General features: G+C 70.3%; 49 protein-coding genes, 2 tRNA genes and 2 pseudogenes (1 of these 53 cut by a window edge). 21 read left to right on the forward strand and 32 right to left on the reverse strand.

The annotated features are described in order from the left end of the window. Positions 1–56: 56 nt before the first annotated feature. Both ACFV0Q_RS00005 and ACFV0Q_RS00010 read right to left on the reverse strand, forming a co-directional pair. Positions 57–635 carry a LysM peptidoglycan-binding domain-containing protein gene (locus tag ACFV0Q_RS00005; RefSeq protein WP_384997895.1) on the reverse strand — a complete coding sequence of 193 codons (579 nt, stop codon included), beginning with the start codon at positions 633–635 and terminating at the stop codon, positions 57–59. A 113-nt stretch (positions 636–748) separates the two neighbouring features. Continuing rightward, positions 749–1,228, reverse strand: coding sequence for a MarR family winged helix-turn-helix transcriptional regulator (locus tag ACFV0Q_RS00010; RefSeq protein WP_384997898.1), 480 nt, complete (start codon positions 1,226–1,228; stop codon positions 749–751). Positions 1,229–1,343: 115 nt separating this feature from the next. Between ACFV0Q_RS00010 and ACFV0Q_RS00015 the strand changes: the two genes are divergently transcribed. Then, the gene (locus tag ACFV0Q_RS00015) at positions 1,344–2,816 is read left to right on the forward strand and encodes an MFS transporter (RefSeq protein ID WP_384997901.1); all 1,473 of its coding nucleotides are present in this window, start codon (positions 1,344–1,346) and stop codon (positions 2,814–2,816) included. Positions 2,817–2,876: 60 nt separating this feature from the next. Here the strand turns inward: ACFV0Q_RS00015 and ACFV0Q_RS00020 are convergent. Then, positions 2,877–2,949 (reverse strand) — tRNA-Ala (locus tag ACFV0Q_RS00020). Positions 2,950–3,110: 161 nt separating this feature from the next. Here ACFV0Q_RS00020 and ACFV0Q_RS00025 point away from each other — a divergent pair. Together ACFV0Q_RS00025 and ACFV0Q_RS00030 are read left to right on the forward strand one after the other, a co-directional pair. Next, positions 3,111–3,659 carry a DNA-binding protein gene (locus tag ACFV0Q_RS00025; protein WP_266575684.1) on the forward strand — a complete coding sequence of 183 codons (549 nt, stop codon included), beginning with the start codon at positions 3,111–3,113 and terminating at the stop codon, positions 3,657–3,659. Positions 3,660–3,690: 31 nt separating this feature from the next. Continuing rightward, the gene (locus ACFV0Q_RS00030; RefSeq protein ID WP_384997905.1) at positions 3,691–4,908 is read left to right on the forward strand and encodes a serine/threonine-protein kinase; all 1,218 of its coding nucleotides are present in this window, start codon (positions 3,691–3,693) and stop codon (positions 4,906–4,908) included. On the opposite strand, the gene ACFV0Q_RS00035 is transcribed toward ACFV0Q_RS00030, so the two are convergent. The 12 genes and pseudogenes from ACFV0Q_RS00035 to dnaA (ACFV0Q_RS00090) form a co-directional block, all read right to left on the reverse strand. Further along, entirely contained in the window at positions 4,905–6,242 is a 1,338-nt protein-coding gene (locus ACFV0Q_RS00035) for a hypothetical protein (RefSeq protein ID WP_384997908.1), read from the reverse strand. The genes ACFV0Q_RS00030 and ACFV0Q_RS00035 overlap by 4 nt on opposite strands. A gap of 135 nt (positions 6,243–6,377) precedes the next feature. Beyond that, on the reverse strand, positions 6,378–6,512 hold the full coding sequence (locus ACFV0Q_RS00040; RefSeq protein WP_208809277.1) for a DLW-39 family protein: 135 nt from the start codon (positions 6,510–6,512) through the stop codon (positions 6,378–6,380). Between the two features lie 145 nt (positions 6,513–6,657). Further along, a tRNA-Ile gene (locus ACFV0Q_RS00045) sits at positions 6,658–6,731 on the reverse strand. A gap of 83 nt (positions 6,732–6,814) precedes the next feature. Continuing rightward, positions 6,815–7,462 (reverse strand): DUF3566 domain-containing protein, encoded by a 648-nt coding sequence (locus ACFV0Q_RS00050; RefSeq protein ID WP_384997910.1) that lies wholly within the window; start codon positions 7,460–7,462, stop codon positions 6,815–6,817. Positions 7,463–7,464: 2 nt separating this feature from the next. Then, the gene (gene gyrA / locus ACFV0Q_RS00055) at positions 7,465–10,077 is read right to left on the reverse strand and encodes a DNA gyrase subunit A (RefSeq protein ID WP_384997913.1); all 2,613 of its coding nucleotides are present in this window, start codon (positions 10,075–10,077) and stop codon (positions 7,465–7,467) included. Between the two features lie 41 nt (positions 10,078–10,118). After that, complete coding sequence (gene gyrB / locus ACFV0Q_RS00060; protein ID WP_384997916.1) at positions 10,119–12,179, reverse strand: DNA topoisomerase (ATP-hydrolyzing) subunit B; 2,061 nt, start codon at positions 12,177–12,179, stop codon at positions 10,119–10,121. 349 nt (positions 12,180–12,528) lie between these two features. Then, complete coding sequence (locus ACFV0Q_RS00065; RefSeq protein WP_384997919.1) at positions 12,529–13,062, reverse strand: DUF721 domain-containing protein; 534 nt, start codon at positions 13,060–13,062, stop codon at positions 12,529–12,531. Beyond that, the gene (recF, locus tag ACFV0Q_RS00070) at positions 13,059–14,195 is read right to left on the reverse strand and encodes a DNA replication/repair protein RecF (protein WP_384997922.1); all 1,137 of its coding nucleotides are present in this window, start codon (positions 14,193–14,195) and stop codon (positions 13,059–13,061) included. The genes ACFV0Q_RS00065 and recF overlap by 4 nt, the downstream gene beginning before the upstream one ends. A gap of 125 nt (positions 14,196–14,320) precedes the next feature. Then, entirely contained in the window at positions 14,321–15,196 is an 876-nt protein-coding gene (gene gnd / locus ACFV0Q_RS00075; RefSeq protein WP_384997924.1) for a phosphogluconate dehydrogenase (NAD(+)-dependent, decarboxylating), read from the reverse strand. Positions 15,197–15,374: 178 nt separating this feature from the next. After that, positions 15,375–16,505: a DNA polymerase III subunit beta gene (dnaN, locus tag ACFV0Q_RS00080; protein ID WP_266575665.1), complete on the reverse strand. Its 1,131-nt coding sequence runs from the start codon at positions 16,503–16,505 to the stop codon at positions 15,375–15,377. A gap of 875 nt (positions 16,506–17,380) precedes the next feature. Then, a pseudogene (gene dnaA / locus ACFV0Q_RS00085) lies at positions 17,381–18,544 on the reverse strand (chromosomal replication initiator protein DnaA); the annotation flags it as partial. 104 nt (positions 18,545–18,648) lie between these two features. After that, positions 18,649–19,168, reverse strand: a pseudogene (gene dnaA / locus ACFV0Q_RS00090) (chromosomal replication initiator protein DnaA); the annotation flags it as partial. Positions 19,169–19,527: 359 nt separating this feature from the next. Here dnaA (ACFV0Q_RS00090) and rpmH point away from each other — a divergent pair. The 9 genes from rpmH to ACFV0Q_RS00135 all read left to right on the forward strand — a co-directional run bounded on the left by rpmH (position 19,528) and on the right by ACFV0Q_RS00135 (position 25,963). After that, on the forward strand, positions 19,528–19,665 hold the full coding sequence (gene rpmH / locus ACFV0Q_RS00095; RefSeq protein WP_008741645.1) for a 50S ribosomal protein L34: 138 nt from the start codon (positions 19,528–19,530) through the stop codon (positions 19,663–19,665). 21 nt (positions 19,666–19,686) lie between these two features. Then, on the forward strand, positions 19,687–20,061 hold the full coding sequence (gene rnpA, locus ACFV0Q_RS00100; protein ID WP_384997927.1) for a ribonuclease P protein component: 375 nt from the start codon (positions 19,687–19,689) through the stop codon (positions 20,059–20,061). After that, on the forward strand, positions 20,058–20,339 hold the full coding sequence (gene yidD / locus ACFV0Q_RS00105; RefSeq protein WP_384997930.1) for a membrane protein insertion efficiency factor YidD: 282 nt from the start codon (positions 20,058–20,060) through the stop codon (positions 20,337–20,339). Before rnpA ends, yidD begins: the two co-directional genes overlap by 4 nt. Before the next feature lie 3 nt (positions 20,340–20,342). Continuing rightward, positions 20,343–21,449, forward strand: a complete 1,107-nt coding sequence (gene yidC / locus ACFV0Q_RS00110; RefSeq protein ID WP_384997933.1) for a membrane protein insertase YidC — start codon at positions 20,343–20,345, stop codon at positions 21,447–21,449. Between the two features lie 15 nt (positions 21,450–21,464). Further along, positions 21,465–21,977: a R3H domain-containing nucleic acid-binding protein gene (locus ACFV0Q_RS00115; RefSeq protein WP_266575656.1), complete on the forward strand. Its 513-nt coding sequence runs from the start codon at positions 21,465–21,467 to the stop codon at positions 21,975–21,977. Positions 21,978–22,092: 115 nt separating this feature from the next. Continuing rightward, on the forward strand, positions 22,093–22,809 hold the full coding sequence (gene rsmG / locus ACFV0Q_RS00120; RefSeq protein ID WP_384997936.1) for a 16S rRNA (guanine(527)-N(7))-methyltransferase RsmG: 717 nt from the start codon (positions 22,093–22,095) through the stop codon (positions 22,807–22,809). Positions 22,810–23,053: 244 nt separating this feature from the next. Beyond that, a complete protein-coding gene (locus ACFV0Q_RS00125) occupies positions 23,054–24,151 on the forward strand; it encodes a ParA family protein (protein WP_384997939.1) in 1,098 nt (365 codons plus the stop codon). Further along, on the forward strand, positions 24,148–25,260 hold the full coding sequence (locus ACFV0Q_RS00130) for a ParB/RepB/Spo0J family partition protein (protein WP_384997942.1): 1,113 nt from the start codon (positions 24,148–24,150) through the stop codon (positions 25,258–25,260). The genes ACFV0Q_RS00125 and ACFV0Q_RS00130 overlap by 4 nt, the downstream gene beginning before the upstream one ends. Positions 25,261–25,339: 79 nt before the next feature. Continuing rightward, entirely contained in the window at positions 25,340–25,963 is a 624-nt protein-coding gene (locus ACFV0Q_RS00135; RefSeq protein WP_384997945.1) for a GNAT family N-acetyltransferase, read from the forward strand. Between the two features lie 80 nt (positions 25,964–26,043). On the opposite strand, the gene trxA is transcribed toward ACFV0Q_RS00135, so the two are convergent. The 7 genes from trxA to ACFV0Q_RS00170 form a co-directional block, all read right to left on the reverse strand. Next, complete coding sequence (gene trxA / locus ACFV0Q_RS00140) at positions 26,044–26,382, reverse strand: thioredoxin (protein ID WP_384997948.1); 339 nt, start codon at positions 26,380–26,382, stop codon at positions 26,044–26,046. A gap of 49 nt (positions 26,383–26,431) precedes the next feature. Beyond that, the gene (trxB, locus tag ACFV0Q_RS00145; protein WP_384997950.1) at positions 26,432–27,391 is read right to left on the reverse strand and encodes a thioredoxin-disulfide reductase; all 960 of its coding nucleotides are present in this window, start codon (positions 27,389–27,391) and stop codon (positions 26,432–26,434) included. A gap of 156 nt (positions 27,392–27,547) precedes the next feature. Then, positions 27,548–28,525, reverse strand: a complete 978-nt coding sequence (locus tag ACFV0Q_RS00150) for a hypothetical protein (protein WP_384997953.1) — start codon at positions 28,523–28,525, stop codon at positions 27,548–27,550. Next, a complete protein-coding gene (sigM, locus tag ACFV0Q_RS00155; RefSeq protein WP_384997956.1) occupies positions 28,522–29,232 on the reverse strand; it encodes an RNA polymerase sigma factor SigM in 711 nt (236 codons plus the stop codon). Before sigM ends, ACFV0Q_RS00150 begins: the two co-directional genes overlap by 4 nt. Before the next feature lie 26 nt (positions 29,233–29,258). Further along, positions 29,259–30,980 carry a protein kinase family protein gene (locus ACFV0Q_RS00160; RefSeq protein ID WP_384997959.1) on the reverse strand — a complete coding sequence of 574 codons (1,722 nt, stop codon included), beginning with the start codon at positions 30,978–30,980 and terminating at the stop codon, positions 29,259–29,261. A gap of 126 nt (positions 30,981–31,106) precedes the next feature. Next, positions 31,107–33,284, reverse strand: coding sequence for a murein biosynthesis integral membrane protein MurJ (gene murJ / locus ACFV0Q_RS00165; RefSeq protein WP_384997962.1), 2,178 nt, complete (start codon positions 33,282–33,284; stop codon positions 31,107–31,109). 46 nt (positions 33,285–33,330) lie between these two features. Further along, positions 33,331–35,598, reverse strand: a complete 2,268-nt coding sequence (locus ACFV0Q_RS00170) for a DUF6049 family protein (RefSeq protein ID WP_384997965.1) — start codon at positions 35,596–35,598, stop codon at positions 33,331–33,333. 182 nt (positions 35,599–35,780) lie between these two features. On the opposite strand from ACFV0Q_RS00170, the gene ACFV0Q_RS00175 reads away from it, so the two are divergent. Further along, positions 35,781–37,283: a CCA tRNA nucleotidyltransferase gene (locus tag ACFV0Q_RS00175; protein WP_384997968.1), complete on the forward strand. Its 1,503-nt coding sequence runs from the start codon at positions 35,781–35,783 to the stop codon at positions 37,281–37,283. Between the two features lie 63 nt (positions 37,284–37,346). Here the strand turns inward: ACFV0Q_RS00175 and ACFV0Q_RS00180 are convergent, their stop codons facing one another. The 3 genes from ACFV0Q_RS00180 to ACFV0Q_RS00190 all read right to left on the reverse strand — a co-directional run bounded on the left by ACFV0Q_RS00180 (position 37,347) and on the right by ACFV0Q_RS00190 (position 40,457). After that, complete coding sequence (locus tag ACFV0Q_RS00180; RefSeq protein WP_384997971.1) at positions 37,347–38,615, reverse strand: MFS transporter; 1,269 nt, start codon at positions 38,613–38,615, stop codon at positions 37,347–37,349. A 106-nt stretch (positions 38,616–38,721) separates the two neighbouring features. Then, entirely contained in the window at positions 38,722–39,804 is a 1,083-nt protein-coding gene (locus ACFV0Q_RS00185; protein ID WP_384997974.1) for an inositol-3-phosphate synthase, read from the reverse strand. 50 nt (positions 39,805–39,854) lie between these two features. Then, positions 39,855–40,457, reverse strand: coding sequence for a helix-turn-helix transcriptional regulator (locus tag ACFV0Q_RS00190; protein WP_384997977.1), 603 nt, complete (start codon positions 40,455–40,457; stop codon positions 39,855–39,857). Between the two features lie 271 nt (positions 40,458–40,728). Between ACFV0Q_RS00190 and ACFV0Q_RS00195 the strand changes: the two genes are divergently transcribed. After that, positions 40,729–43,332 (forward strand): transglycosylase domain-containing protein, encoded by a 2,604-nt coding sequence (locus ACFV0Q_RS00195; protein ID WP_384997980.1) that lies wholly within the window; start codon positions 40,729–40,731, stop codon positions 43,330–43,332. Positions 43,333–43,419: 87 nt separating this feature from the next. Beyond that, positions 43,420–44,898 carry a glycosyltransferase family 87 protein gene (locus tag ACFV0Q_RS00200; RefSeq protein WP_384997983.1) on the forward strand — a complete coding sequence of 493 codons (1,479 nt, stop codon included), beginning with the start codon at positions 43,420–43,422 and terminating at the stop codon, positions 44,896–44,898. Between the two features lie 10 nt (positions 44,899–44,908). Here ACFV0Q_RS00200 and ACFV0Q_RS00205 read toward each other — a convergent pair whose 3' ends face one another. The 3 genes from ACFV0Q_RS00205 to ACFV0Q_RS00215 form a co-directional block, all read right to left on the reverse strand. Beyond that, positions 44,909–45,940 carry an alanine racemase gene (locus ACFV0Q_RS00205; protein ID WP_384997986.1) on the reverse strand — a complete coding sequence of 344 codons (1,032 nt, stop codon included), beginning with the start codon at positions 45,938–45,940 and terminating at the stop codon, positions 44,909–44,911. A 64-nt stretch (positions 45,941–46,004) separates the two neighbouring features. Continuing rightward, a complete protein-coding gene (locus ACFV0Q_RS00210; RefSeq protein ID WP_266575621.1) occupies positions 46,005–47,123 on the reverse strand; it encodes a peptidoglycan bridge formation glycyltransferase FemA/FemB family protein in 1,119 nt (372 codons plus the stop codon). A 132-nt stretch (positions 47,124–47,255) separates the two neighbouring features. Further along, on the reverse strand, positions 47,256–47,576 hold the full coding sequence (locus ACFV0Q_RS00215; RefSeq protein ID WP_384997989.1) for a hypothetical protein: 321 nt from the start codon (positions 47,574–47,576) through the stop codon (positions 47,256–47,258). Between the two features lie 253 nt (positions 47,577–47,829). Here ACFV0Q_RS00215 and rpsF point away from each other — a divergent pair, with 253 nt between their 5' ends. The 4 genes from rpsF to rplI all read left to right on the forward strand — a co-directional run bounded on the left by rpsF (position 47,830) and on the right by rplI (position 49,537). Continuing rightward, complete coding sequence (rpsF, locus tag ACFV0Q_RS00220) at positions 47,830–48,120, forward strand: 30S ribosomal protein S6 (RefSeq protein WP_004950685.1); 291 nt, start codon at positions 47,830–47,832, stop codon at positions 48,118–48,120. A 72-nt stretch (positions 48,121–48,192) separates the two neighbouring features. After that, a complete protein-coding gene (locus ACFV0Q_RS00225) occupies positions 48,193–48,792 on the forward strand; it encodes a single-stranded DNA-binding protein (RefSeq protein ID WP_384997992.1) in 600 nt (199 codons plus the stop codon). Between the two features lie 43 nt (positions 48,793–48,835). Continuing rightward, on the forward strand, positions 48,836–49,072 hold the full coding sequence (gene rpsR, locus ACFV0Q_RS00230; protein ID WP_005315025.1) for a 30S ribosomal protein S18: 237 nt from the start codon (positions 48,836–48,838) through the stop codon (positions 49,070–49,072). An 18-nt stretch (positions 49,073–49,090) separates the two neighbouring features. Continuing rightward, on the forward strand, positions 49,091–49,537 hold the full coding sequence (gene rplI, locus ACFV0Q_RS00235) for a 50S ribosomal protein L9 (protein WP_384997995.1): 447 nt from the start codon (positions 49,091–49,093) through the stop codon (positions 49,535–49,537). A gap of 133 nt (positions 49,538–49,670) precedes the next feature. On the opposite strand, the gene ACFV0Q_RS00240 is transcribed toward rplI, so the two are convergent. Next, the gene (locus ACFV0Q_RS00240) at positions 49,671–51,008 is read right to left on the reverse strand and encodes an MATE family efflux transporter (RefSeq protein WP_384997998.1); all 1,338 of its coding nucleotides are present in this window, start codon (positions 51,006–51,008) and stop codon (positions 49,671–49,673) included. A gap of 451 nt (positions 51,009–51,459) precedes the next feature. Between ACFV0Q_RS00240 and dnaB the strand changes: the two genes are divergently transcribed. Continuing rightward, positions 51,460–52,923, forward strand: a complete 1,464-nt coding sequence (gene dnaB, locus ACFV0Q_RS00245; protein WP_384998263.1) for a replicative DNA helicase — start codon at positions 51,460–51,462, stop codon at positions 52,921–52,923. A gap of 9 nt (positions 52,924–52,932) precedes the next feature. Beyond that, positions 52,933–54,321, forward strand: coding sequence for a serine hydrolase domain-containing protein (locus tag ACFV0Q_RS00250; RefSeq protein ID WP_384998001.1), 1,389 nt, complete (start codon positions 52,933–52,935; stop codon positions 54,319–54,321). Positions 54,322–54,330: 9 nt separating this feature from the next. Here ACFV0Q_RS00250 and ACFV0Q_RS00255 read toward each other — a convergent pair whose 3' ends face one another. The 3 genes in view from ACFV0Q_RS00255 to ACFV0Q_RS00265 are tightly spaced (at most 54 nt apart) and all read right to left on the reverse strand, a layout consistent with a single transcriptional unit that may run on beyond the window. Beyond that, positions 54,331–55,506: a winged helix DNA-binding domain-containing protein gene (locus ACFV0Q_RS00255; RefSeq protein WP_384998003.1), complete on the reverse strand. Its 1,176-nt coding sequence runs from the start codon at positions 55,504–55,506 to the stop codon at positions 54,331–54,333. A gap of 54 nt (positions 55,507–55,560) precedes the next feature. Next, positions 55,561–56,022, reverse strand: a complete 462-nt coding sequence (locus ACFV0Q_RS00260; protein WP_384998006.1) for a GNAT family N-acetyltransferase — start codon at positions 56,020–56,022, stop codon at positions 55,561–55,563. Between the two features lie 19 nt (positions 56,023–56,041). After that, a protein-coding gene (locus ACFV0Q_RS00265; protein ID WP_384998009.1) for a GNAT family N-acetyltransferase crosses the window boundary here: on the reverse strand, positions 56,042–56,872 show its 3' portion. Its footprint extends 69 nt past the window's final position; only the last 831 of its 900 coding nucleotides appear in the window; the start codon falls outside the window, past its right edge; its stop codon occupies positions 56,042–56,044.

A 56,872-nucleotide genomic window follows, 5' to 3' on the forward strand; every position in this document is an offset into this window, starting at 1 on the left:
GCCCCGGATCCACCACCTGGATCCGGGCCCCTTCCGCGTACCGCGCTCGACCGGGCCTAGTTGGGAAGCGTGAGCACCATCCCCGGGTGGATCAGGTCGGGGTTGGACCCGACGACCGCCCGGTTCATGGCGTAGAGCTCGCGCCAGCGGCCCTCGTTGCCCAGCTCGTGGCGGGCGATCGCGGACAGCGAGTCCCCCGGCTTGACCGTGTACGTGCGCTTCTTCGCGACGGGTGCCTTGGGCCGCGCCGGTACGGCCTTGTGCGCGGCCGACGTCGGGCTGGGCGACGCGGGAGCGTGCGCCGAGGGCGCGGGCGGCGTCGGCCGGTGCGCCGGGGCCGCCGGCGGCTTGGGCGGCACGGGTACGGCCTTGTGCGCGGCCGACGCCGGGCTGGGCGACGCGGGAGCGTGCGAGGGCTTGGGCGGTGCGGCCGCGGCCATGCGCTCGGCGGCCGCCCTGGTGGCAGCGGCGGCGTCGGTGTACTTGCCGCCCATCTCGGAGGGCGCGTTCGGCCCGGCGGGCGCCGACCCGGGCGACGTCCCCGCCGCGGCCTGCTGCTCCACCTGCTCCTTCACCTTCTCGGCGGCCTCGTGTTCCTTCTTCTTGTCGGACTTCAGGAAGTCGAAGAGTCCCATGTGCGTACGCCTCCGGCGTGGTGTTGCCCCCCGGGCTCGGTGCCTCCACCCACTGTCGGACACCCGGGCCCGCCCGGCCCCGCGACAGGGCCGTCCGGGGGACCCCGCCGCGGCTACTGGCGGGCGCGGCGGGCCGGTCGGGCGCTCTCGGAAGGCACCGCGAGGGCGTCCGCCGCGAGCAGTCTCAGCGCCCGCAGGAGGGCGTCGCGGTCGGTCCCGGAGAGCGAGCCGAGGGCGTCGGCGTGCACCCCGTCCACGATCCGGGTGCTCTCGGCGGCGACCCGGGCGCCCTTTTCGGTGACGGCGATGATCCGGGCCCTGCGGTCGGTGCTGGAGGGCCGCCGTTCGGCCAGGCCCGCCTTCTCCAGGGCGTCGACGGTCACGACCATCGTCGTCTTGTCCATGTCGCCGATCTCGGCGAGCTGGATCTGGGTCCGCTCCTCCTCGAGCGCGTGCACGAGAACGCAGTGCATCCGGGCCGTCAGCCCGATCTCGCCGAGGGCCGCGGCCATGCGGGTGCGCAGGACGTGGCTGGTGTGGTCCAGGAGGAAGGACAGGTCGGGCTCGGTGCGTGCGGTCGCCATGGCGGTCATGACCCCAGCCTAACAACTAGGTCCGAGAAATATAGTCTGCAACAAAACCATCTGCTACGGTCGCACCAGTCGCCGGATACGACGACCTCCCGCCTCATCGCGACCGGAGATACCGATGTCCGCCTCCACCCACGCCCCCGCCGCCACCCCGGCACCCCCCGCACCCCCCGCACCCGCCGCGGCCCCCGCCCCCCGGCTCCGCTCGCGCTGGACCGCCCTCGCCGTGCTGTCCACCGGCATGCTGATGACGGTCCTCGACGGCAGCATCGTCACCGTGGCCATGCCCGCCATCCAGAGCGACCTGGGCTTCTCCCCCGTCGGCCTCAGCTGGGTGGTGAACGCCTACCTGATCGCCTTCGGCAGCCTGCTGCTGCTCGCCGGCCGCCTCGGCGACCTGATCGGCCGCAAGCGGATGTTCCTCGCGGGCACCGCCGTCTTCACGGCCGCCTCCCTGCTGGCCGGCCTCGCGAGCTCCCCCGCCCTGCTGATAGCCGCCCGGTTCCTCCAGGGCGTGGGCAGCGCGATGGCCTCCGCCGTCAGCCTCGGAATCCTGGTCACCCTCTTCAAGGAACCCCGCGAACGCGCCCGGGCCATCGCCGTCTTCTCCTTCACCGGCGCGGCCGGAGCCTCCCTCGGCCAGGTCCTGGGCGGGATCCTCACCGATGCCCTGGACTGGCACTGGATCTTCTTCATCAACCTGCCCATCGGTCTGGCCGCCCTGCTCGCCGCCCTCCCCGCCCTGCCCGCCGACCGGGGGCTCGGACTGCGCGCCGGAGCCGACGTGACGGGCGCGGTCCTGGTCACCGCTGGGCTGATGCTGGGCATCTACGCCGTCGTCCGCGTCGAGGAGTTCGGCTGGACCTCCGCGCACACCCTCGGCCTGGGCGCGCTCTCCCTCGCCCTCCTCGCCGCCTTCGCCGTCCGCCAGACCAAGGCCCGCACTCCGCTGATGCCGCTGCGGATCCTGCGCTCCCGCACCGTGGCCGGCGCGAACCTGGTCCAGATGCTGATGGTGGCCGCGCTGTTCTCCTTCCAGGTCCTGGTCGCCCTCTACCTCCAGCGGGTCCAGGGCTACGGAGCCGCCGCGACCGGCCTCGCGATGCTGCCCGCCGCGCTGTCCATCGGAGCCGTCTCCCTCGGCGTCTCGGCCCGCCTGAACGCCCGCTTCGGCGAGCGCGCCGTACTCCTCGCGGGGCTCGGGCTGTTGACCGCCGGCCTCGGCCTGCTGACCCGGCTGCCGGTGCACGCCGACTACGTCACCGACCTGCTGCCCGTGATGCTGCTGGCCGCCGGCTTCGGCCTGGCCCTGCCGGCGCTCACCACCCTGGGCATGTCCGGCGCGGACGAGCGGGACGCCGGTCTGGCCTCGGGCCTGTTCAACACCACCCAGCAGATCGGCATGGCCCTCGGCGTGGCCGTCCTGTCCACCCTGGCCGCGTCCCGCACCGAGTCCCTGACGGCGGCGGGCAGCACCCCGGCCGAGTCCCTCACCGGCGGCTACCACCTCGCCTTCACCGTCGGCGCCGCCCTCCTCCTGACGGCCACCGCCCTGGCGGCCACCCTCCTCCGCCGCCCCCGCACCCACTGAGACCCGTAACGCAAAAGACCCCCCGACCGGCGTTTCCGCTGGTCAGGGGGTCTTTGAATGTGGAGCCTAGGAGATTCGAACTCCTGACATCTGCCTTGCAAAGGCAGCGCTCTACCAACTGAGCTAAGGCCCCGAACAACTGGACGCGACCGTCCCCCGTGAGGGAGCGGGCGTTCCGCAGGACAGCGTACCCGGTGTACCCCCTCATCCCGCAAAATGATAGGGACTCCCGCCCCGCGACCACGCTCCGTAAGATGCTCGCGAGGTTCGCACCAGCGAAGGGGAGTAGTCAGAGTGGACGCAGTACAGCAAGAGGCCACGGCCAGAGCCAGGGAACTCCAGCGCAGTTGGTACGGGGAGCCGCTCGGCGCTCTGTTCCGGCGGCTCATAGATGACCTCGGCCTCAACCAGGCCCGCCTCGCTGCCGTCCTCGGGCTGTCGGCGCCGATGCTGTCCCAGCTGATGAGCGGGCAGCGCGCCAAGATCGGTAACCCGGCCGTCGTCCAGCGGGTCCAGGCCCTCCAGGACCTCGCCGGGCAGGTCGCGGACGGAAGCGTCAGCGCGGCCGAGGCCACCGACCGGATGGACGAGATCAAGAACACCCAGGGAGGCTCCGTCCTCAGCAACAGCGGCCAGACCACGCCGAGTTCCGGCGCGCCCACCGTCAAGCGGGTCGTCCGCGAGATCCAGTCGCTGCTGCGGTCGGTCTCCGCGGCCGGGGACATCATCGACGCGGCGGACTCCCTCGCACCCAGCCACCCGGAACTGGCAGAGTTCCTCAGGGTGTACGGCGCGGGCCGCACCGCCGAGGCGGTGGCCCACTACGAGGCCCACCAGAACTGACACACACGCGTGAACGGGGGACGGCGCAGCGATGGGTGAGGTCTTCGCCGGCCGGTACGAACTGATCGACCCGATCGGACGGGGCGGGGCGGGCGCCGTCTGGCGGGCGTGGGACCACCGCCGCCGCGGGTACGTCGCCGCGAAGGTGCTCCTGCAGAGCGATGCCCATGCCCTGCTGCGCTTCGTGCGCGAGCAGGCCCTGCGCATCGACCACCCGCACGTGCTGGCCCCGGCCAGCTGGGCGGCGGACGACGACAAGGTCCTGTTCACCATGGACCTGGTCGCCGGCGGCTCCCTCGCCCATGTGATCGGGGACTACGGGGCCCTGCCGCCCCGTTTCGTGTGCGCGCTGCTCGACCAGCTCCTGTCGGGGCTGGCGGCGGTGCACGCGGAGGGTGTCGTCCACCGCGACATCAAACCGGCCAACATCCTGATGGAGGCCACCGGAACCGGGCGGCCGCACCTGCGGCTGTCCGACTTCGGGATCTCGATGCGCAAGGGCGAGCCCCGGCTGACCGAGACCGATCTGGTCGTCGGCACTCCGGGGTACTTCGCACCCGAGCAACTGAGGGGCGCCGAGCCCGACTTCCCCGCCGACCTCTACGCCGTGGGGCTCGTCGCGCTGTACCTGCTGCGGGGCCGGAAGCCCGACGCGGCCGCCCTGGCCCGGCAGTTCCCCGCCCAGGGGGTCCCCGAGGCTCCGGAGGGGGTCCCCGCGCCCTTGTGGGGCGTGATCGCGAACCTCCTGCACCCGGACCCCCGGAGCCGTTTCCGGACCGCCACAGGGGCGCGCAAGGCCCTTGCCGAGGCGGCCCAGTTGCTACCGCCGCCCGCGCCGGACGAGGATCCGGTGGAGGTGTTCGACCAACTCGGGCCGCTCCCCGCCGGTTTCGGCCCCGAGGGCCCGCTGGGCACCCCCGCCGCGGCGCCGGAGCCGACGCACCCGCCGGCCCCGTCCCCCTCGCCGACCCAGCAGCCGTCGCAGCCGTCGCAGCCCTCCCGGCCCTCCGGCGCCGCCGGTGCGTTCGGGCCGCCGCCGCCCGGGTACGGCCCCGAGCCGACGGACGGCTTCCACCTGGCGCCGCCGGCAACCCCGGCAACCCCGACGGCGCCGACGACCCCGGTCCCGGAGGCCCCGCCCCGCCCCGGCCGCCGCGTCCCGCCGCCCCCCGCCAAGGTCACCGCCGGGATCCTCACGGCGGCGCTGCTCTGCTTCGCCACCGCCGTCTGGGCGCTGACCCGGATCTAGCCGGTGGCGGTGCGCCGGGCCAGCAGCATCCAGCCCCCGAGCCCGAGCAGCAGCAGCGCCCCCGCCCCGAAGCCGGCGCCCGCCACGGTCCGCATCACGGAGCGGGAGTCCTCCCGCGCGACGGCCTCGGGGACGGTGAGCCCCTCCTTCGCGGCGGCCCGCTCGGCGGCTCCGACCCCGAACCCGGCGGCCGCCAGGCCCTCCCGGTACGCGGGCTCCGCGGCCGGGGTCCCGCCCACGTCCACCCGTAGCGTCAGCGGCACCGGCGAGGCGTCCTCGGTGAACTCCCCGACCTTCCCGCCCAGGGTGACGGCCAGGTAGTACCAGCCGGCCACGCGCAGGGACCGTACGCCGGTCTGGTCGGAGAAACGGTTCGCGTACGCCACCGGCGCGGTCACCGGCAGGGTCACGGCGGCCTGTTGCCCGTCGTACGAGGTGTCCTTGGACTCCACGAGCCCGCGGTACGGGGTGTACAGCGAGACGGTCAGCCCGTCGGAGGCGGAGCCGTACTGCCGGGTCATACGGGCCTTCGCGATCTCGGCGCCGATCCCCAGCCGCTGCCCCCAGTCCACCGGGACCCGGTAGAACCGCGTCTGCCCGGGCCGCAGGTCGTCGCGCCACACCCCGGAGCCCACGGCCCGCGCGTCGTTGAAGCCGGTGCCTCCCGTACGGGCGACCGGGTCCGTGCCGGGCAGGGCGGGCGAGGCGGAGGGCAGGGCGGGCGGCGGGGAGACCGGCGCGCTGCCGCCGGCCGGGGCCGGTTCGCGCTGCACCAGGAGCTCCACCGGCCAGCCCGCCTGGGCGGAGTCCTTCGATGCCGTCCGGGTCACCTTCGCGTAGTACGTCCCCGCGCTCTGGCACTCGGAGTCCTCCTCCAGCCGCCGCTGCCCCACCGCCGCGAGCGGGACCGGGTCGTAGCCGAAGGTGTTGCGGCCCGGGTTGTACGGGCAGGCCCGGCCGGCGTTGGTCATGATCTCGACCTCGACCCCGTCGGAGTACCCGACCTTGCTCCCGGCGGGCGGGCGCAGCACGGCGGAGACGTACACGGTGGAGGCGTCGTCCAGGCCGAGCCGGTAGACGCGCTCACCCGGGGCGACGGTGTCCTCGTAGACCACGCCGGCGTCCAGCAGCGGGGCGTCCGCCGTCGAGGGCTTCCCCTCCACCCGGCGGGCACCCTCCGCCGCCCGGTAGCCCGGTACCGGCGACGCCGAGGGCCCGGCCTGCGCGTACGCGGCCCCCGGCAGCCAGACGGCGGCGAGTCCCGCCACCAGCCCGAAGGCCAGCCCGAGGCGCACGGCCCCGCCCCCGCCACGTCCCTGACGTCCCCGCGCCATCACACCCACCCCACGCCACGCGACCCGAGTTTTGCCAACGCAAGCAAAATCTTTGCAGAACAGAACTTTCTGCCACAGAACAGCACAAAGCCCCGGCAGCAGCGGCAGCCGGGGCTTCATGGAATCAAGCGGGTCTCACACACCGGAACCAGAGGGCACGGAGTCAGTAGCCTCCGTCCACAGGTCCTGCTCGGCGCGGTCCGCCTGGATCTGGCGGTACACGAGGAGCCCGCCGATGGCGGCCAGTGCGACCAGGAGCAGCTTCTTCACCGCGCGACCTCGTCTTTCGTTGACGTTGGGGACTTCTGGCGGCCAACAATACACACCGACCGATACCGATCGGTTACCTGGGAGCCCCTCAACTGGCCCAACGACAAAGACCCCCAGGCCTTGGGCCTGGGGGTCTTCGACACTGTGGGGCTAACAGGATTTGAACCTGTGGCCTCATCCTTATCAGGGATGCGCTCTAACCAACTGAGCTATAGCCCCATCCGCGCTGCGCGCTGACTCCTGAAGATTAGCGCACAGACGCGGTCGAGCCAAAATCGCCTTCTAGAGGGCGTCCGCGCAGGTCATTCGTCTTCGGCGAGCGTGAGCTCGACGCCGCCCACGAAGCCCGCCGACAGGTTGTAGATGAACGCGCCCAGCGTCGCCAGGGCCGTCATCAGCACCACGTCGATCACCGCGATCACCGAGGTGAAGATCAGCACGCGCGGCAGCGACAGGAACGACTGGAGGTCGAACCCGTTGCTCTCGTTGGAGCCGGTCGCCTCGCTGATGGTGCCGCCGACGGTCGAGAAGATGCCCATGGCGTCCATGACCATCCACAGCACCACCGACGCGATGACCGTGCACACGCCCAGCGCGATCGACAGCAGGAAGCTGACCTTCATCACCGACCACGGGTCGGCCTTGGCCACCCGCAGCCGCGCCTTGCGCGTCCTGGGCGCCGTACGGGTGCCCGGGCGGGCCCCCCGCTGCGCGCCGGGGCCGGTGGGGGCCGCGTAGGCCTGCGGAGGCTGGTACGGCTGCCCGCCCCGCTCCTGACCCGCGCCGGCGGCCTTCGCCTTCGGCTTGGACTTCGCGGCCGGCTGTGCTTCCGGCTGCGGCCCCCGGGTGTCCGTCACGGTTCCCCCCTGTCCACCGGTGGAGTCCGCGGCGGGGCCACGGGCACCGTCCTCTCCAGTCTTGGCCGGTCCGGCGCCCGTGGCTCCACTCACGCTTACTCCTCGTGCTCCCCAGCCGAAGGCTCGATGCCTTCAGCGGCCTCAGCGGCCTGTCCGTCGGCTGCCCCGGCCTCGATCTCTGTCTCGATATCGTCGACCTCGTCAGCTTCCTGACCGGCCTCGGCGTTACGAGCGATGCCGACCACGGCATCGCGCTTGCCCAGGTTGATCAGCTGGACGCCCATGGTGTCACGGCCCGTCTCCCTGACTTCGTTGACTCGCGTACGGATCACACCACCGCCGAGCGTGATGGCGAGAATCTCGTCCGTTTCGTCGACCACCAGCGCGCCGACGAGCGACCCGCGGTCCTCGACGATCTTCGCTGCCTTGATGCCCAGGCCGCCACGGCCCTGGACGCGGTACTCGTCCACGGCCGTCCGCTTGGCGTAGCCGCCGTCGGTCGCGGTGAAGACGAAGGTACCGGGCCGCACGACGCTCATCGAGAGCAGCTCGTCGCCCTCGCGGAAACTCATGCCCTTCACACCGGAAGTGGCACGGCCCATCGGGCGCAGCGCGTCGTCGGTCGCCGTGAAGCGGATCGACTGCGCCTTCTTGCTGATGAGCAGCAGGTCGTCCTCGGCGGACACCAGCTCGGCGCCGATCAGCTCGTCATCGCTGCCGTCCTCGGTCTCCCGGAGGTTGATGGCGATGACACCACCCGAACGGGGCGAGTCGTAGTCCTTGAGCGCCGTCTTCTTCACGAGGCCGCCCTTGGTGGCCAGGATCAGGTACGGCGCCGCGTCGTAGTCGCGGATCGCGAGGATCTGGGCGATCTTCTCGTCCGGCTGGAAGGCCAGCAGGTTCGCCACGTGCTGCCCGCGGGCGTCGCGGCCGGCGTCCGGGAGCTCGTACGCCTTGGACCGGTAGACGCGGCCCTTGTTCGTGAAGAACAGCAGCCAGTGGTGCGTGGTGGAGACGAAGAAGTGGTCGACCAGGTCGTCCTGCTTCAGCTTCGTGCCGCGCACGCCCTTGCCGCCGCGCTTCTGCGAGCGGTAGTCCTCGGTCTTGGTGCGCTTGACGTAGCCGCCGTGCGTGATGGTGACGACGATGTCCTCTTCGGCGATCAGGTCCTCCATGGACATGTCGCCGTCGAAGGGCACCAGCTTGGAACGCCGGTCGTCGCCGAACTTCTCGACGATCGCCGCCAGTTCCTCGCTGACGATCGAGCGCTGCTTCTCCGGCGAGGCCAGGATCGCGTTGTACTCGTTGATCTTGGCCTGGAGCTCGTCGTGCTCGGCGACGATCTTCTGCCGCTCCAGGGCCGCCAGACGGCGCAGCTGCATCTCCAGGATCGCGTTCGCCTGGATCTCGTCGATCTCCAGCAGGCCCATCAGGCCCTCGCGCGCGATCTCGACCGTGTTGCTGCGCCGGATGAGGGCGATGACCTCGTCGATCGCGTCCAGCGCCTTGAGCAGGCCGCGCAGGATGTGGGCGCGCTCCTCCGCCTTGCGCAGGCGGAAGCGCGTGCGCCGGACGATGACCTCGATCTGGTGCTGCACCCAGTGGCGGATGAACGCGTCGATCGACAGCGTGCGCGGCACGCCGTCCACCAGCGCCAGCATGTTCGCGCCGAAGTTCGTCTGGAGGTCGGTGTGCTTGTAGAGGTTGTTCAGCACGACCTTGGCGACGGCGTCGCGCTTGAGCACGATCACCAGGCGCTGGCCGGTCCGGGACGAGGTCTCGTCGCGGACGTCGGCGATGCCGCCGATCTTGCCGTCCTTCACCAGGTCGGCGATCTTCTGCGCGAGGTTGTCCGGGTTGGTCTGGTACGGGAGCTCCGTGACCACCAGGCACTGGCGGTTCTGGATCTCCTCGACCTCCACGACCGCGCGCATCGTGATGGAGCCGCGTCCGGTCCGGTACGCCTCCTCGATGCCCTTGCGGCCCACGACCAGGGCGCCCGAGGGGAAGTCGGGGCCCTTGATCCGCTCCAGGAGCGCGTCGAGCAGCTCCTCGTGCGAGGCCTCCGGGTGCTCCAGCGCCCACTGGGCGCCGGCCGCGACCTCGCGCAGGTTGTGCGGCGGGATGTTGGTGGCCATACCGACGGCGATACCGGCGCTGCCGTTGACCAGCAGGTTCGGGAAGCGCGCCGGCAGGACCGTGGGCTCCTGGTTGCGGCCGTCGTAGTTGTCCGTGAAGTCGACGGTCTCCTCGTCGATGTCCCGGAGCATCTCCATGGCCAGCGGCATGAGCTTGCACTCGGTGTAGCGCATCGCGGCGGCCGGGTCGTTGCCCGGGGAGCCGAAGTTGCCGTTGCTGTCCACCAGCGGCATGCGCATCGACCACGGCTGGGCCAGGCGGACCAGGGCGTCGTAGATGGAGCTGTCGCCGTGCGGGTGGTACGTACCCATGACGTCACCGACGACGCGGGCGCACTTGTAGAAGCCCTTCTCGGGCCGGTAGCCGCCGTCGTACATCGCGTACAGCACGCGGCGGTGGACGGGCTTGAGGCCGTCCCGTACGTCGGGCAGCGCGCGCGAGACGATGACGGACATCGCGTAGTCGAGGTAGGAGCGCTGCATCTCCGTCTCGAGCCCGACGGGCTCGATGCGCAGCACGGGCTGCTCCTCCGCGGGATTCTCGGCGGTGGGGGTGGTTTCGTCGGCCATTGCTGGTCAGAAGTCCTTTCAGGCGGTCAGCGGAGGCCGACTCAGATGTCGAGGAACCGAACGTCCTTGGCGTTGCGCTGGATGAAGGAGCGCCGTGCTTCGACGTCCTCGCCCATGAGCACGGAGAACAGGTCGTCGGCCTGCGCCGCGTCGTCCAGGGTGACCTGGCCGAGCACGCGGTGGTCCACGTCCATGGTGGTGACGCGCAGTTCCTCGGCGTTCATCTCGCCCAGACCCTTGAAGCGCTGGATCGAGTCTTCCCTGATCCGCTTGCCGTTCTGCTTGCCCAGCTCGACCAGGGCGTCGCGCTCGCGGTCCGAGTACGCGTACTCGAAGTCGTCGCGGCCCCACTTGATCTTGTAGAGCGGCGGGCGCGACAGGTAGACGTGCCCGGCCTCGACCAGCGGGCGCATGAAGCGGAAGAGGAAGGTCAGCAGCAGGGTGTTGATGTGCTGGCCGTCGACGTCGGCGTCCGCCATCAAGATGATCTTGTGATAGCGGAGCTTGGCGATGTCGAAGTCCTCGTGCACACCGGTGCCGAAGGCGCTGATCAGCGCCTGGACCTCGGTGTTCTGGAGGATCTTGTCGATGCGCGCCTTCTCGACGTTCAGGATCTTGCCGCGGATGGGCAGGATGGCCTGGTACATCGGGTTGCGGCCGGACTTCGCCGAGCCGCCGGCGGAGTCACCCTCGACGATGAAGATCTCGCACTTGGTCGGGTCGTTCGACTGGCAGTCGGACAGCTTGCCCGGCAGCGAGGCGCTCTCCAGCAGGCCCTTGCGGCGCGTCAGGTCGCGGGCCTTGCGGGCCGCGACGCGCGCCGTGGCCGCCTGGATCGACTTGCGGATGATGTCCGCGGCCTCGACCGGGTTGCGGTCGAACCAGTCGTTCAGGTGCTCGTGGACGACCTTCTGCACGAAGGTCTTGGCCTCCGTGTTGCCCAGCTTGGTCTTCGTCTGGCCCTCGAACTGGGGCTCGCCCAGCTTGACCGAGATGATCGCCGTCAGACCCTCGCGGATGTCCTCGCCGGCGAGGTTGTCGTCCTTCTCGCGGAGCAGCTTCTTGTCGCGCGCGTAACGGTTCACCAGACCCGTCAGCGCGGCCCGGAAGCCCTCCTCGTGCGTACCGCCCTCGTGCGTGTGGATCGTGTTCGCGAAGGAGTAGACCCCCTCCGTGTACTGCGAGTTCCACTGCATCGCGATCTCGACCGAGAGCATGCGCTCCTTGTCCTCGGCCTCGACGTCGATGACGGTCGGGTGGATCAGCTCGCCCTTGCGCGAGTTGAGGTACTTCACGAAGTCGACGATGCCGCCCTCGTAGTAGTACTTCACCGTGCGCGCGGTGGGCTCGGCCGTGTCCGCCTCGGGGTCGTCGGCGCCGACGGTCGCCTTCGCCGACTCGCGCTCGTCGGTCAGCGTCAGGGTCAGGCCCTTGTTGAGGAAGGCCATCTCCTGGAAGCGCCGCGACAGCGTCTCGAAGGAGTACTCGGTCGTCTCGAAGATGTCGCCGTCGGCCCAGAACGTCACGGACGTGCCGTGCTCGTCGGTCTCCTCGTTCTTGGCGAGGGCCGCCGTCGGGACACCGAGCTTGTAGTCCTGGGTCCAGCGGTAGCCGTCGGTCTTGACCTCGACCGCGACCTTGGTCGACAGGGCGTTCACGACGGACACGCCCACACCGTGCAGACCGCCGGAGACGGCGTAGCCGCCGCCGCCGAACTTGCCGCCCGCGTGCAGGACCGTCAGGACGACCTCGACCGCCGGCTTCCCCTCGGACGGCACGATGCCGACCGGGATGCCACGGCCGTTGTCGATGACCCGCACACCGCCGTCGGCGAGGATGGTCACGTCGATGGTGTCCGCGTGCCCGGCCAGGGCCTCGTCGACCGAGTTGTCCACCACCTCGTACACGAGGTGGTGCAGCCCGCGCTCACCGGTCGAGCCGATGTACATGCCTGGCCGCTTGCGGACCGCGTCCAGGCCCTCGAGGACCTGGATCGCGCTGGCGTCGTACGAGGCGGTTACCCCGCCGTTCTCGCCGGCTGTGGACTGGTTGTCGTTGGGGTTGCCGGAATCGGCCACGAAGCGCCCTTTCTGGCACAGCACAGGCCGTACTCCGGGCCAGCAGGCATGCAAGCAGGAGCGGCTGCGTCGATCTGCGTTGTCAGCGTGTATCAGCGAATCCCGCAAGCGGGCGGGATTGTCTTCAGTCTACCGGTACCACGGACATGAATGGGGGTTTGCCGGTACCTGAGTCCGCATGTGCCGCCCTGAACCTCCACTCTCCGACTCCCCATATCCGGGGAGGGGCTCAAAGTGGCTCACGCGGGCATCCAGCGCTTCGGCCTGTCAACCCGCGGCTACCGTGAGGGACACCACCCGGGGCGGGGGTCGCACGGCGCGGCCGGGTGCGGCGGAGAAGGCCGGAACCCGTGCCCGCGGCGCGGGCCCCGCCTCACCCGTAGGTGTCGCCCGGACCCGTGCTGCCGGGGCTGCGCCACGGCCCGTACCGCTTCGGCCGGCCGCCGGGGCCCTGCACCTTGATCAGCCGGACCGTGCCCTGCCCCAGGTCCGCGTTGAGCCGCGCCACCAGCTGCGGGGCCAGCAGCTTCAGCTGGGCGGCCCAGGCCGAGGAGTCGCACCGTACGAGGAGCTCACGGTCCTCGTAGCGCTCCGGTTCGCAGTGCGCCGCGATCTCCGGGCCGACGATCTCCGCCCAGCGCTCCATCACCCCGGCCACCGCGATCGGCATCTCCCAGCCGCGTTCCGTACGCAGCCGGTCCAGGGCCGCCATCAGCGGCATCGGGTCCCGGCCGTCCGCGCGGGCGCCGGAGCGCAGGCCCGGCTGCTGCTGGCGCTTGCGCCCGTTCACCGCGTTGCCGCGGGCCCGGGCCTGTTCGCGGGCGGCGGCCAGCGCCTGCCGCGCCAGGTCCACCCCGGAGGGTTCCGGGGCCTTGGGCTTGTCCTGCCCGCTCTCGCCCGCGCTCACAGCCGGGTCACCTCACCGCCGGACACCGCGAACCGGGTGCCCGCCAGGACGCCCGGAACGTCGTCGTCCACCGCCGCCGTCACCAGGACCTGCTCGCCCGGGGCCACGAGTTCCGCGAGGCGCTCGCGGCGGCGCGCGTCCAGCTCCGCGAAGACGTCGTCCAGGATCAGCACCGGCTCGGACCCCTCGGAGCGCAGCAGCTCGTACGAGGCCAGGCGCAGGGCCAGCGCGTACGACCAGGACTCGCCGTGGCTCGCGTACCCCTTGGCCGGGAGGTCGCCCAGGCGCAGCAGGACGTCGTCGCGGTGCGGGCCCACCAGGGTCACGCCCCGCTCGATCTCCTGCTTGCGCACCTCCGCCAGGGCCGCCAGCAGGACCTCGTACAGCGCCTCGCGGGTGCGGGCCTCGCCGCTGTCGACCGGCTCGCCGGCCGAGGACTTGTACGCGAGCCCGAGCGGGCCGCCGCCGGGCGCGAGCTGCTCGTACGCCTTGTCGGCGAGCGGCAGCAGGGTCGCGATCAGGTCGAGGCGCTGCGCGAGGAGCTCGGCCCCGGCGCGGGCCAGGTGCTGGTCCCACACGTCGAGGGTGGACAGGTCCATGGACCGGCCGCCGTGGCGGCGGGCCATCGCGGCGGACTTCAGCAGGGTGTTGCGCTGCTTGAGGACGCGTTCGTAGTCGGAGCGGACGGCCGCCATGCGCGGGGAGCGGGCCGTGACGAGCTCGTCGAGGAAGCGGCGGCGCTCGCCCGGGTCGCCCTTGACCAGGGCCAGGTCCTCGGGGGCGAACAGCACGGTGCGCACGATTCCCAGCACGTCACGGGGTCTGACCTGCGAGGACCGGTTGATCCGGGCGCGGTTGGCGCGGCCGGGGTTCAGCTCCAGCTCGACCAGCTGCTGGCGCTCGCCGTGGATGACGGCGGCGCGGACGATCGCCCGGTCCGCGCCCATCCGCACGAGCGGGGCGTCGGAGGAGACCCGGTGGCTGCCGAGGGTGGCCAGGTAGCCGATGGCCTCGACGAGGTTCGTCTTCCCCTGGCCGTTGGGCCCCACGAAAGCCGTGACGCCCGGGGCGAGGGGAACCTCGGCCCGGGCGTACGAGCGGAAGTCGGCCAGTGAGAGATGCGAAACGTGCATACGGCGCCGACCTCCCCCGGCTTCCTGCTGCTGTGCTGTGCTGCTCGGTACTTCAGTACTTCAGTACCGCTGTACCGCTGTACCGCTGTACTGCGGTGGTGCTGTGTGGCTCTGGTGCTGTGGTGTTACTTCTTCTCGACCGCGTGGCCGCCGAACTGGTTGCGGAGCGCCGCGATCATCTTCATCTGCGGCGAGTCGTCCTGGCGCGAGGCGAAGCGGGCGAACAGCGAGGCGGTGATCGCCGGCAGCGGCACCGCGTTGTCGATCGCGGCCTCGACCGTCCAGCGGCCCTCGCCGGAGTCCTGCGCGAAGCCGCGCAGCTGCTCCAGGTGCTCGTCCTCGTCCAGCGCGTTGACGGCCAGGTCGAGCAGCCAGGAACGGATGACCGTCCCTTCCTGCCAGGACCGGAACACCTCGCGGACGTCGGTGACCGAGTCCACCTTTTCGAGCAGCTCCCAGCCCTCGGCGTAGGCCTGCATCATGGCGTACTCGATGCCGTTGTGGACCATCTTCGCGAAGTGGCCCGCGCCGACCTTGCCGGCGTGTACGGCGCCGAAGTCACCCTCGGGCTTGAGGGCGTCGAAGACCGGCTGGACGGCGGCGACGTGCTTCTCCTCGCCGCCGTACATCAGCGCGTAGCCGTTCTCCAGGCCCCAGACGCCGCCGGAGACGCCGCAGTCGACGAAGCCGATGCCCTTGGCCTTCAGCTCCTCGGCGTGCTTCTCGTCGTCGGTCCAGCGGGAGTTCCCGCCGTCCACGACGATGTCGCCGGGGGAGAGCAGCTCCGCCAGCTCGTCGACGGTGGACTGCGTCGCCGCGCCCGCCGGGACCATCACCCACACCACGCGGGGGGACTGCAGGCTGTCCACAAGCTCCCGCAGGCTGTGGACATCGGCGAGGTCCGGGTTGCGGTCGTATCCGATGACGGTGTGGCCTGCGCGGCGGATGCGCTCGCGCATGTTGCCGCCCATCTTGCCGAGACCGACGAGACCGAGCTCCATCAGGTGCTTCCTTACGCGTTGTGGCCGTCTTTGCCTGTGCGGGGGCTCCCCGGGTTCGGGGGTCGCCCACCGGGTCCGAGCCTACGCCGGGCCGCGGGGCGGGGCCCGCTCCGTACGACGGCGGGCCCGGCCCCCGCAGGCTGCGAGACCGGGCCCGGCGTCGGTGTGCGCGGGGGCGTCAGCCGGAGAGGCGCACCGGCATGATCAGGTACTTGTACGCCTCGTCGGCCTCGGCGTCGACGGCCGGACGGCCGCTGAGCAGCGCGGGCTTGGTGGAGGTGGTGAAGCTGAGCTGCGCGGCCGGCGAGTCGATCGCGCTCAGGCCGTCCAGCAGGAAGGTCGGGTTGAAGGCGATCGAGATGTCGTCGCCCTCCAGCTTCGCGTCGACGCGCTCCACAGCCTGTGCATCGTCGCTGGAGCCCGCTTCCAGGATGAGGACGCCCTGCTCGAAGCTGAGGCGGACCGGCGTGTTGCGCTCGGCGACCAGGGCCACGCGCTTGACGGCCTCGACGAACGGGGCGGTCTCGATCACCGCGACGGAGTTGAACTCGGTCGGGAAGAGCGTGCGGTACTTCGGCAGGTCGCCTTCGAGCAGGCGGGTGGTGGTGCGGCGGCCCGCGCCCTCGAAGCCGATCAGGCCCTCGCCCTTGCCGGAGCCGGAGAGCGCCAGGGTGACGGTGTCACCGCTGGTCAGCGACTTGGCGGTGTCCAGCAGGGTCTTCGCGGGCACCAGGGCCACGGCGGAGGCGTCCGGGTTCTCCGGCTTCCACAGGAACTCGCGGACCGCGAAGCGGTAGCGGTCGGTGGAGGCCAGGGTGACGCGGTCGCCCTCGATCTCGATGCGGACACCGGTCAGGACGGGCAGCGTGTCGTCGCGCCCGGCGGCGATGGCGACCTGGGCGGCGGCGGAAGCGAAGACCTCACCGGGCACGGTGCCGGTCGCGGTGGGCATCTCCGGCAGGGCCGGGTACTCCTCCACAGGCAGGGTGTGGAGTGTGAACCGCGAGGAGCCGCAGACCACGGTCGCCCGTACACCGTCTGTGGAAATCTCCACCGGGCGGTTGGGGAGGGCGCGGCAGATGTCCGCGAGGAGCCGGCCGGAGACCAGGACGGTGCCGTCCTCCTCCACGTCCGCCTCGACGGAGACGCGGGCCGAGACCTCGTAGTCGAAGCCGGAGAGGGACAGGGTGCCCTCCTCGGCCTTCAGCAGCAGGCCCGCGAGTACGGGCACCGGCGGCCGGGCCGGGAGGCTGCGTGCAGCCCAGGCCACCGCCTCCGCGAGTACGTCGCGCTCCACCCGGATCTTCACCGGAACCGCCTCCTGCTGTTGCTCGCTCGTCTGCCGGCCTTCGTCGTCGGCTCGTCGATGCCTCGACCGATGCCGGGGACCAGTCTGACGTACGGCGCCGACAGTCGTCGCGGCTGGCGGTCAAGTCGGGAGCGAGGTGTCGGCGAGGGCGGACGACGAGTTGTGCACAGCTCCTGCTTGAAAACCGAAACCGGCCTACATCTCTATGGGGGTAGTAGTAGGGCCTGTGGAAACGGTGGATAAGCCCGTCTTCGCAGGTCAGCCCGCGTTTTTTATCCCCACACCCTGTGGGTGGCACCGGTGGACAACACGGTGTCTCTGTGGAGAACGAAAACTTCTGCACAGGCCGTCCCCAGACGACCCCCACTACTCCACAGGTGTGTCCCCAGCTTTTCCCCAGTCGTCCACACAGCAAACGTCGACATCCGTGTGACGGCTTTCACTCGGGGCGGTGACCGCAGGTGCCTTGTTGCCGAACAGTGGACAACGGTGTGGAGAACCCCTCGCGTCCTGTGCACAGGACGCGAGAACCTGTGAGTCTCCGGTGGACAGAGGAGTGGATGAGCCTGTGGATGAATATTCTGTCCACAGGCTGTGGATGAGCCTTGCGCACAAATACACAGGGGGCTGACCTGCCCTGATGGGCCCTCAACCTGCACCCCTGTGGACAGATTGTGGGCGACGCCGACTGTCCTCAGGCTGTGGACGGAAGAAAGTCGGCCAATCTGTGGATGACTTCCTCCCTCGGGGGCGTATTCGAACAGAGCAGGGGCGCACGGACGAAGAAGGGCGCCCCCGGTTGGATCCGGGAGCGCCCTGTCTGGGGGTTTGCCTGGGGGTTGAGTAGCCCCTGACGCCGCTGCCGGGGGCCGCCGTCAGCCGTTCTTGATGCGGTTCGTGAGCTCCGTGACCTGGTTGTAGATGGAGCGCCGTTCGGCCATCAGAGCGCGGATCTTGCGGTCGGCGTGCATGACGGTCGTGTGGTCGCGGCCGCCGAACTGGGCCCCGATCTTCGGCAGGGAGAGGTCGGTGAGCTCCCGGCACAGGTACATGGCGATCTGCCGGGCGGTCACCAGGACCCGGCTGCGCGAGGAGCCGCACAGGTCGTCCACGGTCAGCCCGAAGTAGTCGGCGGTGGCCGCCATGATGTCGCTGGCGGTGATCTCGGGCGCGCTGTCCTCGCCACCCGGGATCAGGTTCTTGAGGACGTCCTCGGTCAGGCCCAGGTCGACCGGCTGCCGGTTGAGGCTCGCGAAGGCCGTCACCCGGATCAGCGCCCCCTCCAGCTCGCGGATGTTGCGCGAGATGCGGGAGGCGATGAACTCCAGTACCTCCGGCGGGGCGTTGAGCTGCTCCTGGACGGCCTTCTTGCGCAGGATCGCGATGCGCGTCTCCAGCTCGGGCGGCTGGACGTCGGTGATCAGGCCCCACTCGAAGCGGTTGCGGAGCCGGTCCTCCAGGGTGACCAGCTGCTTGGGCGGCCGGTCGGAGGACAGCACGATCTGCTTGTTGGCGTTGTGGAGCGTATTGAAGGTGTGGAAGAACTCCTCCTGCGTCGACTCCTTGCTCGCGAGGAACTGGATGTCGTCGACCAGCAGGATGTCCATCTCGCGGTAGCGCTTGCGGAAGGCGTCGCCCTTGCCGTCGCGGATGGAGTTGATGAACTCGTTGGTGAACTCCTCGGAGCTCACGTACCGCACGCGGGTGCCGGGGTAGAGGCTGCGCGCGTAGTGCCCGATGGCGTGCAGCAGGTGCGTCTTGCCGAGGCCCGACTCCCCGTAGATGAAGAGGGGGTTGTACGCCTTCGCCGGAGCCTCGGCGACGGCCACCGCGGCGGCGTGCGCGAAGCGGTTGGAGGCGCCGATGACGAAGGTGTCGAAGAGGTACTTGGGGTTCAGCCGTGCGGTGGGCTCCAGCGGGCCCGAGGTGGAACCGCCGGACGGGGCCGGCGGCGCCGGGCGGCTGGGCGCCGGGCGCGGGGCGGGCTGCTCGTACTGCTGCTGCTCGTACGACTGCTGTTCGTACTTCTGCTGCTCGTATTTCTGTTGTTCGTACGAGCCCTGGTCATAGGAGTTCTGCTCGTAGCCGCCGGGATCCGGCTGCTGGAGGTAGCCGGGCTGCGGCGAGGCGTAGGGGTCGCGCTCGGGGAAACCGCCGAGGCGCGGCTGCTGCCAGCCGTAGTCGTCCTGCTGTCCGCCGCGGGGCCAGGCGCCGGGCTCCGGGCGCTGCTGCTGGTACTCCGGGTAGGCCGGGCGAGCCGTGGGGAGCTGGTCCTCGCCCGGACCGGTGTGGCCGCCGGGGCCGGTGTGACCGCCGGGGCGCTGGCCGCCGTACGGCTCGTAGCCCTCGCGCTGGCCGGATCCGGACGGGGGCTGCGGCGCGGGCTCGCCCGCGGAGTCGTCCACGGTGATGGCGATCCGGATGGGCCGGCCGCACTCACGGCTGAGGGCGTCGCTGATGAGCGGGGCGAGGCGGCCTTCGAGGACCCGCTTGCCCCATTCGTTGGGGACGGCGAGCAGGGCGGTGTCGGCCACGAGGGCCAGTGGCTGGCATCGTTCCACCCACTGCTTGTCCTTGGGCTCGATCCCCTGCTGCCCCTCCCCGAGCAGCTTCTCGAGCACGCGTGGCCACACTGCGGCAAGATCGGCAGGTACGTCAGCCACAGAGCACGCTCTCTCACAGGTCCCGGTCCCACGAATGTGTGGTTCTTTGGGACGGTCGGGACAAAAAATCCGGGATCACACAACGGTAGTCAGGCCGGTGGGTACGGTTCAAGTCGTTGTCCACAGCCTGTGCACAGTGTGGGGCAGGGCGGGCTCGGTTTGACCGGATGGCGTAGCCGCGCGTACCGTAACGAGGTCGAGTTGTCGATGGCTGCTGCCGCCTGCCTACCGATGGGCGAGATCACTGATTGTGATCGTTTAGCGGTGTCCACTCGGGCGAACACGCGAGTTCCTCGTGGGCGCACGGTGACAGCCAGGCGATGTAACGCCACACACGATTCATTCTCTGGAGCCCCCGAGTGAGCAAGCGCACCTTCCAGCCGAACAACCGCCGTCGTGCCAAGACCCACGGCTTCCGCCTCCGGATGCGGACCCGCGCCGGTCGCGCGATCCTGGCGAACCGTCGTGGCAAGGGCCGCGCCGCCCTTTCCGCGTAATAACGCGCAGGTCGTGACGTCGTGCTGTCTCCCGAAAATCGGCTGAGGCGGCGCGAGGACTTCGCGAGCGCGGTACGGCGGGGCAGGCGGGCAGGACGCCCCCTCCTCGTCGTCCACCTACGTACAAGCGGTGCAACGGACCCGCACGCGCCGGGGGAGATTGATCCCTCGCCGCGTGCGGGTTTCGTCGTCAGCAAGGCTGTCGGCGTCGCCGTCGTACGTAACCGGGTGAAGCGCCGTCTGCGCCATCTCGTACGCGACCGGCTGGCCCAGCTGCCCGCCGGTAGCCTGGTGGTGGTACGGGCCCTGCCCGGAGCGGGCGATGCCGGCGTAGACGAGCTGGCCCGTGACCTGGACGCCGCCTTGGCGCGGCTACTGGGAGGCGTGGCTCGATGAAGTACCCGCTGCTCGCTTTGATCAAGCTGTACCAGTGGACGATCAGTCCGCTGCTCGGGCCGGTGTGCCGCTATTACCCGTCGTGCTCGCACTACGGGTACGGGGCCATCGACCGGCATGGTGCGGTGAAGGGGACGGTTCTGACCGCCTGGCGGATCCTGCGGTGCAATCCGTGGTCCCCGGGTGGTGTGGATCATGTCCCACCCCGGAAACGCCCGCGTTGGCACGAGCAGCTGCGCAGTGCGTTGCGTAGATCTCGCAATGCTCAAGGAGCCTGATTAGTGGACACGATTGCCAGTCTGTTCAGCTTTATCACCACACCCGTGTCGTGGGTCATCGTCCAGTTCCACAGCCTGTACGGCGCGATCTTCGGCCCGGACAGTGGATGGGCCTGGGGCCTGTCCATCGTGTCCCTGGTGGTGCTGATCCGTATCTGCCTGATCCCGCTCTTCGTGAAGCAGATCAAAGCGACGCGGGGCATGCAGGCGCTCCAGCCGAAGATGAAGGCGATCCAGGAGCGCTACAAGAACGACAAGCAGCGCCAGTCCGAAGAGATGATGAAGCTGTACAAGGAGACGGGTACCAACCCGCTCTCCTCGTGCCTTCCCATCCTGGCGCAGTCCCCGTTCTTCTTCGCGCTGTACCACGTGCTCTCGGCCATCGCCAACGGCGAGACCATCGGCGTGATCAACCAGTCGCTGCTGGAGAGCGCCCGTCAGGCGCACATCTTCGGCGCCCCGCTGGCGGCGAAGTTCACGGACAGCGCCGAGAAGGTCGCCTCCCTGGGCGCCTCGATCACCGACGTGCGCATCGTGACCGCAGTCATGATCATCATGATGTCGCTGTCGCAGTTCTACACCCAGCGCCAGCTGATGCAGAAGAACGTCGACCTCTCGGTCAAGACGCCGTTCATGCAGCAGCAGAAGATGCTGATGTACATCTTCCCGCTGATCTTCGCGGTGATGGGCATCAACTTCCCCGTCGGTGTCCTCGTCTACTGGCTGACCACCAACGTGTGGACCATGGGCCAGCAGATGTACGTGATCAACCAGAACCCGACGCCGGGCAGCAAGGCGCAGGACCAGTACCTGACCCGCCTCCTGAAGCACGTCACCACCCACGGGGACGTCAAGGGCCGGGGCAAGAAGAAGATCGTCGCGGCGATCGTGGCCAAGGGCCCGGACCGCAACGACAACGAGCGGAAGTTCATCACCGCGCTCACCAAGCAGGGCATGGCCGCGCAGGCGGACGGCTCCGTGGTCAAGAGTGCCGAAGCGACCGCCGACGCGGACGCGGCGAGCGGCGGTGTCGCCACGAAGCGGCAGCAGCCGAAGCGGCAGACGAAGTCGAAGCGTCAGACACCCCCCAGCAAGCCCTCCAAGAAGTAAGAAGGAGTCCCTCCCGTGACGGAAGGCACCACCACCGCCGCCGCTGAGAGTGGCGACACCCTGACCCGCCTCGAGCAGGAGGGTGAGATCGCGGCCGACTACCTTGAGGGTCTGCTGGACATCGCCGACCTGGACGGCGACATCGACATGGACGTCGAGGCCGACCGCGCCGCGGTGTCGATCGTGAGCGACTCCTCCAGCCGTGACCTGCAGAAGCTCGTGGGCCGCGACGGTGAGGTCCTGGAGGCCCTGCAGGAGCTGACCCGCCTGGCCGTGCACCGGGAGACCGGGGACCGCAGCCGGCTGATGCTGGACATCGCGGGCTTCCGGGCGAAGAAGCGTGAGGAGCTGGCGGCCCTGGGCGCCAAGGCCGCGGAGGACGTGAAGGCCTCGGGCGAGCCCCTGAAGCTGGCCCCGATGACCCCCTTCGAGCGCAAGGTCGTCCACGACGCCGTGGCGGCCGCCGGTCTGAAGAGCGAGTCCGAGGGCGAGGAGCCGCAGCGCTTCGTCGTTGTGCTCCCGGCCTGACCGGAACGTTGTGTGTCGGCCCCGTCTGTGTCGCAGGCGGGGCCGATGTTTGTAAGCCTGACAGTTGAACGGCACGGTATTGGCGTGAGCGGTTCTGTACGGAAGGACGGTCCCCGTGACGGAGGCAGCTGAGCTTCCCCCGGCGCCTGAAGAGGCGCGCGCGGTGTTCGGTGAGTTTTTCCCGGAAGCTGTGCGGTATGCGGAGCTGCTTGCGGATGCGGGGGTCAAGCGGGGCCTGATCGGGCCGCGCGAGGTTCCCCGGCTGTGGGAGCGGCACCTGCTGAACTGCGCGGTGCTCTCCGAGGTGGTGCCCCAGGGCGTCACCGTCTGCGACGTGGGCTCCGGCGCGGGCCTGCCCGGCATCCCGCTCGCACTGGTCCGCCGGGACCTGAAGATCACCCTGTTGGAGCCCCTGCTCCGCCGCACGAACTTCCTCCAGGAAGCCGTGGAGCTGCTGGGGCTGGACCACGTCACGGTGGTGCGCGGGCGGGCCGAAGAGGTCCTCGGCAAGGTCCAGCCGGTGCACGTGGTGACGGCCCGGGCCGTCGCTCCGCTCGACCGGCTGGCGGGCTGGGGCGTGCCGCTGCTGCGTCCGTACGGGGAGATGCTGGCGCTGAAGGGCGACACCGCCGAGGAGGAGCTGGTAGCGGCGAAGGTCGCACTCAGCAAGCTCGGTGTGGTGAAGACCTCGGTGCTCCACGTCGGCGAGGGCATCGTCGATCCCCTCTCCACCGTGGTCCGGGTAGAGGTCGGAGAAAGCCCCGGTGGGGTGAGGTTTGCGGCCAAGCGGGCTAAGGCGGCGCGCGTAGGGCGGACCCGCCGACGTCGTTGATCTTGTCGGTTTCGGGGTCATTGGGCCCTATAGGTATGGATTTCGGAGTGTCGTAGCGGCCTGAAGACTCCGTCCGGGCATCGTGTTTCACGTGAAACATCGCTCTCTGCTGCACGGAATCATCAGCCGCGGCCGTGCTGCTGCGGCCCCCCGTCACCGCAAGGCCGCGGGGGGTACGGAGTTGTCAACAACGGTGGATTCATCCACAGGAGTACGGGCCCCGCTGGTTCGCGACCCGGGTGACATGGCAGGCTCTGTTCATCGCGAGCCCGCTGCCGAGGAGAGTGACACCGTGCGGTCCGACGCCAACCTCGCGGGGCCGATGGCCGATCCGGTCCCCGGTCCCCGCTCTGAATCGCCGGGCGAGGATGTTTCACGTGAAACATTGCCTCCGCCCCTCGTCGACAACGACAACGAGGACACCCCGATCGGCCGAGCCGCCCAGCTCGCGGTCGAGGCCATCGGGCGGAGCGGTACCGCTCTGCCGAGGCCCCCGCAGACCCGGATCATGGTGGTGGCCAACCAGAAGGGCGGCGTGGGAAAGACCACGACGACCGTGAACCTGGCCGCCTCCCTTGCTCTGCACGGTGCGCGGGTCCTCGTGATCGACCTCGACCCGCAGGGCAACGCCTCGACGGCCCTCGGTATCGACCACCACGCGGACGTGCCGTCCATCTACGACGTGCTCGTGGACAGCCGGCCCCTGCTGGAGGTCGTCCAGCCCGTGGTGGACGTGGAAGGGCTGTTCTGCGCCCCCGCCACGATCGACCTCGCCGGCGCGGAGATCGAGCTGGTGTCCCTGGTGGCCCGCGAAAGCCGTCTCCAGCGCGCGATCCAGGCCTACGAGCAGCCGCTCGACTACATCCTGATCGACTGCCCGCCCTCCCTGGGCCTGCTGACCGTGAACGCCATGGTCGCGGGCGCGGAGGTGCTGATCCCGATCCAGTGCGAGTACTACGCACTGGAGGGGCTCGGCCAGCTGCTGCGCAACGTCGACCTGGTGCGGGCCCACCTGAATCCGAGCCTGCACGTCTCGACCATCCTGCTGACCATGTACGACGGCAGGACGCGGCTCGCCTCCCAGGTGGCGGACGAGGTGCGCACCCACTTCGGCAAGGAAGTGCTGCGCACGAGCATCCCGCGGTCGGTCCGCATCTCCGAGGCCCCGAGCTACGGGCAGACGGTCCTCACGTACGACCCGGGTTCCAGCGGCGCCCTCTCCTACCTGGAGGCGGCGCGGGAGATGGCCCTGCGGGGGGTCGGCATCCATTACGAAGCCCAGCACGCCCATCTGGGCACGGGCACGAACAGCACGCAGAGTGTGGCGGAGGGGATCCAGTGAGTGAGCGACGTAGGGGTCTGGGTCGGGGGCTCGGCGCGCTGATCCCGGCGGCCCCCCAGGAGAAGACGCCGGCGGTCGGTGCGGGGTCGACGTCCCCGTCGGCCTTGCCCGTAATGACGTCCGAGCGGGGCATCGCCGCGGCGAAGCTCGCTTCGCTGGCGCAGGCGGGGTCAACCACAGCGGCTGCCGCCGATGTTTCACGTGAAACATCCACGCCGGGCGCGAAGGCGGTTCTGCCGGAACAGGTGACCCCGGAGGCCGAAACGGTGGCGGGGGCGACGTTCGCCGAGCTCCCGCTGGATGCGATCACGCCGAACCCGCGCCAGCCGCGCGAGGTCTTCGACGAGGACGCGCTGGCGGAACTGGTGACCTCCATCCAGGAGGTGGGTCTGCTCCAGCCGGTGGTCGTCCGGCAGGCGAGCCCGGGCCGGTACGAGCTGATCATGGGTGAGCGCCGCTGGCGGGCCTGCCGCGAGGCCGGGCTGGAGCGCATCCCGGCGATCGTCCGGGCCACGGACGACGACAAGCTGCTGCTGGACGCGCTCCTGGAGAACCTGCACCGGGCGCAGCTGAACCCGCTGGAGGAGGCGGCCGCGTACGACCAGCTGCTCCAGGAGTTCAACTGCACGCACGATCAGCTGGCGGACCGGATCGGCCGTTCGCGTCCGCAGGTCTCGAACACTCTGCGGCTGCTGAGGCTTTCCCCCTCGGTCCAGCGCCGGGTGGCGGCGGGAGTGATCTCGGCGGGGCACGCGCGGGCGCTGCTGTCGGTGGACGACTCCGAGGAGCAGGACCGCCTCGCGCACCGGATCGTCGCCGAGGGGCTGTCGGTGCGTGCGGTCGAGGAGATCGTGACGCTGATGGGCTCGGAGCCCACCAGCACGGTGAAGCCGAAGGGCCCGCGTGCGGGAGCCCGGGTGGCTCCGGCGCTGAACGAGCTGGCGACGCGCCTCTCGGACCGCTTCGAGACCCGGGTGAAGGTGGACCTGGGTCAGAAGAAGGGCAAGATCACCGTCGAGTTCGCCTCGATGGAGGATCTGGAGCGGATCCTGGGGACCCTGGCGCCGGGCGAGGGCCGGGTACTGGAGCAGGGCCTTTCGGGGGAGTAGTTCCGACCGTCAGCGCACCCTGCCTCTTCGGGAGATGTCCACACTCGAAGATGCAGGGTGCAATGGTTACGATGCCGTTATGGGTCGTCGGCTGGTACCGCTCACGCTGGACAACCTCCAGGATCTGCCCAGGCGTTGCAGGAGCTGCGTGTTCTGGGAGCTGGACCCCGTCAGCGGCGACGCCGCCGTGAGGGCGGGCACCCCGGATCAGGAGAAGGAGGCGTGGATCTCCGCCGTCCTGCTGGACTGGGGTTCCTGCGGCCGGGTGGTCTACGTGGACGAGGTCCCGGTGGGCTTCGTGCTCTACGCGCCGCCGGCGTACGTGCCGCGTGCGGCTTCCTTCCCGACTAGTCCGGTGTCCCCGGACGCGGTCCAGCTCATCACGGCGTGGATCATGCCCGGGTACCAGGGGCAGGGTCTGGGGCGGGTGATGGTCCAGACGGTCGCGAAGGATCTGCTGCGGCGGGGGTTCAAGGCGATCGAGGCCTTCGGCGACGCGCACTGGGAGCGGCCCGCCTGCCTGCTGCCGGCCGACCACCTGCTGTCGGTGGGCTTCAAGACGGTACGCCCCCACCCCGCCCATCCGCGGCTGCGGCTGGAACTGCGGACGACCCTGTCGTGGAAAGAAGACGTGGAGCTCGCCCTGGACCGGCTGCTCGGTGGGGCACGGGCACGGACGGAACCGGTGCTGCGCCCGCTGTGAGCGGGTGACGCCCGGTACGTGAAACGGGGCCGCTCCTACCGGAGCGGCCCCGTTTCACGTACCCGTGTTTCTCAGACGGTTCAGGCGACCGGCTTGGAGGTCACGAAACCGTCGAGGTCGCGCAGGATGGCGGCCTTCGGCTTGGCGCCGACGATGGTCTTGACGACCTCGCCGCCCTGGTAGACGTTCAGGGTCGGGATCGACATCACGCCGTACTTGGCTGCCGTCGCCGGGTTCTGGTCGATGTTGAGCTTGACGATCTCGATCTCGTCGCCGTACTCGGCCGCGATGGCCTCCAGGGACGGGGCGATCTGGCGGCACGGGCCGCACCACTCGGCCCAGAAGTCCACCAGAACGGGCTTGTCGCTGGCCAGGACCTCGGCGTCGAAATCGGCGTCGGTCACGGTCTTGAGAGCCACAACGGCCTCCTCTTGATACGGGGTGTGGGGTGTGGGGATGGAGCGCGGATCAGACGGTCGCGGTCGCGTGCTCGGCGTCCGCGAGGGCGGCGAGGAAGCGCTCGGCGTCGAGTGCGGCGGAACAGCCGGTGCCCGCCGCCGTGATCGCCTGACGGTAGGTGTGGTCCACGACGTCGCCCGCACCGAAGACACCGGCGAGGTTGGTGCGCGTGGAGGGCGCGTCCACCTTGAGGTAGCCCTCGTCGTCCAGGTCGAGCTGGCCGGTGAAGAGCTCGGTGCGCGGGTCGTGGCCGACTGCGATGAAGAGGCCGGTCACGGGCAGCTCGGAGATCTCACCGGTCTTGGTGTTCCGCAGGCTCAGGCTGGCGAGCTTCTGCTCGCCGTGGATCTCGGCGACCTCGCTGTCCCACGCGAACTTGATCTTCGGGTCGGCGAACGCGCGGTCCTGCATGGCCTTGGAGGCACGCAGGCTGTCGCGGCGGTGGACGATGGTGACCGACTTGGCGAACCGGGAGAGGAAGGTCGCCTCCTCCATCGCGGTGTCGCCGCCGCCGACCACGGCGATGTCCTGGTCCTTGAAGAAGAACCCGTCGCAGGTCGCGCACCAGGAGACACCACGGCCCGAGAGGGTGTCCTCGTTGGGCAGACCGAGCTTGCGGTGCTGAGAACCCGTGGTGACGATGACGGCCTTGGCGCGGTGCACCGTGCCGGCGGTGTCGGTGACCGTCTTGATCTCACCGGTGAGGTCCACGGCGACGACGTCGTCCGGAACGAGCTCGGCGCCGAAACGCTCCGCCTGGCCCCGCATGTTGTCCATGAGGTCCGGCCCCATGATCCCGTCCTGGAAGCCGGGGAAGTTCTCCACCTCGGTGGTGTTCATCAGCGCGCCACCCGCGGTGACGGCGCCTTCGAAGACCAGCGGCTTGAGCGAAGCGCGTGCGGTGTACAGGGCAGCCGTGTAGCCGGCCGGCCCGGAGCCGATGATGATCACGTTTCGTACGTCGCTCACGGGTTCTTTCCTCGTTTCTGCGGACTTCGTGGTGCCTACCGGGGGCCGGTTCGGACTCTCACCCCACCCAACGGATCCTAAGGCGCGAGCATTCCCACCTGTCCGCCTCCGGCTCCTTACGTACCGGTTACGCGCTGGATTCCGCGGCCGACCTGGTCAACCCCGCGGGTACGTACTGGTCAGAAGAGGCTTCCCCGGTGCCTCCGTCGGATGTTCCACGCAGGCGGCGGGGACGAGGTAGGCGTCCACCAGGGCGGGGTCGGCCTGGTGCGGAAGGACGACGAGGTAGACGGGCGTGCCGTCGTAGCTCCCCAGCTCCGAGGCGACCGGGGTCTCCGTGCGGCCGGTGGACTGCCGCACACAGGCGGGAACCGGCGCGGCTCCGGGTGAAGCCTGCCGGTCGGCGGGGGCCTGATCGGGGGAGGTGGTGTCCAGACCCATGGTCTTGTTGGTCTGGTTCCCGCCCGCCGTGGCGAGCAGCCGCCGCACGTTGTCCTGGAGCCCCTGAGCGGTGTACCCGCCGTCGGCCGAAGGCCGGGCGGCGGCGCTGGCCGTCTCGTGCGTGGCGTTGTCGTGCGAGCCGGTGCCCGTGAACCCGCCGAACAGGTAGACGCCGAGCACGCAGGCAGCCGCGCCGGCCATACCCGCGAGCACCGCGATCCGGCGGCGCGCACGGCGCCGTCCCGGGCCGGTTGGACCGGACGGGTGACCGGAGGGCCGCAGAGCCCCGGTCCGGCCGGGTGCGGGCACCGATGTTTCACGTGAAACATCGGCGTCGGTGTCGCTTCCGGCGTCACGGCCGGTGTCGCTGTCGGCGTCGGCGTCGGTGGGGGGCTCGTGGGCGGGCGCGGCGGCGGCCCGGGAAGTGGTGGAGTCGAGGAGGGCCTCGGCGGCCAGGGCCGCGTCGATGCGCCCGGCGACGGCGGAGGGCATCCGCGGAGGTCCCGGGAGCGTGCCGAGGAGGGAGCGGATCTCCTCCAGGGAGGCGCGTACGTCGGCGCACAGGGAGCAGTCGCCGAGGTGGCGGCGTACTTCGGTGGTGCGGGACGGGGAGAGCAGCCCTTCGGTCAGGTCGGAGATCTCCGAGACCTCCGGGTGCCGGATCGTGCCGGCAGTGCCGGTCGTCGGGGTCACGGTCGTCCACCTCCGCCCTTCACAGCGTCTGGGTCCGGATCCCTCGAACCGGAATCCCTGGAGTCTGCCGCAGGTGGGACGGCTGTCCCCGGCGTCCGGTTCCTTCCCCGCTCGGCGGCGGTGTTATCCCCGGCATTCGTGCGCAGATGAGTGAGCATCGGGAGGAGTTTCGCCCGGCCTCGCGCGCACCGGCTCTTCACGGTGCCGGCGGGGACGCCGAGTACGAGGGCGGCTTCGGCGACGGGGTACCCCTGCATGTCGACGAGGACCAGCGCGGCCCGCTGATCGGGCGGGAGCGTGCTGAGCGCCGCCAGGAGCTGCCGGTGGAGGTCCTGGCGCTCCGCGGGGGCCTCGGCGGACTCGTGGGGCTCCAGGAGGCGCTCCAGGCGCTCCGTGTCGTCCAGCGGCGAGGTGCGGCGGGAGGCGGCCTTGCGGGCGCGGTCGAGGCAGGCGTTGACGGTGATCCGGTGCAGCCAGGTGGTCACGGCGGACTCGCCGCGGAAGGTGTGGGCGGCCCGGTAGGCGGAGACGAGCGCGTCCTGGACGGCGTCGGCGGCCTCCTCCCGGTCGCCGAGGGTGCGCAGCGCGACGGCCCAGAGCCGGTCCCGGTGGCGGCGTACGAGCTCGCCGAAGGCGTGGGGATCACCGTCGACGTGCAGCGCCAGGAGTTCCTGGTCGCTGAGGTCGCCGGAGGCGGCTTCGTCCAACGCTGGCCCCCTCCCCCTGGCGTGCGTCAGCCCTTGAACTTCACGTCCGAGATGCCCTGCTTGTAGCCCTCTTTGCTGAAGTCGGCGTACGGAGCGTACGGCACGGCGGTCATCCACAGGAGTACGTACCGCGTCTTGACCGGTGTCTCAGCGGTCAGGTCCACCGCGTTGTCCTTGGTCGTCGCGTCCGCGATCTTCTTCATGCCGTCGACCGAGTTCTTCGGCTGCATGGATTCCGCCGCGTACAGGGCCACGCTGGTGTGGTCCCCCGCGAACCTCAGCTTCACCGAGGCGGCACTGACCTCGTGCTCGGCGCCGAGGTCGTAGATGATCCCGACGCCGGACGTGATCTGCAGCTTCGGGCCCTGGTTGTAGCTCGCGGTCTTCCAGTAGGTGGAGGCGTCCCCGTCGTACGACTTGCCGACCCCGTCGGCGTTCTGCGGCTTGCCGTCCGGGTAGTACTCCTCGGCTCCCTTGATGGCGAGCGGAACGGGGTCCTTCTTCTCCGGGGTGTCGTCCGTCTTCTGCTGCTGGGTCTGCGTGGTGTCGCCGGTGCCCTGCTTGCTGTGGTTCAGGAGGGTGTCGGCGAGCTGCCAGCTGCCCAGGCCGAGGGCGGCGATCAGCAGGGCGGCGACGCCCCACTTGAGCGCGCGGCCCGTCCGGCTCTGCAGCGGGGGCGGCGGCGGGACGACCGAGGACGTCATCGCGGTCGGCGCGCCGATGTGCGCGGGCCGGCCGTAGCTGCCCTGCTGGTACGTGGTGTGCTGGTACTCCGGAGGGGCGGTGAAAGCGGGCTCCGGCGGCCGGATGCGCGGCATCGCGGCGACGGCCTTGGAGAGCTCCTCCGGGGTGGTGCAGGCGGGCTCCTGGCGGGACGCGGTGGCTCCGTCGTTGGCGAGGGCGCGCATGGCGAGCTCCCCCAGGCCCCGGTGGACACCGGCGCGGACCTGGTCGGGAGCGAGCAGGCCGACGCCCTTGGGCAGGCCGCTGAGGCCGTAGGCGTCGTTCTCGTACGGCCAGCGCTGGGTGAGGGCGGCGTACAGCAGGGCGCCGATGGCCTCGGTGTCGGCCCGCTGCGGGGTCTCGGTGGTGATGCCGCGCAGGGCGGCGTTCACGGCGAGGCCGCGGATCCGGTACTGACCCGTGGAGGTCCGCAGTATCGCGCTCGGCGTCAGGCGCAGGTGGGCCAGACCCTCGCGGTGGGCGGCGGCCATGGCCTGGGAGACCTGGCTGACCAGCTGGTAGGCCTCGTGGGGCTCCAGCGCGTCGGCCGCGAGGATGGCGGTGAGCTCGGTGGCGTCAGGCAGCCACTCGTGGACGACGTAGACGAGGTCGTTCTCCTCCACGGCGTCGAGGACCTGGACGAACCGGGGGTCGCCGAGCAGGGCGGAGGAACGGGCGGCGGCCAGCACGGAGCGGGCCCGGGGATGGTCGGCGGGGAGGAGGTGGACGCCCACCGCGCGGCGGAGCTTCTCGTCCATCGCCCGCCAGCTGCTGAATCCGTCCAGACGGGTGACGCACTCCTCGAGCCGGTAGCGCCTCGCGAGCTTGTGGCCGCTGTGCAGATCGGGCGCGGCCGCGGGTGCCGTGCTTCTGCGTTCGCCGTCCTTCTCGGGCATGGGTCCGTCCGAGGCTCGTCCGTTCTGGGTGTCCGCCCCGTCGGCCGTGGCCTTGACCGCATCTGCGGTCAGCGGCTCGTCGCCGCTGTTGTCGGCCACGTCGACGGCAGCCGTGCTACGTTCCGCCACCGTCGTCCCTGCCTCCCCATCCGTTGCGCGCTGTCGGCCAGTCTGCGAAGCCATGCCAATTGTGCCCACAGTCCGGCCCTCCGCACGACACGCGATCGGGGTCCGTTCCGTGAGCGGGTGTCCGCATCAGCGACCCAGACGTCCGCGGACCATTCCGACCATCGCGTTGAGCTCTTCGATCCTCATCCGCTTCGCGGCGATGAGGAAGACCGCACCCAGTGCGATGCCGCCGCCGACGAGGGCGGCGAGGGAACCGGCGGCTCCGCTGCCGAGCCACTGGGTGATGGCGTAGGCGACGGCGCCGGCCACGACGGCGGCCGGTACGCAGGCGCCGATCAGACGCGTGTAGGTCCGCATCACGTGTGCGCCGTCGAGGTCGCCGCCCAGACGCTTCTTCAGGCGCCGCCAGGCGATGCCGACACCGACGGCGTAGCCGAGTCCGTAGGCGGCGGCCATGCCGACGACGGCCCAACGCGCGGGGAGCACGAAGAAGGCGAGGGCGGAGACGCCGGCGTTGACGGCCGCGACGATGACGGTGTTGTAGAAGGGGGTCCGGGTGTCCTCGTAGGCGTAGAACCCGCGCAGGACCACGTACTGGACGGAGTACGGGATCAGACCGAGGCCGAAGGCCATCAGGATGAAGCCGATGTTGGTGGCGTCGTCGGCGCCGGTGCTGGCGTACAGCAGGGTCGCCATCGGGACGCCCAGGGCCAGGAAGGCGAAGGCGCAGGGCACGATCGCGACGGCCGAGGTGCGCAGTCCGTAGGAGATGTCGTCGCGGACTGCCGCGGCGTCCCCGTCGTGCGCGGAGCGGGAGATGCGCGGCAGGACCGCCGTCATGACGGAGACGGTGATGATGGCCTGCGGCATCTGCCAGAGCAGCAGGGCGTAGTTGTAGCCGGTGATGCCGGTACCGCCGTGACCCTGCTTGTCGGCGACCTCGCCCGCCCAGGTGGCGAGCTGGGTGACGACGACGAGGCCGACCTGGTTGGCGAGGACGAAGAAGAAGGTCCACTTGGCCAGTCCGGCGGCCTTGCCGAGGCCGTGGCCCTTCCAGTCGAAGCGCAGGCGCATCTTGAAGCCGGCGTCGCGCAGGTAGGGGAGCATCGCCAGGGACTGGACCACGAGGCCGAGCAGGGTGCCGATGCCCAGCAGGCGGACGCCCTCGGGGGTGATGCTCTGCTCGGACACGCCCGTGGTGGTGAATCCGCCGAAGGCCCAGATGAAGGCGCCGAAGGTGGTGATGACGATGATGTTGTTGAGGACCGGGGTCCACATCATCGCGCCGAACCGGCCGCGGGCGTTGAGGATCTGACCGAGGACCACGTGGATGCCCATGAAGAACATCGTGGGCAGGCAGTAGTGGGCGAAGGCGACGGCCACGTCGAGCCGCTGCGGATCGTCGGCGATCTTCTGCGACATCATGCCGATGAACAGCGGGGCGGCGAGGACACAGATCGTGGTGACCGCGCCCAACAGCACGACGACCAGCGTCAGCAGGCGGTTGGCGTAGGCCTCACCGCCGTCGTCGTCGTTCTTCATCGCGCGGACGAGCTGCGGGATGAACACCGCGTTGAGGGCGCCGCCGCCGACCAGCACGTAGATCATCGTCGGCAGGGTGTTGGCGACCTGGTAGCTGTCGTTCAGGGTGGTGACACCGATCGCGCCGGCGATCACCAGGGTGCGGGCGAAGCCGGTGATGCGGGAGACGATCGTGCCGGCCGCCATCAGGGCGCTGGACTTCAGCAGGCTGGACGCCCGCCCGGCGGGCTTGGTGGGCGCGGGCGCGGCGACGGGCGCCTCCTCCGCCGGGGCGCCGGGGGCCGCCTGCTGGTCCCGGTAGAGGTGCGTGAAGGCGTCGGGCTCGGGCCGCTCCTCCGCCGCGTTCGTCACGAGCGAGTCCACACCGACGAACTGCGTCGTCGTCGCGTGGTCGCCGTACGGCAGGTGGCGGGAGGCGCCGTCGGGCTCGGGCGGCGGGGTCTGGGCCCAGACACGCGGATCGGGGCCGTGCGAGGGGCCCTGCGGGGCCGCGTAGAGCGGACCGGGCTCCTGGTAGGTGCCGGGCGGCGGCGGGGGGTGCGAGGCCCGGTCGTAGAGGACCTCGGCGACCGGGTCCTGGGCCGACAGGTCCTGCGCCCGGTACGGGTCGTAGTCGTAGGCGTCCTGGACATACGGGTCGTGGTCCGGCGCGGGCGCGGGCGCGGGAACCTGCCCGGGCACCGGAGCGCCCGGGGCAGTGCCCTGGGAGGGCGTCGGCCCGCCAGTGCCCTGCGCGCGGTCACCGTCGTACGGCGCGTTCATCGCAACCCCACCTCATCGTCCCCAGGCCGACCGGCCACGGCATCGCTCAACGGTCCACTGTCTCACCCGTGCCGGACCCCTCCCCGCTTTGCGGTTCGGTGTCCGGGGACTCGTCACTCGGCTGCGTGCTGTCCTCGGTGGCCGCGCGTGCGGCGACGCGCTTGCGGCTGGCGTACATCTTGATGCCTGCCAGGACCAGCAGGAGAACACCGCCGGCGATGACGAGCATGACGGTGGGGGTGATCTCTGTTGCCTCTACGGTGAACTTTCGTTCCTTGCCGTAGGGCACGCCGTCCTTGGTGAACAGCCGTGCGGTGACCTCGACGGGACCGCTCGCAGTGGCGTTGGCGCTGAACTTTACCGTCTGGCTGTGGCCGCCCTGGACCGTGACCTCCTGCTCCGCCTCACCGTCGCCGCTGAACATCAGACGGGTGGGATTGGCGGACTTCACCCGCAGCACGAGGTTGTGGACGTCCTGGACGAGGCTGTTCTGGACACTGACCGGGATGGTCGCGCTGTGGCCGGAGAGCGTGGCGTCGGACTTGGGGACGACCTTGACCTTGTCGGTCAGCCCGATCAGGTACTCCTGGACCTGGTCCCGGTAGCGGCGGGCATCGTCGTCGCGGCCGCGCCAGGTGGTCGACATCTCCCGGTTGGTGGTGTTCCCGAAGGGGATCTCGACACGGTCCGGCGCCGTGAGGATGACCTTGAAGTGGTCGAGGGTGTTCTGCGTCGTACGGATCTGCTCGAACGCCGCCACCGGCAGTTCCTGCTTGCTCAGCGCCTCGGGGTACTGGCCCGCGCCCGGTACCTGGGTCGCGGCGCCCGGGTCGGGCTTGGCGGCGGCGGCCGCCTCCAGGTCGGAGGGCTGGGTCCAGCGTGCCGCCTGGAGGCCGCGCAGGGCGGTGGCCATCGAATCCACCTGGGTGGCGGAGGGCCGGCGCTGGGGCGTGACCACGTAGCTGCGCGGCTCTTCGCTGCCCTGCAGGTTCAGGGCGAGGCTGTGGGCGAGGAACTGCTGGACGGCCAGCGTGGAGTTCCCGGCGCGGGTCATGTCGCCGTCGAAGGCGGTGGACAGCTCGGCGTCGGCGACGACGGCGGTGGTGCCCGCGCCGATGGGGCGGGCGGCGGACGGGGTGTACCCGAGGGCGCCCGTCTCCTGGAGGCTGTCGCTGCGGGTCAGGACGTTGTGCGCGCCGGCCGAGGTGGCGACGTTGACGATCGACGGGTCGATGGCGCCGTCCACCGGCCACGAGAAGTCGGTGGACGGCGTGACGTGGAGAACCGTCTCGACGGCCTGCTTCGCCTTGTCGGTGGCGGGGCGCAGCTGGCCGAGGCTCCCCGAGACGTCCTTGCCGTGGTGGGCGAGGGAGGCGATGTCGGGGTCGGCGAAGGGCAGCGCGACGACCTTCTTGCCCTGGACGGCGTTCTCCAGGGCGCTGAGCCACTGCTCGGCCACGGCCTTGTTCCTGCCCGGCACGGGCTTGCCGTCGGGGTCGGAGCCGCGGACCCGGTAGCCCTTGGTCATGGCGTCGACGGTGGTGAGCAGGTCGGGGTCGATGACCCAGGTGACCGGGAGGTCCTTGCCGAGGGAGACCATCCGCTCCAGGCGGCCGCCCGGCCGCAGCTCGTCGGCGAGGGAGTCGTCGAGGAAGACGGGGGTCTGGACCTCGTCCGAGCCGGTCTCCGCGGTGACGCGGGTGGTGGAGATCAGCGGCCAGACGTAGGTGAGGGAGGACCGCTTCGCGGCCGGGTCCGGCTGCCACGGCAGGAAGGTCCGCTGGATGCCGAGGACCTGTTCGGACGGGCGGCTGTCGGTCACGCCGGACAGGGAGACGCCGAGCTGGTAGACGCCGTCCGCGCCCAGGTCCAGCTTGTTGACGGGGACCTTGATCTCGAAGGGCTGGTCGACCTTCGAGGGCAGGGAGTCGATCTTCACGGCGAAGGCGGAGTCGATCTCCCCCGGGTCCACGCCGGGCCGGAAGCCCTTGCGGTCCGCCACCTCACCGATGGAAGAGCGGTCCCCGAGCATGGGCCCGACCCGCAGTCCGACGTGGGCGCCCTTGATCGTCTCGCGGCCGTTGTTGACCACCGTGCCCGTGATCGTGAGCGTGTCGCTCTTGACCGGAGCGCTGGGGGACACCTGGGTCAGCTGGACGTCCACGGGGCTGTCGGCGGCCTCGGCCGGTGGGGCGGGGGCGTAGATCAGGGCGGCCAGTACCGGCGTCCCGGTGAGCAGGACGACCGCCCGCCGCAGCCATCGGCGCCGGGCAGGGGCGGGAGCTGCCCCCTGGATATCTGCCGCCTCGGCCACGCGCCCGCCCGTCCTCGAAGTGTCAGTGGTCGTCGTTTCTGCGTCCACGCATGGTAACGAGGCGCGCTGTGCGTGAGTGCCGCGCCTTGCTCCACATGATCGGTCCGGCTCGTTGCCGCAGGTGGGGGCGGTGTGAGAAACGGGGAAGCCCATGCCGGGCGGGCCACGTACCCTTTTCTGTTGTGCCGAACGCCAATGAAGACACCCCCAGTGCCCTGAGTCAGGTGCAGCGCCGCGCGGTCAGTGAACTGCTGCGGGTCGCCCCTGTCGCCGACGAGCTCGGCCGCCGTTTCCAGGAGGCGGGCTTCCGCCTCGCCCTGGTCGGCGGGTCCGTCCGCGACGCGCTGCTGGGGCGTCTCGGCAACGATCTCGACTTCACCACCGACGCGCGTCCCGAGGACGTCCTGAAGATCATCCGGCCGTGGGCCGACTCGGTGTGGGACGTCGGCATCGCCTTCGGCACCGTCGGCGCGCAGAAGAGCGCCCGCGCCGGAGACGCTGTTCGGAGCTTCCAGATCGAGGTGACGACGTACCGTTCCGAGGCGTACGACCGCACCTCGCGCAAGCCCGAGGTCTCCTACGGCGACTCGATCGAGGAGGACCTGGTCCGGCGTGACTTCACCGTCAACGCCATGGCCCTGGCCCTGCCGGAGCAGGAGTTCGTCGACCCGCACGGTGGCCTGGAGGACCTGGCCGCCGGTGTGCTGCGGACCCCGGGCACTCCGGAGGACTCCTTCTCCGACGACCCGCTGCGCATGCTGCGCGCGGCCCGGTTCGCCGCGCAGCTGGACTTCGAGGTGGCCCCCGAGGTCGTCGCCGCCATGAAGGCCATGTCCGACCGGATCGAGATCGTCTCGGCGGAGCGGGTCCAGGGGGAGCTGAACAAGCTGCTGCTGTCGGCGCACCCCCGCAAGGGCCTCGGACTGCTGGTGGACACCGGCCTCGCGGACCGGGTGCTGCCCGAGCTCCCGGCGCTGCGGCTGGAGAGTGACGAGCACCACCGGCACAAGGACGTCTACGACCACTCGCTGATCGTGCTGGAGCAGGCGATCGCGCTGGAGGAGGACGGCCCCGACCTCGTCCTGCGGCTGGCGGCCCTGCTGCACGACATCGGCAAGCCCCGCACCCGCCGTTTCGAGAGCGACGGCCGGGTCTCCTTCCACCACCACGAGGTGGTGGGCGCGAAGATGACCAAGAAGCGCATGACCGCGCTGAAGTACTCGAACGACATGGTCAAGGAGGTGTCCCGGCTGGTGGAGCTGCACCTGCGCTTCCACGGCTACGGGGACGGGGAGTGGACCGACTCGGCGGTGCGGCGCTACGTGCGCGACGCGGGCCCGCTGCTGGAGCGGCTGCACAAGCTGACCCGGTCGGACTGCACCACGCGCAACAAGCGCAAGGCCAACGCCCTCTCCCGGACCTATGACGGTCTGGAGGAGCGGATCGCTCAGCTCCAGGAGCAGGAGGAGCTGGACGCGATCCGCCCTGACCTGGACGGCAACGAGATCCAGCGGGTACTGGAGATCGGTCCGGGCCCGATGGTGGGCAAGGCCTACGCCTTCCTGATGGAGCTGCGGCTGGAGAACGGCCCGATGGGCAACGACGCTGCGGTGGCGGCCCTCAAGGAGTGGTGGGCCACCCAGGCCACCCAGGCCACCCAGGCCACCGAGGCTCCGAAGGCCTGACGCGCGTCGCGATGTTTCACGTGAAACATCGCGTGGGCCGGAACAACCGCTCGGGGCGATGTTTCACGTGAAACATCGCCCTCGCCGCCACATGAGCAGTGCCGTGGCGGCGTAGAGGACCGCCACGCTCATGATCAGCGTGGCGGACCGGCCGTCGGCTGGCAGCATCAGGGCGGCCACGGCGGCAGCCCCGACGAAGGCCACGTTGACCAGGACGTCGTACACGGAGAAGACCCGGCCGCGGAAGTCGTCGTCCACCTGCGACTGGACGACGGTGTCGGTGGAGATCTTGGCTCCCTGGGTGGCGAGGCCGAGGACGAAGGCGGCGGCGAGCATCGGCGCGGGGGTGAAGGCCAGACCCAGCGCCGGGACCAGGACGGCGGCGCCGGCCGCGCAGGCGGCGATCCATCCCCGGGTGCCCAGCCGGCCTACGAGCCAGGGCGTGACCACGGCGGCCGCGAAGAAGCCGGCACCGGAGACCCCGATCGCCATGCCCAGCAGCGCGAGCCCGTCGGACTCGTTGTCCGACCAGGAGTAGCGGCAGAGCATCAGCAGCATGACGAAGAGGGCCCCGTAGCAGAACCGCATCAGGGTCATCGCGGTCAGCGCCTGGGCGGCCTCGCGCCGGGCCGCCAGGTGCCTGAGGCCGGCGATCATGCCCCGCACGGTGAGGACGACGCCTTGGGCGACCGACGGGTGTACGCGGTCCGGAGGGTGGTCGGGGCCGAGGAGCCCGATGGCCAGCCGCAGGGCGGCGAGCGCCGCACACAGGTAGAGGGCGGCGCCGATCAGCACGACCAGGGCGTTCGAGTCGGAGACGAGCAGCCGTACGACGAAGGCGAGCCCTCCTCCGGCGGTGGCCGCCAGGGTCCCGGCGGTCGGCGAGAGGGCGTTCGCGGTGACCAGCTGACCGGCACCGACGACCCGGGGCAGGGAGGCGGAGAGACCGGCCAGCACGAAGCGGTTGACGGCGGTCACGGACAGGGCCGAGGCGTAGAACAGCCAGTCGGGCACGTGCGCGACGATCAGCACCCCCGTCAGACAGGCCAGGAAGGCGCGCAGCAGGTTGCCGTACAGGAAGACCTGCCGGCGCCGCCACCGGTCCAGGAGCACCCCCGCGAAGGGGCCGATCACCGAGTAGGGCAGCAGCAGCACGGCCATGGCCGAGGCGATGGCCGCGGGCGAGGTCTGCTTCTCCGGGGAGAAGACCACGTAGGTGGCGAGAGCCACCTGGTAGACCCCGTCGGCGGCCTGGGAGAGCAGCCGTACGGCGAGCAGGTTGCGGAAGTCCCGCAGGCGCAGGAGTACGCGCAGATCACGTACGACAGGCATGTGGGCAAGGGTCACACACGCCGAGGGTCCCCGGGCACATTTGCCCGGGGACCCTCGGCGGAAGAACAGTCGAAGACCAGGTGTCCTTGAGGACCCTTGGGTTCGGCTAGCGCTCGACCTCGCCCTTGATGAACTTCTCGACGTTGGCGTACGCCTCGTCGTCGAAGTACTGCACCGGCGGGGACTTCATGAAGTAGCTGGAGGCCGACAGGATCGGGCCACCGATACCGCGGTCCTTGGCGATCTTCGCGGCGCGCAGGGCGTCGATGATGACACCGGCGGAGTTCGGGGAGTCCCACACCTCGAGCTTGTACTCGAGGTTCAGCGGGACGTCGCCGAACGCGCGGCCCTCGAGGCGGACGTACGCCCACTTGCGGTCGTCGAGCCACGCGACGTAGTCGGACGGGCCGATGTGGACGTTCTTCTCGCCGAGCTCACGGTCGGGGATCTGCGAGGTGACGGCCTGCGTCTTGGAGATCTTCTTCGACTCGAGGCGGTCACGCTCGAGCATGTTCTTGAAGTCCATGTTGCCGCCGACGTTGAGCTGCATGGTGCGCTCGAGACGGACACCGCGGTCTTCGAACAGCTTCGCCATCACGCGGTGCGTGATGGTGGCGCCGACCTGGGACTTGATGTCGTCGCCGACGATCGGGACACCGGCCTCGGTGAACTTGTCAGCCCACTCCTTGGTGCCGGCGATGAAGACCGGGAGGGCGTTGACGAAGGCGACCTTGGCGTCGATGGCGCACTGGGCGTAGAACTTCGCCGCGGCCTCGGAACCGACGGGGAGGTAGCAGATCAGGACGTCGACCTGACGGTCCTTGAGGATCTGCACCACGTCGACCGGAGCCTCGGCGGACTCCTCGATGGTCAGGCGGTAGTACTTGCCCAGGCCGTCCAGGGTGTGGCCGCGCTGAACGGTCACGCCCGTGTTCGGGACGTCGCAGATCTTGATGGTGTTGTTCTCGCTGGCGCCGATGGCGTCCGAAAGGTCGAGGCCGACCTTCTTCGCGTCGACGTCGAACGCGGCGACGAACTCGATGTCACGCACGTGGTAGTCGCCGAACTGGACGTGCATCAGACCGGGGACCTTGGCCGCCGGGTCGGCGTCCTTGTAGTACTCGACGCCCTGCACCAGCGAGGCGGCGCAGTTGCCCACGCCGACGATGGCTACGCGAACCGAACCCATTCCGGTTGCTCCCTGTTTGTTCTCGGAACGAGGCCTGCGAGATGCAGGCCTCACTTTGCAGTTTCGTCGGACGGACCGGGTCGTCTCTGATCCCGTCCCGCCCGCTCGCTCTCGATGAGCTCGTTCAGCCAGCGCACTTCACGCTCCACGGATTCCATTCCGTGGCGCTGCAGCTCAAGCGTGTAGTCGTCGAGGCGCTCCCGTGTGCGGGCGAGGGAGGCGCGCATCTTCTCCAGACGCTCCTCCAGCCGGCTGCGGCGGCCCTCCAGCACGCGCATCCGCACCTCTCGTTCGGTCTGGCCGAAGAAGGCGAAGCGGGCGGCGAAGGACTCGTCCTCCCAGGTGTCCGGGCCGGTGTGGGAGAGGAGCTCTTCGAAGTGCTCCTTACCCGCGGCCGTCAACCGGTAGACGATCTTCGCGCGGCGCCCTGCGAGTGAAGCGGCGACGGCGTCCTCCGGGGCGTTGCCCGGTTCCTCGATCAACCAGCCGTTGGCGACCAGCGTCTTGAGGCAGGGATAGAGGGTCCCGTAGCTGAACGCCCTGAAGACCCCCAGCGAGGTGTTGAGCCGCTTGCGCAGCTCGTAACCGTGCATGGGGGATTCGCGAAGCAGGCCGAGGACGGCGAACTCGAGGATGCCTGAGCGCCTGCTCATTCGCCTGCCCCTCTCTGCTTCTGAGTTTATGCCGAGCTGATGTATCGGCTCGATACATCCAGACGATAGAACGGGCTGCCGCCGCCGACAAGGGGTGACGTGGTGACCGGCGTCACATCACCAATTCGTACGACGCAAGTTGCCTGATTTGGGGTGAACTTCGGCACTGGTCGGGTTTTGACCGTGCGTAGTCTGTGCGGGCAAGACTCCGGGGTAACCGGAATCATCTGCCGCTTCCAGGCCACTCGCCTGCCCGAGGAGTAGTCGTTCGATGAGCGAGCACCGCCGCAAACCGCCGCAGTCCCAAGGTGGCGGCCGCGCCGCCTCCCGCCGGGCTGCCCAGCAGCGCCCCGCCCGGGGCTCCGGCCCCGGGCGCGACGTGCCCACCGCCTCACCCTCCGCCTCGCCCGGCGGACCGCACGCGGGGCAGTCCGCGCCCGCCAGCCGCGCCGACGCCCGCCGGTCCGCCCAGCGAGGAGCCGCAGGCCGCGGCCGCGCAGGTGGCAAGGGGGGCAAGGGCGGAAAGGGCGGCGGGCTCATCAACTACCCGCGCGCCGAGAAGGAGGGCTGGAAGCGCTTCGTCCCCTCCTGGAAGCTGGTCGGAGGCACGGCCCTCGGCTTCTTCGCGGTCATCGTCGCGGGTGCGGGCATCGGCATCGCCAGCGTGGGCACGCCCGACCCGAACAAGGCCGCCCAGGCCCAGAACAACGTCTACGAGTGGGCCGACGGCTCCCAGATGGTCGCGACGGGCGGCTCCACGAACCGCCAGATCGTGCAGATCGACCAGATTCCCGTATCGATGCGGAATGCCGTGATCGCCGCGGAGAACGAGTCCTTCGAGACCGACAAGGGCGTCGACCCGATGGGCATCGCCCGCGCCGTGGTCAACATGGCTACCGGCGGCTCCACCCAGGGCGGCTCGACGATCACCCAGCAGTACGTGAAGAACATGTACCTGGACTCCGAGCAGACCCTGAAGCGCAAGGTCACCGAGCTCTTCATCTCGATCAAGCTCGGTGTGTCCGAGGAGAAGAACACGGTCCTCGCGGGCTACCTGAACACCGCCTACTACGGCCGGGACGCCTACGGCATCCAGGCCGCCGCGCGCGCCTACTTCGGCAAGGACGCCAAGGACCTCAACCCGTCCGAGAGCGCCTTCCTCGCCTCCATGCTCAAGGGCCCCAACCTGTACAACCCGGACGGTGGCGCCGGCTCCGCGGCGACCCCCGAGGCCAACGAGAAGCGGGCGCGGGCCCGCTGGGCCTGGGTCCTCGACCGGGAGGTCGCGGTCGGCCGGATGGAGCAGTCCGAGCGGGACAAGTACAAGGACTTCCCCGAGCGGGTCGACCTGGCGCAGGGCCGCGGCCTGACGGGACAGATCGGCTACCTGGTCGACGTGGCCAAGTCGTACGTCATGAAGACCGGCGACATCAGCGCGGAGAAGATGGCGCTCGGCGGGTACACGATCCGCACCACCTTCGAGAAGCCCAGGGTGGACGCCCTCGTGAAGGCGGTCGAGGACACCCGCAACGACTTCCTCGACGAGAAGAAGCGCCCCGAGTACGACACCTTCGTCCAGTTCGGCGCCGCCTCGGTGGACGTGAAGTCCGGAGCGATCGTGGCCCTGTACGGCGGCCCCGGCTTCGACCAGAAGCACTTCACCAACAACGCCAACACCTCCGGCGTCCCGGTCGGCTCGACCTGGAAGCCGTACGTCCTGGCCGCGGCCCTGGAATACGGCACCCAGAACTCCAAGGGTTCGGGCATCTCGATCGACAGCAAGTACAACGCCGACGACCTCACGGTGATCAACAACCGGGAGGGCAAGCCGCTCCTCGACAAGAACGGCGACCCCTTCCAGCAGAAGAACGAGAGCCCCGAGGCCCACGGCTACGTGACCCTCAACGAGGCGATGCGGCAGTCGATCAACGTGCCGTTCGCCCAGCTCGTCTTCGACGTCGGCCACAGCAAGGTCCGCTCGGTCGCGAAGTCCACCGGCATCCTCGAAGAGTCGATGGACGCGAACGACAACGCCTCCTTCGCCCTCGGCACCTCCACTCCGAGCGCCATCCGGATGGCCGACTCGTACGCCACCTTCGCCGCCTCCGGCACGCACCGCGAGCCCTACTCGGTGCAGACGGTCCAGAAGGACGGCAAGACCCTGCCCGGCTTCGGACCTCCCAAGGAGGCCCGGGCCATGGACGACGCCGTCGCGAACAACATCACCAAGGTGCTCGAGAACGTCGTCGAGAACGGCACCGGCACCAAGGCGAAGAAGCTCGGCCGTCCCGCCGCGGGCAAGACCGGCACCACCGACCTGAACAAGTCGGCCTGGTTCGTCGGCTACACCCCGCAGCTGTCCACCTCGGTGACCCTGTTCCGCAACGACCCGAACGCCAAGGGCAAGGACCGCAAGCTGCTGTCCATGAACCACGTGGGCGGAGTCGACTCGATCCACGGTGGTGACATCCCGGCCGTGATCTGGACCGAGTACATGCGCGAGGCCCTCAAGGGCACCCCGGCCAAGGAGTTCCCGGAGGCGGAGGACATCGGCGTCGTCGCGGACGCGGCCGGCGCCCCGAAGCCCACGCCCCCGGCGGCCCCCTCGCCGTCGGTCTCGCCCTCGACCTCCCCGTCGACCTCCCCGTCGATGGTCTCCCCGTCCCCCTCCGACGGTGGCAAGCCGACCTGCAAGCCGTGGAAGATCTACTGCGACCCGACGACCGGCGGCACGAGCAACGGCGGCAACGGGTCCAACGGCGGCGGACTTCCCGCCGGAGGCACCACCGGAGAGCCCTCCCCGAGCAACACCGGCAGGCCCGGCAGGCCCGGCGGAATGACCAGCTGGGGCACCAGCATGGGCGCCGGAGGCTGATCCCCGCCCGCCCCGCAGACGAGAGGGCCGTCGCACCCCGTGCGGCGGCCCTCCCGCGCGTCCGGCCCCGTACGGCAGGATGAGCGCATGACCAAGGTGCACGAGGAGCGGCCCGTACTGCCCACCCGGGAGGACGAGGTCGCCGCCGCCGGGAGCGAGCTCATCGGCGGCCCCATCGGCCGCCGCGCCCGGCTGGGCGGCCACTGGCTGGGACCGGTCCGCGTCGTGGTCCTCGTGGCCATCGGCATGTTCGCGCTCGGCATGGCCCAGAAGGTGCCCTGCTACGACTGGGCGTGGTTCCGCGGAGCCGGCTCGCAGTACACGCACGCCTGCTACTCCGACATCCCGCACCTGTACTCCGCCCGCGGGTTCGCCGACGGCCTCGTGCCCTACGCCGACCGGTTCCCCGACGCCGACCCGAAGTACGGCGGCATGCAGTACCTGGAGTACCCGGTGCTCACCGGCGCCTTCATGCAGATCGCCGCCTGGCTGACGCCCTCGTCCGGCACCATCCAGCACCGCGAGCAGATGTACTGGATGGTCAACGCCGGCATGCTGATGGCCTGCGCGGCCGTCATCGCCGTGTGCGTCGCCCGCACCCACCGCCGCAGGCCCTGGGACGCCCTGCTCTTCGCCCTGGCCCCGGCCCTCGCGCTCAACGCGACCATCAACTGGGACCTGCCGGCCGTCGCCCTGGCGGCCGTGGCGATGCTGATGTGGTCACGCGGCCGTCCGCTGCTCGCCGGTGTCTTCATCGGCCTGGCGACCGCGGCCAAGCTCTACCCGGTGCTGCTGCTCGGGGTGCTGTTCGTGCTCTGCTGGCGGGCCGGGAAGTGGCGCGCGTTCGGTGCCGCCGCCCTGGGCGCCGCCGTCGCCTGGCTCGTGGTGAACGTCCCGGTCATGTACGTCGCCTGGGACGGCTGGAAGCGGTTCTACGTGTTCAGCCAGGAGCGGCCCATCGACTTCGGCTCCGTGTGGCTGCTGATCTCCCAGCGCACCGGGAACCCCCTGGAGGGCGCCAACGCGTACGCGACCGGGCTGACCCTGCTGCTGTGCCTGGCCATCGGGCTGCTCGCGCTGACGGCCCCGCGGCGGCCCCGCTTCGCCCAGCTGGCCTTCCTGGTGGTCGCCGCGTTCATCCTCGCGAACAAGGTCTACTCGCCGCAGTACGTGCTGTGGCTCATCCCGCTGGCCGCGCTGGCCCGGCCGCGCTGGCGGGACTTCCTGATCTGGCAGGCCGGCGAGATCGCGTACTTCCTCGGGATCTGGTTCTACCTCGCCTACACGACCAGTGGGGACAAGCACCAGGGCCTGCCGGTGGAGGGCTACCAGGTGGCCATCGCCGCCCACCTGCTGGCCACGCTCTACCTGTGCGCCGTCGTCGTACGCGACATCCTGCTGCCCGAGCGGGACGTCGTACGGCAGGACGGCTCGGACGACCCCTCCGGAGGCGTCCTGGACGGGGCCGAGGACGTGTTCGTGCTGTCGGACAGGGCGAAGGCGCCGCGGTACGCGGCGCCTTCGGAGGGACAGCGGGTCGACTGGGGCACGGAGCCCCGGCACTGACGCGTGGGGATCAGGCGTCGAGCACCCGGTCGAACTGGGTGGTGGTGTGCCGCAGGTGCGCCACCAGCTCGTCGCCGACCCTGGGCTCGGGCGAGTCCGACGGCACGAACAGGATCGACACCTGCATGTGCGGCGGCTCAGCGAACCAGCGCTGCTTGCCCGCCCAGACGAAGGGCGACAGGTTCCGGTTGACGGTGGCCAGGCCCGCCCGGGCGACGCCCTTGGCACGCGGCATCACCCCGTGCAGGGCCTTGGGGGCCTCCAGGCCCACGCCGTGCGAGGTGCCGCCCGCGACGACGACCAGCCAGCCGTCCGAGGCGGCCTTCTGCTGCCGGTAGCCGAAGCGGTCGCCCTTGGCCACGCGCGTGACGTCCAGGACGGCGCCCCGGTACTGGGTCGCGTCGTGGTCGCCCAGCCACAGCCGGGTGCCGATCCGGGCCCGGAAGCGGGTCTGCGGGAACTGCTGCTGGAGCCGCGCCAGCTCCTCGGCCCGCAGGTGGCTGACGAACATGGTGTGCAGCGGCAGCCGGGCCGCGCGCAGCCGGTCCATCCAGCCGATGACCTCCTCGACGGCGTCGGAGCCGTCCGGGCGGTCCAGGGGCAGGTGCAGGGCGAAGCCCTCCAGCCGTACGTCCTCGATCGCCGACTGGAGCTGGCCCAGGTCCTGCTCGGAGATGCCGTGGCGGCGCATCGAGCTCATGCACTCGATGACCACGCGGGCGCCGACCAGCCCGCGGACCCCGTCCAGCGACGAGACCGAACGGATGACCCGGTCGGGCAGCGGCACCGGCTCCTCGCCCCGCCGGAACGGGGTGAGGACCAGCAGGTCGCCGCCGAACCAGTCCTTGATGCTGGCGGCCTCGTACGTGGTCCCGACGGCCAGGATGTCGGCGCCCATCCGGGTCGCCTCCTCGCACAGCCGCTCGTGGCCGAAGCCGTAGCCGTTGCCCTTGCAGACCGGGATCAGTCCGGGGAACTGATCGGTGATCTGCTTCTGGTGCGCACGCCAGCGCGCGGTGTCGACGTAGAGCGTGAGCGCCATGCCCGTCCGGAACCTCTCTGGAAAAGCTGCGTGGTGCAGCGGTGCGGTGTGTGGGTGGGGAGCGTCAGCGGCGGGACATGTAGATGTCGAGCGCCTTGTGCAGCATCTTGTTGAGCGGGAAGTCCCACTCGCCGACGTACTCGACCGCCTCGCCGCCCGTGCCGACCTTGAACTGGATCAGGCCGAACAGGTGGTCGTTCTCGTCCAGCGTGTCGCTGATGCCGCGCAGGTCGTAGACGCTGGCGCCGAGCGCGTACGAGTCGCGCAGCATGCGCCACTGCATCGCGTTCGAGGGCCGGACCTCGCGCTTGTGGTTGGCGGAGGCGCCGTACGAGTACCAGACGTGCTGGCCGACGGTGAGCATCGTGGCGGCGGCCAGCGGCTCCCCTTCGTGCTTCGCGATGTACAGCCGCATCCGGTTGGGGTCCTCGGAGTTGAGGGCCGTCCACTGGCGCTGGAAGTAACTGAGCGGGCGCGGGCGGAACTTGTCGCGCTCGGCCGTGATCTCGTACAGGTGCTGCCAGGTCGGCAGGTCCTCGTAGCCGCCCTGGACCACCTCGACGCCGGCCTTCTCGGCCTTCTTGATGTTGCGGCGCCACAGCTGGTTGAAGCCCTTGAGGACGTCGTCCAGCGAACGGTTGGCCAGCGGCACCTGGAAGACGTAGCGGGGCTGGACGTCGCCGAAGCCGGCGCCGCCGTCCTCGGCCTGCTGCCAGCCCATGCGGCGCAGCTTGTCGGAGACCTCGAAGGCGCGGGGCTCGATGACCGAGGCCTCCACGTCGCGCAGGCGCTTGACGTCCGGGTCCTGGATGCCGGCCTTGATGGCGGCGGAGTTCCAGCGGCGGATGACGACGGGCGGGCCCATCTTCACGGTGAAGGCGCCCTGCTGCTTGAGGTGGGCCAGCATCGGCTGGAGCCATTCCTCCAGATTCGGGGCGAACCAGTTGATGACCGGGCCCTCGGGAAGGTACGCGAGGTACCGCTTCACCTTGGGCAGCTGCCGGTACAACACGAGCGCGGCGCCGACGAGTTCGCCGGACTGGTTGAACCAGCCGAGGTTCTCCGAGCGCCACTCGTTCTTGACGTCGGCCCATGCCGGGACCTGGCAGTGGCTAGCCGAGGGCAGGCTCTGGAGGTAGGCCAGATGCTGCTCTCGGCTGATGGTGCTCAGGGACAGGCTCATGCGGGGTGTCTCCTCCGGCGGCTTCGCTGGCTATGGCGCGAAGCCTACTGCGACAGGGGCGCCACCCATCTGGGGGACGGGCCGTAGCCCGGGCCGGTGTGAGGCCGGCGCCCCGTCGCGGAGGTCCCCCGGTCAGCCCAGCCAGCCGCCGAAGAGGCCGCCGTGGAACATGCCGATGAAGAAGCCGATGGCAGACGCGCCAAGGCCGATGATCAGTGCGAAGCGCTCGCGTGTCGTGACCGAGACGAACTGTCCGTACAGCCCGGTCACGATGCCGACCAGCCCGGTCCACGAGCTGAGCAGGTGCAGGTTGTGGAAGAACGCAGTGACGAACGCCACGGCGCCGAGGATCAGGGTGACCGCCATCAGGGTGTCCTGGAGCGGGTGGGGCTTGCCGTCGGTCGAGAGCAGGGAGATCGGCTGGGAGGACTGGCCACGCATTGCCTGTGCCATCGGAAGGCACCTCCTGGCTGCAGCAGAGCGGTGCTGCGGGGCCGCCTCCGGCAGGTGCCGGAGGGCATAGCACCGAGCACACCTGGTGCCTACAGATTGTGGCCCTCTCCCGGCGGATTTCAACCGGAAGGAGTCGACGGGGTAGTCTGTACGGTCTGCGCGGTGTCTGCTCTCGGACGCCGTGCGATACGCATCACGACCCTCCTGCCACGGATCGACCGTGGCCGCTGAGTCCAAAGGAGGTGGGTTCCACATGCGTCACTACGAAGTGATGGTCATCCTCGACCCCGATCTCGAGGAGCGCGCTGTCTCCCCGCTGATCGAGAACTTCCTCTCCGTCGTCCGTGAGGGCAACGGAAAGGTCGAGAAGGTCGACACCTGGGGCCGTCGTCGTCTCGCTTACGAGATCAAGAAGAAGCCCGAGGGCATCTACTCGGTCATCGACCTTCAGGCCGAGCCTGCGGTCGTCAAGGAGCTTGACCGACAGATGAACCTGAACGAGTCGGTTCTCCGGACCAAGGTCCTTCGCCCCGAGACCCACTGAACTTCGGTTCAGCGGTAATCGGGACCGAGTAGCACAGCAGCCCAGCAGCAATCCCCGCCGAGAGGTTCATCCATGGCAGGCGAGACCGTCATCACGGTCGTCGGCAATCTCGTCGACGACCCCGAGCTGCGCTTCACCCCCTCGGGTGCGGCGGTCGCGAAGTTCCGTGTCGCGTCCACTCCCCGCATCTTCGACAAGCAGACCAATGAGTGGAAGGACGGCGAAGGCCTGTTCCTGACCTGCTCGGTCTGGCGTCAGGCGGCGGAGAACGTCGCCGAGTCCCTTCAGCGGGGCATGCGCGTCATCGTGCAGGGCCGGCTGAAGCAGCGGTCGTACGAGGACCGTGAGGGTGTCAAGCGCACGGTCTACGAGCTGGACGTCGAGGAAGTCGGCCCCAGCCTGAAGAGCGCCACGGCCAAGGTCGCCAAGACCAGCGGTCGCGGTGGCCAGGGTGGGTACGGCGGCGGCGGTCAGCAGCAGGGTGGCGGCGGCGGCAACTGGGGCGGAACCCCCAGCGGCGGCGCCCCTCAGGGCGGCGGAGCTCCCTCCGACGACCCGTGGGCGTCCAGCGCGCCGGCCGGCGGCCAGCAGCAGCAGGGCGGCGGCGGTGGCGGCTGGGGCGGAAGCTCCGGCGGCTCCGGCGGTGGCTACTCGGACGAGCCGCCCTTCTAGGGCAGCTCGCACCCCCACTTCTTGATTTCACAGGAGAGACACAATGGCGAAGCCGCCTGTGCGCAAGCCTAAGAAGAAGGTCTGCGCTTTCTGCAAGGACAAGACCGCGTACGTGGACTACAAGGACACGAACATGCTGCGGAAGTTCATTTCCGACCGCGGCAAGATCCGTGCCCGCCGCGTTACCGGCAACTGCACGCAGCACCAGCGTGACGTCGCCACGGCCGTCAAGAACAGCCGTGAGATGGCGCTGCTGCCCTACACGTCCACCGCGCGATAAGGAAAGGGTGACCGACTAATGAAGATCATCCTGACCCACGAGGTTTCTGGCCTCGGTGCCGCCGGCGATGTCGTCGACGTCAAGGACGGATACGCTCGCAACTACCTGGTCCCGCGGAACTTCGCGATTCGCTGGACCAAGGGTGGCGAGAAGGACGTGGCGCAGATCCGCCGCGCCCGCAAGATCCACGAGATCGCGACCATCGAGCAGGCCAACGAGTTCAAGGCCAAGCTCGAGGGTGTGAAGGTCCGTCTGGCCACCCGCGCGGGTGACGCCGGCCGTCTCTTCGGTTCCGTCACCCCGGCCGACATCGCCACGGCGATCGAGGCGTCCGGTGGCCCGAAGGTCGACAAGCGTCGCGTGGAGCTGGGCTCCCCGATCAAGACCCTCGGTTCCTACCAGGTCTCCGTGCGTCTGCACGCCGACGTGGTCGCGAACGTGGGCATCGAGGTCGTCGCCGCCTAAGGGCAGCGCATGAAGGGCCGCACCCCGCTGGGGTGCGGCCCTTCGTCGTTTCCGGGTGAAGAGGTGTTTCACGTGAAACACGGCTGGCGCGTGTCGTTTCACGTGAAACGTGGGCGATGTTTCACGTGAAACGTCAGCGGGTGGCTCCCGCGACCAGCCACCGGCCCGAGCGGGCCCGGAGCTGAAGGGTGACCATCCGGACCAGCATCATCAGGGTCATGGCCCACCAGAGGGTGGTCAGACCACCGCCGAGGGCCGGGACGAGCAGGGCGACCGGTACGAAGACGGCGAGGGTCACGAGCATGGCCCGGGCCAGGTAGGGGCCGTCACCGGCGCCCATGAGCACTCCGTCCAGGACGAAGACGATCCCGCAGACCGGCTGGGCCAGGGCCACGACGAGCAGGGCGGGCAGCAGGGCGTTCTCGACGGCCGGGTCACTGGTGAAGAGCGGGATGAACACCGGGCGGGCCAGCGTGACCAGCAGGCCGAGGACGAGGCCCGCGGCGATGCCCCACTGGACCATGCGGCGGCAGACGGCCCTCGCGCCTTCGGTGTCCCCGGCGCCGAGGTAGCGGCCGATGATGGCCTGGCCGGCGATCGCGATGGCGTCCAGGGCGAAGGCGAGCAGGCTCCACAAGGACAGCACGATCTGGTGGGCGGCGATGTCGGCGTCCCCCAGCCGGGCGGCCACGGCGGTCGCGATCATCAGGATGGCGCGCAGGGACAGGGTGCGGACCAGCAGCGGCACGCCCGCCTGGGCGCAGGCCCGTATGCCGGTCGGGTCCGGCCGCAGGGAGGCGTGGTGGCGCCGGGCTCCGCGGACGACCACGACGAGGTACGCGGCGGCCATGGCGCACTGGGCGATGACCGTGCCCCAGGCGGAGCCGGCGATGCCGAGGCCCGCGCCGTAGACCAGGGTCACGTTCAGGGCGCCGTTGAGGGCGAAGCCGCCGATGGCCACGTAGAGCGGTGTCCGGGTGTCCTGGAGGCCGCGTATGACGCCGGTGGCTGCGAGCACCATGAGCATGGCCGGGATGCCGAGCGCGGAGATCCGCAGATACGTCACCGCGTACGGGGCGACGGTGTCCGAGGTGCCGAAGAGGGAGACCAGCCAGGGCGCGGCGGGCAGGACCACGGTGACGACGGCCGCGCCGAGCAGCAGGGCGAGCCAGATGCCGTCCATCCCCTGCCGGATGGCGGCCTGGAGGTCGCCCGCGCCGACCTGTCGGGCGACGGCCGCGGTGGTGGCGTAGGCGAGGAAGACGAAGACGCTGACGGCGGTGGTGAGCAGGGCGGCGGCGATGCCGAGGCCGGCCAGCTGGGGGGTGCCCAGGTGTCCCACGATGGCGCTGTCGGCCATCACGAAGAGGGGCTCTGCGACGAGGGCGCCGAAGGCGGGGACGGCGAGCGTGAGTATCTCGCGGTCGTGCCGTTTCGGGGCAGCCTTCGCGGCGGTGGGGGCCTGGGTCATCTGCACAATCTAATCTTCCACAGGTAATAGACGCAAGGGTCAATGGATCCTTACGGTGGTGCTGACTTGGGAGTTCTCCGCACCCCGTTGGAGGCGATCTTGAGACAGTGGCCAATATTTTTCTTCCCCACAGCCTGCGGAAGAAGAAATCGCAGGTCAGCGAGGCGCGGGGGTGGGGTTGGTGATTTTGTCCACAGCGCCGTCCCCCGGTCCGTGCACAGCTTCGGGCGAGTTACCCACAGCATTGGGTCCGTCGTCCACATCTCATCCACACAGCCTGTGGATAACAAGATTGGCTGACGTCGCCGACGGCTCTACCGTTGTGCGTTGCCCGACGCGCCGAGAGCCGATTCGGGTGCCCCTAATGTCAGAGCCGTGTCGTAGAAAGAGTGACACGGCGAGGTCCGCGTTGCGGACGGGAGGAGGCGGCCCGGTGAGCATGCCCGAGCCCATGGACGACCCCTGGGCCGACAGCGGTCCCAGTGACCGTCTGCCCGCCCGTTCGCGCCGTGGCGGCGAAGGCCGCGGCCGCGGGGACGAACAGCACGACCGGGGCCGCGAGGGCGGCTCCTGGGACGGCGGAGGAGGCGGCTTCGAGCGCGTCCCCCCGCAGGACCTCGATGCCGAGCAGTCGGTGCTCGGCGGCATGCTGCTGTCCAAGGACGCGATCGCGGACGTGGTCGAGGTCCTCAAGGGCCACGACTTCTACCGGCCCTCGCACGAGACGATCTACCAGGCCATCCTCGACCTGTACGCCAAGGGCGAGCCGGCCGACCCCATCACGGTCGGCGCGGAGCTCACCCGGCGCGGCGAGATCAGCAAGGTGGGCGGGGCCTCGTACCTGCACACCCTGGTGCAGTCCGTGCCCACGGCGGCGAACGCCGAGTACTACGCGGAGATCGTCCACGAGCGCGCCGTCCTGCGCCGCCTGGTCGCGGCCGGCACGAAGATCACGCAGATGGCATACGCGGCGGACGGCGACGTCGACGAGATCGTCAACAGTGCCCAGGCCGAGATCTACGCCGTCACCGAGCAGCGGACCTCCGAGGACTACCTCCCGCTCGGCGACATCATGGAGGGCGCGCTCGACGAGATCGAGGCCATCGGATCGCGCTCCGGGCAGATGTCCGGCGTGCCCACCGGGTTCACGGACCTCGATTCCCTCACCAACGGCCTGCACCCGGGCCAGATGATCGTCATCGCGGCCCGTCCCGCCATGGGCAAGTCGACGCTCGCGCTGGACTTCGCCCGCGCCTGCTCGATCAAGAGCAACCTGCCCAGCGTCATCTTCTCCCTCGAAATGGGCCGCAACGAGATCGCGATGCGCCTGCTCTCGGCGGAGGCCCGGGTGGCGCTGCACCACATGCGCTCGGGCACCATGACGGACGACGACTGGACCCGGCTCGCCCGCCGGATGCCCGACGTCTCGGCCGCCCCGCTGTACATCGACGACTCCCCCAACCTGTCGATGATGGAGATCCGCGCCAAGTGCCGTCGGCTCAAGCAGCGCAACGACCTCTCGCTCGTCGTCATCGACTACCTCCAGCTGATGCAGTCGGGCGGCTCGCGCCGGCCCGAGAGCCGTCAGCAGGAGGTCTCGGACATGTCCCGAAACCTCAAGCTCCTCGCCAAGGAGCTGGAGGTGCCGGTGATCGCGCTGTCCCAGCTGAACCGTGGTCCCGAGCAGCGCACCGACAAGAAGCCGATGGTCTCCGACCTGCGTGAGTCCGGCTCGATCGAGCAGGACGCCGACATGGTGATCCTGCTGCACCGCGAGGACGCCTACGAGAAGGAGTCCCCCCGCGCCGGCGAGGCGGACCTGATCGTGGCCAAGCACCGTAACGGTCCGACGGCCACCATCACCGTGGCTTTCCAGGGCCATTATTCGCGGTTCGTGGACATGGCCAACACGTAGCATCCGATCATGGACGCCCTTTCTGAAGATCTTGAACTGCTCCCTTCCACCCGGCGTGCGCTGCGGCACCGGATCGCCGTCGCGCAGAGCGAGGGGCGGACCCCGTCGTTGGTGGCGGCCGTTTTGCGCGGCGGGGAGGTGGTGTGGGAGGGCTCCATGACCTCCGTCCCGGGCCACGGGCCGGACGGGAACGTCCAGTACCGGATCGGCTCGATCACCAAGACCTTCACGGCCGTTCTGGTGATGCGGCTGAGGGACGAGGGCCTGCTGGACCTGTCGGACCCGCTGGGCCGGCACCTGCCCGGGACCGGCGCCGACGAGGTGACCGTTGCCCAACTGCTCGCCCACACGGGCGGACTGGCGGCTGAGACGCCCGGGCAGTGGTGGGAGCGCTCGTCCGCCGAACTGCGGCCGGGGCTGGCCGAGGTGCTCGGTGAGGAACCCTTCAAGCACGCGCCGGGACGCGTCCACCACTACTCCAACCCCGGCTACACGCTGTTGGGTTCGCTCGTCGAGGCGCTGCGCGGGAAGCCGTGGGAAGAGGTGCTGAGGGCCGAGGTGCTGGAGCCGCTGGGGCTGGACCGGACGAGCGGCGAGCCGCGCGCCCCGCACGCCGGCGGCTGGGCGGTGCATCCCTGGGCGGACCTGATGATGCCGGAGCCCTCGGAGGACCTCGGGGTGATGGCCGCAGCCGGGCAGCTGTGGTCCACGACCGGGGACCTGGCGAGGTTCGCGGCCTTCCTGCTGAGGGGCGACGAGCGGGTGCTGAGCGCCGAGAGCGTACGGGAGATGCGTGCCGCGGCCGCCCCCGCCGCCCCCGCCGCCCCCGGCGAGGGCGGCTACGGGCTGGGCCTCCAGCTGAGCGTCTGCGACGGGCGCCGGCTCGTCGGCCACGGCGGCTCCCTGCCGGGATTCGTCGCGGGACTGTGGCTGAGCGAGGACGAGGACCTGGCGGCCGTCGTCCTGTCGAACTGCACCTCGGGGGTGCCCGCTTCGACGGTGGCCACGGACCTGATCGGGATCGTCGCGGAGGCCGAGCCCCGGTTCCCCGAGCCCTGGCGGCCGTTCCGGGAGGCCGACCGGGTGCCGCTGGAGCTGAGCGGAATCTGGTACTGGGGCACCGCGGCGCACGTGCTGCGGCTGCGGGCGGACGGCTCGCTGGAGCTGGGCCCGGTCGGCGTGAGCGGCCGCGCGGCCCGCTTCCGCGCCGAACCGGACGGCAGCTGGACGGGCCTGACGGGGTATTTCGCGGGGGAGACCCTGCGCGCCGTACGCCGTGACGACGGTACGCCGGGCCACCTCGACCTCGGGTCGTTCGTGTTCACTCGGGAGCCCTATGACCCCGAGGCCCCGGTGCCCGGCGGGGTGGACCCGCAGGGCTGGCGGGGCATCGGCTGACGGCCGTGCTCAGGCGGTGAGTTCGCGCTCCAAAGGGGTGCGGAACCGCGGGGTGATGCGGGCGTCGCCGACCCAGTCGGCGAGCCGGGCGGCCTCGGCCGTGATCGCTGCCGCGGCCTCCCGGCCGGGGTCGGCCAGCAACCGCCACACGACCTCCCCGCCCGGGCGCTGCGCCCAGCCGCCGACGATCTCGCCGTTCCACCACACCGTCGGGCCGATGTTGCCCGCGTAGTCGAACAGGGCGGGCCGGTGGGCGGGGTCGAGGTGGAAGCTGCGGTCGGCCCAGCCCATGCTGCTGGGGTCCAGCCCCGGCAGCAGGGCGGCCCAGGGTTCCGGTGCGGGTTCCGCGACGGTGTCACCGGGGGAGACGAGCGCCGTGCCCCCGTCCTCGAGCCGGACCTCGTCGGGGCCCACGGCGGCCAGTGCCTTGCGCACCTCGGTGAGCGTCCAGCCGGTCCACCACTTGAGGTCGGCCTCGGTGGCCGGTCCGTAGGCGCGCAGCCAGCGGCGGGCGATCTCGGCGCGGGCTTCCGGGACCGGTACGGCGGGCCAGGGCCGCGTGTGCACCCAGCGGAACTGGCTGGAGGTCCACGAACCGCGCGGGCGGTCCCGGCGGATCCTGCCGTCGGCGGCCAGCAGGCGGATCACCCGCGTGGCGACCCCGGTCTGCGCCTCGTACTTCTTGCCCCGGCCGACGGTGATCTTCTGCCGGAGGGCGGGGACGGCCGCGGAGAGCTGGCTGCCCGTCGAGGGCCCGGCGGCGTCGAGGGCGTCGAGGGCGGCGGCTTCGGCACTGGCCAGCCAGTCGGCATCGAGGCCCTGGCCGTCCTCGTCGAGGTGTTTGAGGAGGCTCCGGCGTTCCTTGGCGGCGATGCCCCGGGCGGTGGACGAGTCCACGTAGGGCGCGAGTTCGCTGGACACGGCGAAGAGGGTGTTGCGCATGCTGAGCAGGCGGACGAGGCTGACGTCCTCGTACAGGGCCTGCTCGATCGCGGGCGGTCCGCCTTCGGTGAGGCGGGCCCGGGCCGAGAGGTAGACGGTGGCGGCGTCGGTGGCGTGGAGGGCGACGACGGCGTCCGCCGCCTCGGCGACGGTGGCGGCGCGGGCCGACGGAGCGAGGCGGTGGCGCCGGGCCAGCCGGTTGCGGCGCTCGGCGGCGGTGACGAGGGGAAGGCTGCGGCTCATCCTCCGGATCGTAGGCCGGGCCACCGACAGCGGCCCGGCCTACGCCGGTCGCGGTCAGAGCTGGAGCTTGAACCCCACGTGGGAGGCGGTGAATCCGAGCCGCTCGTAGAAGCGGTGGGCGTCGGTACGCGTCACGTCCGAGGTGAGCTGGACCAGCTGGCAGTTCTCCAGCCGGGACCGCTCGATGGCCCATTCGACGAACCGGGTGCCCAGCCCGCTGCCGCGTTCTTCGGCGTGGACCCGTACGCCTTCGATGAGGGAGCGGGTGGCTCCCTTGCGGGAGAGGCCGGGCACGATCGTGAGCTGGAGGGTGCCCACCACCCGCTCACCGCGGACGGCGACGACGACGTGCTGGTGCGGGTCGTCGGTCAGCCGCTTGAGGGCGGCGACGTACGGGGCCAGGTCGTCCGGGGATTCCCGGGTGGCGCCCAGCGGATCGTCGGCGAGCAGGGCGACGATCGCGGGCAGATCCGCCTCGGTGGCGGGCCGGATGGCGAGTTCCGGGGCTTCGGTCATGGGAGGGCCTTTCTGGTGTTCAGCCCGCGGCGACGGTGAGCGGTGCCCACCGGCGGGACCAGTCGCCGGGAAGGCCGGGGATGTCGCGGGTCATCACGGCGTTGAAGGCCAGGGACTCCAGCCCTCGGGCCTTGAGCCACGCGAGGAGTTCCTCGTGGCGCACGTCGACGTCCGTGCGCAGGGGCCGGTCGGTGGTGGCCGCCAGGGCGGTCACCAGGGCCTGGGCCGTTGCGGTGTCACGGGCGATCAGCGGGCCGACGACATGGGTGTTCATGTTGGGCCAGAGGGCGGCGTAGCCGATGAGGTCGCCGGAGCCGTTCTCGGCGACGAGCACCTTGTCCGCGAAGGCCGGCAGCCGCGTGATCATGTGGGTCCGGTCGGTGCCGAACACCTCCGTGTCCAGGCGGACGATCCGTGGGAGGTCCTCGCCCGTGGCCGGCCGTACGGGGACGGCCGCGTCGCCGCCGGGCTCGGGGCGGAAGGGGCCGCGGACCATCTCCGCGCGGCCCGTGGTGTCGAAGCCGAGCTCCTCGTAGAGCGGGCGGCCGTACGGGGTGGCGTGCAGGGTGAGCGGGATACCGGCGAGGACGTCGTCGCAGACGTGCGCCATCAGGCGGCGCCCGAGACCCTGGCGGGCGTACCGGTCGGCGACCAGCACCATCCCGATGGCGGCGAGGTCCGGTTTGACGGGGCTGTCCCCGTACCGGGTGACGACACAGGCCGCGGCGAGTCCCTTGCCGTCGGGGGCGTCGACGCCGTAGCCGGTTCCGGCGGCGAGGAGCAGCCCCCACTTGTGGTCCTCACGGGGCCAGCCACGGTCCTCGGAGAGGTCGGCGCAGGATCGGAGGTC

Source organism: Streptomyces sp. NPDC059564, from assembly GCF_042735575.1.
Classification (GTDB): domain Bacteria; phylum Actinomycetota; class Actinomycetes; order Streptomycetales; family Streptomycetaceae; genus Streptomyces.

Coding starts and splice junctions, on each gene's coding strand:
- rplI (WP_384997995.1), top strand. CDS start 49,091: ATGAAGATCATCCTGACCCACGAGGTTTCTGGCCTCGGTGCCGCCGGC.
- ACFV0Q_RS00125 (WP_384997939.1), top strand. CDS start 23,054: ATGGCAGGCTCTGTTCATCGCGAGCCCGCTGCCGAGGAGAGTGACACC.
- ACFV0Q_RS00195 (WP_384997980.1), top strand. CDS start 40,729: ATGAGCGAGCACCGCCGCAAACCGCCGCAGTCCCAAGGTGGCGGCCGC.
- rpsF (WP_004950685.1), top strand. CDS start 47,830: ATGCGTCACTACGAAGTGATGGTCATCCTCGACCCCGATCTCGAGGAG.
- dnaB (WP_384998263.1), top strand. CDS start 51,460: ATGGACGACCCCTGGGCCGACAGCGGTCCCAGTGACCGTCTGCCCGCC.
- murJ (WP_384997962.1), bottom strand. CDS start 33,284: ATGAACGCGCCGTACGACGGTGACCGCGCGCAGGGCACTGGCGGGCCG.
- ACFV0Q_RS00005 (WP_384997895.1), bottom strand. CDS start 635: ATGGGACTCTTCGACTTCCTGAAGTCCGACAAGAAGAAGGAACACGAG.
- ACFV0Q_RS00225 (WP_384997992.1), top strand. CDS start 48,193: ATGGCAGGCGAGACCGTCATCACGGTCGTCGGCAATCTCGTCGACGAC.
- ACFV0Q_RS00215 (WP_384997989.1), bottom strand. CDS start 47,576: ATGGCACAGGCAATGCGTGGCCAGTCCTCCCAGCCGATCTCCCTGCTC.
- ACFV0Q_RS00205 (WP_384997986.1), bottom strand. CDS start 45,940: ATGGCGCTCACGCTCTACGTCGACACCGCGCGCTGGCGTGCGCACCAG.
- ACFV0Q_RS00200 (WP_384997983.1), top strand. CDS start 43,420: ATGACCAAGGTGCACGAGGAGCGGCCCGTACTGCCCACCCGGGAGGAC.
- ACFV0Q_RS00030 (WP_384997905.1), top strand. CDS start 3,691: ATGGGTGAGGTCTTCGCCGGCCGGTACGAACTGATCGACCCGATCGGA.
- ACFV0Q_RS00240 (WP_384997998.1), bottom strand. CDS start 51,008: ATGACCCAGGCCCCCACCGCCGCGAAGGCTGCCCCGAAACGGCACGAC.
- rpsR (WP_005315025.1), top strand. CDS start 48,836: ATGGCGAAGCCGCCTGTGCGCAAGCCTAAGAAGAAGGTCTGCGCTTTC.
- ACFV0Q_RS00015 (WP_384997901.1), top strand. CDS start 1,344: ATGTCCGCCTCCACCCACGCCCCCGCCGCCACCCCGGCACCCCCCGCA.
- ACFV0Q_RS00260 (WP_384998006.1), bottom strand. CDS start 56,022: ATGACCGAAGCCCCGGAACTCGCCATCCGGCCCGCCACCGAGGCGGAT.
- ACFV0Q_RS00180 (WP_384997971.1), bottom strand. CDS start 38,615: ATGCCTGTCGTACGTGATCTGCGCGTACTCCTGCGCCTGCGGGACTTC.
- ACFV0Q_RS00135 (WP_384997945.1), top strand. CDS start 25,340: ATGGGTCGTCGGCTGGTACCGCTCACGCTGGACAACCTCCAGGATCTG.
- ACFV0Q_RS00250 (WP_384998001.1), top strand. CDS start 52,933: ATGGACGCCCTTTCTGAAGATCTTGAACTGCTCCCTTCCACCCGGCGT.
- gyrA (WP_384997913.1), bottom strand. CDS start 10,077: ATGGCCGACGAAACCACCCCCACCGCCGAGAATCCCGCGGAGGAGCAG.
- ACFV0Q_RS00255 (WP_384998003.1), bottom strand. CDS start 55,506: ATGAGCCGCAGCCTTCCCCTCGTCACCGCCGCCGAGCGCCGCAACCGG.
- yidD (WP_384997930.1), top strand. CDS start 20,058: ATGAAGTACCCGCTGCTCGCTTTGATCAAGCTGTACCAGTGGACGATC.
- ACFV0Q_RS00210 (WP_266575621.1), bottom strand. CDS start 47,123: ATGAGCCTGTCCCTGAGCACCATCAGCCGAGAGCAGCATCTGGCCTAC.
- ACFV0Q_RS00035 (WP_384997908.1), bottom strand. CDS start 6,242: ATGGCGCGGGGACGTCAGGGACGTGGCGGGGGCGGGGCCGTGCGCCTC.
- ACFV0Q_RS00185 (WP_384997974.1), bottom strand. CDS start 39,804: ATGGGTTCGGTTCGCGTAGCCATCGTCGGCGTGGGCAACTGCGCCGCC.
- gnd (WP_384997924.1), bottom strand. CDS start 15,196: ATGGAGCTCGGTCTCGTCGGTCTCGGCAAGATGGGCGGCAACATGCGC.
- recF (WP_384997922.1), bottom strand. CDS start 14,195: ATGCACGTTTCGCATCTCTCACTGGCCGACTTCCGCTCGTACGCCCGG.
- ACFV0Q_RS00010 (WP_384997898.1), bottom strand. CDS start 1,228: ATGACCGCCATGGCGACCGCACGCACCGAGCCCGACCTGTCCTTCCTC.
- ACFV0Q_RS00190 (WP_384997977.1), bottom strand. CDS start 40,457: ATGAGCAGGCGCTCAGGCATCCTCGAGTTCGCCGTCCTCGGCCTGCTT.